Source organism: Flavobacteriales bacterium, assembly GCA_016716605.1.
Lineage (GTDB): Bacteria > Bacteroidota > Bacteroidia > Flavobacteriales_F > PHOS-HE28 > PHOS-HE28.
The window spans coordinates 2,905,399-2,962,732 of record JADJWA010000001.1 but is presented as its reverse complement, the minus strand read 5'-3'; the positions used below and the strand labels follow the sequence as shown (position 1 = coordinate 2,962,732).

Below are 57,334 nucleotides of genomic sequence, written 5' to 3'. Positions count from 1 at the left end.
TAGACCGGTTCACATCGCCTGACAGTGACCACGGCCCCGGTGAATGCCGGGGCCGTGGCCCTGAAAGGCCCTATCTCACTGACCCTTTGACCATGAAGCCCATCTCCCGCGTTATGATCGCCCTGGCCGCCTTGGCCCTGTTGGTACTGCTCTTCGTCCCCATCTGGCGGATTGACCTGCAGGCACCTCAATATCCCGAGGGGCTCTACCTGCAGATCTTCGCTGATCGCTTCGCAGGCGATGTGGAGAAGATCAACGGCCTTAACCACTACATCGGGATGGGGCATATCCACGATGATATGTTCCCTGAGTTCGCGGTGCTCCCCAAATTGCTGATGGCGCTGGCTGCTCTTGGCGTGCTGGCCGCGCTCTGGGGCAAGCGGTGGGCCCTATTCATGGGCCTGGTCACGCTTTCGCTCTTCGGCCTGTGGGCGCTTTGGGACATGTACCGCTGGGGCTACGAGTACGGTCACAACCTCGATCCGCGAGCCGCTATCAAGGTGGAGGACATGACCTACCAGCCGCCGCTCATCGGCCACAAGCAATTGCTGAACTTCGATGCTTGGTCCACCCCCGATATCGGAGGTTGGGTGCTCTTCGGCGTGATGGCGCTGCTGATCGGCGTGTATATCATGGAGATCCGTTTCAATCCTCACAAGTGATGAAGGCCCGCAACATCCTATTCGCCCTGCTGCTCATGCCCGCGCTCTGGTCGTGCGGCCAGCGGACGCCCACGATCGATTTCGGCAAGGCCGAATGCGCGCATTGCCGCATGAATGTGGTGGACCGGCAATTCGGTGCCGCATTGGTGACAGAGAAAGGCCGGCAGTATGTATTCGATGATGTCTCCTGCATGGTGCATTTCGTGGTGAAGGGTTCCGTTGCAGAGGACCAGGTAAAGGCCTGGTTCGTATGCGATCATGCAGAACCCGGAACCTTGATCGATGCCACCACTGCGCACTATCTCCATGGCGCTGCGTTCCGAAGTCCGATGCGGGGTGATGTGGCGGCCTTTGCGAATGCTGCCGAGCGGGCAAAGGCCGCTGCACGAGGAGAGGTCGAGCCCATGGATTGGGCCTCAGTGCGCCTACAGCTAGCCGAGTGAAAACGAAAGGATGAGGGAACTGCTGATCCTGTTGCTGGCCTGTCTGAACGCGGCGCATGTGGATGCCCGCACATGGCGGTACCGCAGCAGACCCGGTGCTTCGCTGCAGATCGTGATTAACGGAGCGGCCGTGGGCGATACTGTTCTGGTGGAGGGCATTGTGAGCGAAGGAAGCATCCGGGTGGATCGTTCGCTGGTACTGCTGGGCGGAACTGATGCGTTGATCGATGGTGGTGGTGAGGATGATGCACTGCTGATCACCGCCGACCATGTGACTGTCCGTGGCTTCACCATCCGTGGCTCACGACGAAGCAATCTGGACGACATGTCGGGCATCAAGGTGAACGAGTGCCGTGGCGTGGTGATCGCGGACAATTTTCTGGACAGGTGCTTCTTCGCCATATACCTCAGCGGTGTCAAGGATGCGTTGGTCGAGGGCAATACTGTGCTGGGAGAGCGGGGTGCGGAGGACTTCATGGCCAATGGCATCCACTTGTGGAAATGCAGCAATGCCACCATCCGCAACAATCGGATCGAATACCACCGGGACGGCATCTACTTCGAGTTCGTCACTGACTCGCGCATCACCGGCAACACATCCTTGCACAATCTGCGCTACGGCCTGCACTTCATGTTCAGTCACCGTGACGCTTATGAGGACAACCGATTCGAGGATAACGGTGCCGGCGTGGCGGTGATGTTCAGCAAGGTGATCACCATGCGCCGCAACCGCTTCCTGGCCAACCGGGGCGCGAGCGCTTATGGCTTACTGCTGAAGGAGATCAACGATGGCGATATCATCGGCAATGCGTTCATGGACAATACCACGGGGATCATGATCGATGGCTGCAATCGGATCAGCGTGCGCGACAATGAGTTCCGGCTGAACGGATGGGCGCTTCGGCTCTTCGCCAATGCCATCGACTGCGACTTCCAGGGAAACACGTTCGCAGGCAATACCTTCGACGTGAGCACCAACGGATCGCTGGTCCCTAATACCATGAACGGGAATTTCTGGGATCGCTACTCGGGCTACGATCTGGACCGTGATGGCTTTGGCGATGTGCCGCACCGACCGCTGGGTTTCTTCACCCTGCTGGTCGAGAAACAGCCCTACGCCATGGTCTTCTCGCGCAGCCTCTTTGTCTCGTTGCTCGACCGTGCCGAGCGCCTGATCCCTTCGCTGACGCCTGAGAGCATGAAGGACGATAAGCCGATGATGCGCTGGCCAGTGCTGTTGGGCACCATCGATGATCGAGTTGAAGAACATGCTGCGGAGCCTGCAGCAGACCCTGCTTCCGAAGGCGCAACCGGAGCGGTCCTGTTGATCTGCACCATTGCGGCGGTCCTCGTTTCAAGGCGGCTAATCGTGCCTCATGACTGACGCGCGAATCACCTTCGAGGGAGTCGGAAAGCGCTACGGCAAGCTCTGGGCCTTGCGCAACGTAGAGTGCGCATTCCATCCCGGAGAGGTCGTCATGCTCATCGGCCCCAATGCCAGCGGAAAGTCCACGTTGATCAAGTGCCTGCTGGGATTGGTGAGGCCCACTGAGGGTCGCATCACGGTGAACGGTGAGGCCATCGGCAGCGACCCGGCCTACCGCACGTCCATCGGCTACATGCCACAGATCTCACAGTATCCAGCTACGCTCACCATCGGCCAATTGCTCGAGATGATAGCCGACGTCCGCGGGATGAGCAACAACGAACCCGACGACAGACTCGTGGAAGGACTTGGATTGACCGCTCAGTTGAATAAGCGCCTTTCGAGCTTGAGCGGAGGGACCAAGCAGAAGGTGAGCGCCGTTCTCGCCTTGCGCTCGCGTCCGAGCATCCTGGTGATGGACGAGCCGACAGCGGGCCTCGATCCGCTATCGTCCAAGCGGGTACTGGAACGCGCTGCTGCCGTTCGTGATGCCGGAGGAACAGTGCTTATCACCTCGCACCTGATGGAGGAAGTGGAAGCACTTGCCGATCGGGTGGCCTACTTGGAGGAGGGCAGCTTGAGGTTCATTTTGCCGGTTCAAGAGATCCTGGAACGCGCGGGTACGAAGCGCTTGTCGGAGGCTTTGCCAAGGATGTTGGAGTCCAGAGCACTATGCAATGCCTGATGATGTCTTGCAGTTGCTAGAGAATTCGCGCAAGGTGGATAGCCGCCAATATTGAACGAACAGAGGGCACTTCGAATGCTGAAAGTCTTCAAATACACGCTCATCGATCTGGCGCGCAACCGCTTCGTCTTAGGATATGCGTTGCTGATGCTGCTGGTCGCACAAGGTCTATTCTCATTGGAAGGCGACCCGACGAAGGCCTTGCTCAGCCTGGTGCAAGTGGTCATGGCGCTGGTACCGTTGATCGCATTGGTATTCACCGTAGTCTATTTCTACGACATCCAGGAATTCACGCAACTGCTGGCCGTGCAGCCCATGCGTCGCGGCGCCATCCTCGGCGGACAGGTCCTGGCATTGGCAGTCGCGCTGCTGCTTGCCCAAGCCATTGGTCTCGGCTTGCCTCTGCTGGTCCACTCCCCTACCCTCGCTGCTCTTGTGCTATCGCTCAGTGGCTCCGGCCTGGTGCTGGTCTTCATCTCCCTTGGCGCCTTGATCGCGCTGAAGCAACGGGAGAAGGCTCGAGGTGTTGGCGTGGCGCTGGCCATTTGGTTCCTCCTCGTTCTGGTGTACGATGCTTTGCTGATGTGGGGCATGTTCACGCTCAGTGACTACCCCATAGAGCCCTTCGTAGTGCCTTTTGCCGGTATCAATCCCATCGACCTCGCGCGCATCATGGTGATGCTGCAGGTGGACCTCGCCGCCATGATGGGTTACAGCGGCGCCATCTACAAGAACTTCTTCGGCACTCAGATGGGCATGGCCGTGGCAGGGCTGATCATGATGGTCTGGGTGATTGTACCGAGCTGGTCGGCCATGCGGGTATTCAGGCAGAAGGACCTGTGATCCTTACCACGCTCCGGACCGTTGTCAACCAATGAGCTGACAGATGTCATATTGCGGATGCTAAGGTCCCTGTTCTTTCGATGCGCCTAAACGAACCAACCATCCATGAAGACCTTCACATCAACGAGCGCACTGCTGATGGCATTCACGCTTCCTTGCTTAATCGCCTGTGGCGGCGCTGAGACGCCAGCAACAACTGAACCCGCATCATCCGGAAACGAACCTGCCGCCGGACAAAGTGCAGTGAAGGATGACCTCAGCCAAAAGAACGTCGTTCAGATTGCCGTGGCGTCACCGGACCACACGATCCTGGTGAAGGCCGTGCTTCAGGTGAAATACGAGGACGTGCTCGTGAATGCGGGCCCATTCACGGTGTTCGCACCGACTGATGCAGCATTCAATGCGCTGCCGGCCGGGACGCTCGATGACCTGATGAAGCCCGAGAGCAAGGCCGCTCTGCAGGATATCCTGGAATACCATGTGGCCTTGGGCGTGTTCGCACCGGACAAGATGGCCAACGGCCGCAAACTGAACATGGCGAATGTGAAGGACACAAAATTCACCGTGAGCGAAGATGGAACCGTGATGATCAACGATGCGAAGGTGCTGGGCACAGCGCCCGCTTCGAATGGACTGGTGGTGGTGATCGACAAGGTGCTTCTTCCACCGCAATGAGCAATTAGCCGATCCCCGTGGTACGGGAACGGTGAAAGTCAGCAGGGGCGTCCGCAAGGGCGCCCTTGTTGTTAGCACAAGCCTCGCGATCGAATTGAATCGTCAGTTGGAGTCCGTGTTGCTCCTTCAGGCCCTGCGTATCCTGTCACCCACCGTGCTGTTCGCAAGCTCGCTTGTGCGCAATTCGGGGCTCTGGACCTGACCTTCGACGTTGATGGCAGGGTAGCCCGAGCCTGGAGGCTGTGATGGCCGAGATCAGAGACGATATCCAGCAGTCACGCCAAGTGAAGCGATGGATATGGCCTGCTTGAAGGACGTCGTGCTCCGCCCTGATGGCCCATCGATCTTCACTCCGCTGAAGTCCGCATCCATTCCCTGATAATCGACCCCTACGAGTAGACAGAACCGCTCAGAGAGGTCCACCTTGAAGCCCAACGCGAGCATGTATGTCGGGGCCGATGCCAGCCCTTCCTCCTGTTTCACCAGCAGATTACCATCACCGGTGCTCACCTTCAATGTGGGTGAGGAGACGCTGGCGAAGCCCACGAGCAATCGCGAAGTGAAGGACCACTTCTCGTTCAACGGGAATGCGCCCATGCCTCCGACGAGCAGACTACCTGTGACCCATAGCCCGGGCTCCACCTTCAGGTCCAATCCACCAAGGCTATTGTTGAAATCCGCAGTGAGGGCTTTATCGCTCGTAGCGTTCCCTGTGCCTCGGACCATTGCCGCCACTCCGAAGTGCTTGCCCAACAGGTAGCCGAACTCGAGTTGGAACGCAGCGCCATCGCTTGCGTAGCCCGCAGACTTCCCTTCAGTGCTCCTGAACTCGCCCAACGGCGATGCCACGCCGAACCCGAGTCCGAGATAGCCCTTGGGTTCATCCTGGGCCTGGATGGCGAATGGACACGACATGAACGCGAGAGCCGTGATCGCTTTGATCTTCATGCCGCCAAGATGAGTATTCGGGTGCCGCGCCGATTGAGGGGGCGACCGATGGTGTAAAATCGGGTGGAAAACTCCGCGTTCAAGTTGACGGGCGTCATCAAACCGGGATCTGAGCCAAAGGAGTTTTACCCGCCTATCAACTGACACACATGGTACCTTCAAAGCTCGAACTCTTCACCCCCTCTCCTACTCATATGCGAACAGCACCCGAATGCACGCGCGAGGAGGCGCTGGTCGCTGCCATGGCCTATTTCCACGGTGATGAGCTCGCTGCTACGACCTGGGTGAACAAGTACGCATTGCGCGATCCGGAAGGCCGATTGCTGGAACGCTCACCGGCCGACATGCACCGCCGGATGGCCCGGGAGTTCGCTCGCATCGAGCGCTCGTATCAAACGATGCCGGAAGAGCGGAGGTCAGCGCTTTCGGCCCATGGCCGTAAGCGCGCCGCGCTCGATGAGGAGCGCATCCTCCAGCTTTTCCAGGGCTTCCGCGATGTGGTGCCTCAAGGCAGCGTGATGGCTTCGCTAGGCGATCCGTACCGTCTGGCTTCGCTCAGCAACTGTGTGGTCATTCCCTCACCACTGGACAGCTACGGTGGCATCTTCCAAAGCGACCAACAGCTTGCGCAGCTCTTCAAGCGGCGCTGCGGCGTGGGCTTCGACCTGAGCACGCTGCGGCCCGAAGGCGCCCACGTGAGCAACGCCGCACGCACCAGCACTGGCGTCGTGAGCTTCATGGAGCGCTTCAGCAATACCACGCGCGAGGTGGCACAGAAAGGCCGGCGCGGCGCGCTCATGCTCACCATGGACATCGCCCACCCCGACGTGGAGAAGTTCATCACGATCAAACAGGATCTCGCCAAAGTGACCGGGGCCAACATCAGCGTGCGGGTGAGCGATGAGTTCCTGCGCGCGGTTGACGCCGACGAGGCGTTCACCCTGCGCTGGCCAATCGATGCGAAGGAGCCGACCGTAACGCGCCAGGTGAAGGCTCGGGAGCTCTGGGACACGCTGATCGCATGCGCGCACCGCACGGCCGAACCCGGTGTGATCTTCTGGGACAGGCAGCACCGGTACTCTACCAGCAGCGTGTACCCGGGATTCCGGAACGAGAGCACCAATCCATGCAGTGAGATCGCCATGCAGGGCGGAGACAGCTGCCGACTCATCGCGATCAATCTCTACAGCTTCATCACCGATGCTTTCACGCCAGCCGCGCGCTTTGACCACGAGCGCTTCGCCCTGGTCACTTACGAGGCACAGCGCCTCATGGACGACCTGGTGGATCTCGAACTCGAAGCGGCAGACCGCATCCTGGCCAAAGTGGATAGCGATTCAGAGCACGATGCGATCAAGCGCGTGGAGCGAGAGACCTGGGAGCTGCTGCGGGAAACCGGACGCAAGGGCCGCCGAACGGGCCTCGGCTTCACGGGCCTCGCCGATGCACTCGCAGGGCTCAGCTTGAAGTACGACAGCGAGGCCGCATTGATCGCCACCGAGGAGATCATGCGCACCAAGTGCCGCGCAGAGTTCGAAAGCAGCATCGATATGGCCATCGAACGCGGCGCCTTCATCGGCTTCGATCCAGCCATTGAGCGCACCTCGGATTTCACTGCGATGCTGGAGACGGAACTGCCGGACGTGCATGCGCGCATGATGAAGCACGGCCGGCGGAACATCAGCCTCAGCACCGTCGCGCCTACCGGTACGCTCAGCCTGCTCACCCGCACCAGCAGCGGCATCGAACCTGTGTACATGCTGGGCTATACACGGCGTCGAAAGGTTGTTCCTGGTGACAGGAAGGCCAACGTCAGCTTCATTGACGAACTCGGCGACCAGTGGGAGGAGTTCACTGTACACCACCCGCGCCTGCTGGACTGGATGCAAGCGACCGGAAAGAAGGACACTGCGGAAAGCCCGTACGCCGGCGCCACCGCGAACGACATCGATTGGCACAAGCGCGTGCGCCTGCAGGCCGTCGTTCAGAAGTACACCACGCATTCCATCAGCAGCACGATCAACCTGCCCTCCACCGCGACGGTCGAAGAGGTCGGCGGCATCTACCTGGAGGCATGGAAGCAAGGCTTAAAAGGAATCACCGTGTACCGCGATGGCAGTCGCAGTGGAGTGCTGGTGGCCGAGAAGAAGGAAGCACCCGTTGATCAGCATGCCCCGGTCTCGCGGCCGGAACGCCTCGACGCCGATGTGCTCCGATTCAATAACGAGACCGAGCCTTGGTTGGCCGTCGTGGGCCTCTTGGACGGCAAGCCCTACGAGGTTTTCACCGGCAAGGCCAACGGCGGATTCGAACTGCCCAAGTGGGTCACCAAAGGCTGGGTGGTGAAGCGCAAGGACCAGAAGCGGGGCAAGAACATCTACGATCTCGAGTACGCCGATGGGGACGACTATCATGTGACGGTGCAAGGGCTCAGCCGCACCTTCAACCCCGAGTTCTGGAATTATGCTATCCTGATCAGCGGCATGCTGCGCCAAGGCATGCCTGTTCCGCAGGTGGTGGACGTGGTGGCGAACCTGAACTTGTATGATGCCACGCTGAACACCTGGAAGAACGGCGTGGTACGCGCGCTCTCGCGCTACATCCCCGATGGCACGCAAGCCGCAGGGCGCAAATGCACCGAATGCGGCGATGCGGATGGCCTGTATTATGAGGAAGGCTGCTTGAAGTGCAAGAGCTGCGGGCAGAGCAAGTGCGGGTGAACTGACGCCTGTCACCCTATTCCGGATAAGCATGTCCGTTATTTGGATGAAATGTGGATGCGGTACGTGCTCGCCTCGCTAGTGGCCTGCTTTGGTGCGGGAACCTGGTTCGTGTATGAAGGCGTGAGCGAAGCGCCTCTTGCCGATGCGCAGGTGAGGCAGGGCATGGAGGTTTGGCAACTGCAGAATTGCACGAGCTGCCATCAACTCTATGGCCTTGGCGGCTACATGGGCCCCGACCTCACGAATGTGCATGGCGAAAAGGGCGAGGCCCGGATTCGCACATTCGTGCGCTATGGCACCGGTCGAATGCCCGCCCACGAACTGAGCGATGGCGAGTTGGACGCCTTAGTAGCCTTCCTCGCCTGGGTGAACCAGTCCGGCCGCAGCCAGGTTCCCGATGGCGCAGTGCACTGGACGGGCACCTATCTCATTCCAGCACGATGAGCCTCACGCAACGTTGGCATATCGCGCTTGCACTCTTCCTTCTTCTACTCGCCCTTCTGTTCGGCGTGCTCGCCGCGCTGGCGTACCTCTACCCTTCCGTCGGGGATGCGCTGCCCTTCACCCAGCTACGGCCCGCGCATGTGTCAGCCGCGCTGTTCTGGATCATCACAGGTGCAACGGCCGGTGTGCTGCGCTACAAGGATGATGTCTTCGCCCATCGGCGCTCCTCGCTTCTACATGGCATATTCCTCTGGCTCTGGACGGGCACCATCATCGCGGTCTTCCTCGCCTATGCCCTAAAGCGCTTCGGCGGCCGTGAATACTGGGAATTCCCTCCCCTGCTCGCGGTGCCGATGCTGATTGGTTGGCTCGTTCTCATGGCCGACTACTTCCGCGCCTGGCTGCGCCGCGCCCCGGATCCTCCACTGCATGTGTGGATGTGGACCACGGGCATCGTGTTCTTCCTGATCACGTTCATCGAGCAGAACCTCTGGCAGATACCGTGGTTCCGCGACAATTACATGCGCGAGATCTCCGTGCAATGGAAATCGAACGGTGCCATGGTGGGTGCTTGGAACCAGATGATTTACGGATCGGCGCTATACCTGATGACGCGGATCAGTGGGGATGAGGGCATCGCACGCGGACCAAAGGCCTTCCTTTTCTGGTTCCTCGGCCTCTCGAATCTGATGTTCAACTGGGGGCACCACATTTACAACGCACCCACGGCGGGCTGGATCCGCCACCTGGCCTATGGCATCAGCATGGCGGAGTGGATCCTGCTCATCAACATCATACGCGGATTCAAGTCCAAGCTCGAAGAGCACCGCAGGCACAAGCACCTCACCACGTACCGCTTCCTGCTCGGCGCAGAGCTGTGGGTCTTCCTCAACCTTTTCCTGGCCCTGCTCATGTCCATCCCGGCGATCAACCGTTACACGCACGGCACGCACATCACCGTAGCGCATGCCATGGGTGCTACTATCGGTATAAACACGATGCTCCTCCTAGGGTCCATTACATGGATGCTACGCATGGATGAACGAGCACGATGCATGCAGTGGATGGAGCATGGGCGTCTGTTGGCGATGGGAAGCCTAGGGGTCTTCTGGTTGGCGCTCATCGTCGCAGGCATTGCCAAGGGCTGGAGGGCCACGGCGCTGGGCATTACCGAGCACCAGCAGCTCATGCTGCCGGCATTACCAGCGCTCACGGTATTCGCATTGGCGGGGATCGGCGTGCTCATGGGACTGGGGCTGGTAGCCGCGGTTCTGTTGTATGGCTGTCTGAAAGTCGGTTCAGCAGATAGAGTAGCATCCGGTAGATTCTCCGAGGACTCAGGTTCATTTGGAATCGGGGGGGCAACTGATTCAAAATGATCTTGACTGCTGTCGCCACCATGAGAGCGGTCTCAACCGACGAGATATCGGAGGAGATCCTTCTGCTCAAGCAGGAGCGCAACGCCGTGATCCTGGCCCACTACTACCAGATTCCAGAAATCCAGGCGGTGGCCGATCACATCGGCGACAGCCTGGCGCTGGCGCAAGCGGCCGACCGCAGCAATGCCGATGTGATCCTCTTCTGCGGCGTTCACTTCATGGCGGAGACTGCCAAGATCCTGAACCCGGAGCGCACGGTGCTGGTGCCCGACGTGGCCGCAGGATGCTCCTTGGCGGACGGAGCGCCGACTGAAGCCTTCGCGGACTTCCTCGCCCAGCACCGCGACCATCTCGTGGTGAGCTACATCAATTGCAGCGCTGCCGTGAAGGCCATGAGCGACATCATCTGCACCAGCAGCAACGCTGTGCGCGTGGTGAACAGCCTGCCGCCCGATCGTCCGATCCTCTTCGCGCCCGACAAGCACCTTGGCGCCTATGTGCAACGCGTGACCGGCCGCCAGTTGCTGCTTTGGGACGGCAGCTGCGAGGTGCATGTGGCCATCAGCGCCGATAAGCTGAAACTTCTGATGGGCATGCATCCAGCGGCGAAGCTCATCGCGCATCCCGAATGCCCGGAGCACATCCTCGCCGAAGCCGATCATGTGGGCAGCACCAGTTCGCTGCTCGACTTCGTGAAACGCGATGCGGGCGCCACCTTCATCGTGGCTACCGAGGCCGGCATCCTGCACAACATGCGCGCTGCCGTGCCGCACAAGACGTTAATAGCAGCGCCAGCCTCCGCAGATAATGCTTGTGCATGCAGCGAGTGTCCATACATGAAGCTCAACACGCTGGAGAAGGTGCGCGATGCCTTGCTCCTCATGCGGCCGGAAGTGACTTTGCTAGAACCTGTGCGCATCGGTGCAGAACGCGCCTTGCGCCGAATGCTCGCTCTAGGATGAAGCCGCTGGAGGTCATCGTGGTGGGCGGGGGCATCGCTGGCATGGCCTGCGCCGTGGCACTCATCGAGCCGGCAGAGGGAAGGCCGCTCCGCATTCGTGTCCTGACCAAGGCCCCGGTAGCTGGCAGCAGCTCTTACGCGGCCCAGGGGGGCGTGGCCGTTGTGATGGGCGATGGGGATACGGTCAAGATCCACGTGGAGGACACAATCCGGGTGGGCGCCGGACGCAATGACCGCGAGGTGGTTGAGCGGGTGGTGCGCGAAGGCCCGGCTGTGATCGATTGGCTCCAACGCATGGGGGCGCGCTTCGATCACGATGCGGATGGGAAGCTGCATCTGGCGCGCGAAGGCGGACACAGCAGGGCGCGGGTGCTTCATCATCGCGATCGCACTGGGGAGGAGATCGTAAGGGTGCTGCGTGAACGGCTCGGCGCGTTGACTGGCGTACAGCTCATGCAGGGTCATCGCGCGGTCGACTTGATCATTGAGGTCGAAGGGCAGAGCCGCCGCTGTGTTGGCGTACAGGCCATCGACCTGAGCAGCGGCGACCTCATGGAGCATCGAGCGGATTTGGTTGTGTTGGCCACTGGAGGCGTCGGACAGGTGTATGAGCGGACAACGAATCCGGCGGAGGCAACGGGTGACGGTGTCGCGATGGCGGTGCGCGCCGACCTGCCGCTGCGCGACATGGCCTTCGTGCAATTCCATCCCACCGCGCTCCATACCGGCGGATCAGGCCAGGTGCCGCTGATCAGCGAAGCGGTGCGCGGCGCTGGAGCACGGCTCATCGGCGGCAATGGTTTGCCTTTGATGGATCGAGTGCATCCGGCCAAGGACCTGGCTCCGCGCCATGTGGTGGCCCGCGCAATCGAAATGACAATGAAACACTCAGGGATGCAGCATGTGTGGCTCGATGCCTCGTCGATCGGCCCTGCGCGCTTCGCGGCGGAGTTCCCGGCCATCGAGCGCGAATGCCGTGCACACGGCATCGCGCCCGGTCGCGACTTGATCCCGGTGTCACCGGCTGCGCACTACCTCTGCGGGGGCATTGCCACCGATGACCAGGGCCGCAGTTCGCTTCCCGGCCTCATCGCCATTGGCGAGTGCGCTGGCTCCGGCTTGCATGGCGCCGACCGGCTTGCCTCAAATTCACTGCTCGAGGCCTTGGTCATTCCCCGGCGCGCAGCCAATGCCTGGCTCCGCGAAACCCATGGTGAGCATGTTGCAAGCAAACGCTGCATCGCGCAATCAAAGCTCTCGCGAAGAGCCCCGGAAGCTGCCATGCGCGCAATCGCCAGCATCCGCCACGCCATGTCGGCGCACGCGGGTATCATCCGCGACCTGGAAGGCCTCGAGGCCGCGCTCCGCACGATTGCACGCTGCGAACGAGCCATTGCTGCCATGTGGCAAAGACGCCGGTGGTCTTTGCCGTTGATCGAAGCACGGGACCTCGCCGCGGTTTCTCGCGCCGTCATCGAGGCCGCTCTCGCTCAGCCAGTGAGCATCGGCACGCATCAGATCAGTGAACGGGCTGAATCGACCGAAATCATCAACTGGCTCACCGGAACTGCTCATCGAACCGCGAGAGATGGGCGGTGATTGAGTCCAGCTGGCTTCGCTTCGGATCATCCGGCAGTTCTCTGAAAATCCCGATCAAGGGCAAGAGGTATTCATGCAGCGCCTCATGCGCTTCGCCCTCCATAGTGCATTGCTCGAAGATCAGCGCCATGCGCTCTTGCAGCGAATCGCGCAACAGGCCCCCTGCCAAGCCGTTGCCCGGGTAGCCAGCCGTTAGTCCCTGCATTCCCCTGACGCCTTGGATCGTCGCTTCATTCGCCTGCCACCTCACTGATTCATGGCGGGTTGGGGAGGAGGAGGTATCACCGTTCGTGCCCCTCGCCATAACAGGCTGCTCGGTGGTTGGCGTTCGGCATGCAGCGATGGAGACGAATACCAACGCCGAGATAAGGAGCAAGCGCATCATGGACAAATGTGCAGCCATGGAAGAACGCTGGAATATGATGGGCGTCATGATTGGTGCGTGACGTCCCGTTGACCTTTACCCGATGCCAAGCATTCGCCGCGAGCCTTCCGCCCCTCCGCACACGGTCCACATCCCGGTCATGGGTCTGGGGTACACCATCGACACCCCATTGAAGGTGGCCCACTTCGGGATCTCCTCGGTGGTCTCCATCATCGAGGATGAGTTGGTGGAGCGCATGCGCGAGCATCAGTGCAAGCTGAACGGTGAAGCCTACGTGCCCATCCCGAAGCCCTCGCACGATCATCGCGCCCGGCGGATCACAGCATACTTGGACATGTTGGGTCGTTTGGTGCAGCGCAACATGGAGCGCGTGCGGGTGGAGCCCTTCACGGTCACGTCCGACAGCACGAAGTACTTTGAATTGCTTCCAGGTGGAACGCCCGTGAAGGATCGCTTCCAGCTTATGCGGACACTTCCTCCGGCTGCGGAGAGGATGGCGATCGAGGACGAGCTGCGCAAGGCCATGCGACCGGGTTCGATCGACGTGAACATCATGTCGAAGATCGATTCCGCGAATTACGACTCGGAAGGCAATGCCCTTCCACCAGAATACTGCGATGCCATGGCCGCGTTCCGGGGCTTCGCCAACAGCACATTGGATTCAGCAGTAGTGCTGAGCGCCGGTTACAATCCAAGGCTCTACGCGTACATCGCCGAGTTCCCAGACTTCCTGCCCGATGCACAGGGCCGGCTACGCAAGCGCGTGATCCTGAAGGTGAGCGACGCGCGTTCAGCGCTCGTGCAGGGCAAGATCCTGGCGAAGAAGGGCGTGTGGGTGTCGGAGTTCCGGATCGAATCGGGCCTCAATTGCGGTGGACACGCCTTCGCCACCGATGGCATCCTGCTGGGACCCATCCTCGAGGAGTTCCGTGCCAAGCGCGCGGCGATCGCCGGTGAGTTGTTCGATCTTGCCAGCGCTGCGCTCGCTCAAGCGGGTCTTCCGGCTTTTCCAGAAATACCCGAACAGCGGTTCACTGTGCAGGGTGGGATCGGCACGGCGGCTGAGGACCGATTCCTTCGCGAGCATTACGGTATGGATGGCACCGGTTGGGGGAGCCCGTTCTTGCTGGTGCCGGAGGTCACGAACGTGGACGCCAACACCTTGCAGCAACTCACGGAGGCACGCCCGAGCGATTTCTACCTGAGCTGGGCATCGCCGCTTGGCATCCCCTTCCACAACTTCAGACCGAGCAGTTCGGAGCAGCAACGAAAGACGCGCATGGCCAAGGAACGACCAGGCAGCCCGTGCTACAAGAACTACCTCAGCACGAACACCGAGTTCACCGAGCGCCCCATCTGCACGGCATCGCGCCAGTACCAGGACCTGAAGATCAAGCAGCTCAAGTCGGCGGGGCTCGACGATGCAACCTATGCACGGGAAGAGGCGGCCGTGATGGAAAAGGATTGCCTCTGTGAAGGTCTCGGTGCTGCGGCCTTGCTCAAGGAAGGCCTTCATCCGGCGCACAAGCTGGAAGCGGTGGCTATCTGCCCCGGTCCCAACACGGCCTACTTCACCCAAGTCGTATCACTGCGGACCATGGTGGACCACATCTACGGTCGGGTGGACCTGCTCGCTGGTGTGGAACGACCGCACATGTTCGCGAAAGAGTTGTCACTTTACATGGATTACCTGAAGCGCGAGCTGCAGCAGGTGCGCGACACGGTCACCGCAAAGCAGCAGCGCTACTTCGCCACCTTCAAGGCCAACATGGAAGTGGGCATCGCCTACTACGAGGAACTGCTCCCGGTGCTGCGCGCCAGGGCTGCGGCCCAAGTGGAGCAGTTGCGTGATGATCTGGATCGCGCGGCCAGGGAACTGCGCGGGCTCCTGCTCCCCGTGGTCGCCGCAGTGGGCTGAACGCCGCTCCTTCATTCATTCCTGTCCAACAAGAACATGGCAAAGACCTCCTGGGCCGAGCCCTACAAAATCAAGATGGTCGAACCCCTCTTCATGTCCACCCGCGAACAGCGGGTGAAGGCCATGGAAGAGGCTGGATACAACACCTTCCTGCTGCGATCCGAGCTCGTCTATATCGACCTGCTCACCGACAGCGGTACCAGCGCCATGAGCGACCGCCAATGGGCCGGGCTCATGCTCGGTGATGAAGCCTACGCAGGCAGCCGCAACTACTACCACCTGGAGGATTCTGTGAAGAAGTACTACGGCTACAAGTACCTCATCCCCACGCACCAGGGTCGTGGCGCGGAGAACATCCTCTCGCAGATCCTCATCAAGCCCGGCGACATCGTACCCGGCAACATGTACTTCACCACCACCAAGCTCCACCAGGAGCTGGCGGGCGGCAGTTTCGTTGACATCATCGTTGACGAGGCCCACGACCCGCAGAGCACTTTTCCCTTCAAGGGCAACGTGGACCTTGGCAAGCTCCAGCGCGTGATCGATGCGCACGGCGCGAAGAAGATCCCCTATGTCTCCATGGCCACCACGGTGAACATGGCCGGCGGGCAACCGATCTCGCTTGCCAACCTGAAGGAACTGCGTGAATTGACCAGCAAGCACGGCATCCGCATCATCCACGACATGACGCGCGTGGCCGAGAACGCCTTCATGATCCAGCAACTCGAGGAAGGGCAAGGACAGAAGAGCGTGGCGCAACTCGTGAGCGAGATCTGCGACCTCACCGATGGCGCCACCATGAGCGCCAAGAAGGACGCGCTGGTGAACATCGGCGGATTCATGGCGACCAACGAATGGGATGTGTTCGAGGAAGCGCGCAACCTGGTGGTGATCTACGAAGGGCTGCACACGTACGGCGGACTCGCCGGTCGCGACATGGAGGCCATGGCCATCGGCATTGAAGAGAGCGTGCAGGACGATCACATCCGCGCGCGGGTAGGTCAGGTATTCTACTTGGGGCAGAAGCTGCTCGACATGGGCATCCCTATCGTGAAGCCCGTGGGCACGCACGGCGTTTTCCTCGATGCCAAGGCCTTCCTCCCGCACTTGCCGCAGACCGCTTTCCCCGCGCAAGCGCTCGCCGCGGAACTCTACATCGACAGTGGTGTGCGCGCGATGGAGCGCGGCATCGTGAGCGCCGGTCGCGACAAGATCACTGGCGATCACTGCTATCCGGAGCTGGAACTGGTGCGGCTCACCATCCCACGGCGCGTGTACACCCAAGCCCATATGGATGTGGTGGCCGAGAGCGTAGCGCGTGTCTTCGAGCGTCGCGAACGCATCTCCGGATTGAAGATGACCTACGAGCCGAAGTACCTGCGCTTCTTCCAGGCGCGTTTCGAACCCCTGCCCGCATGAAGCACCGCACCATCATCGAGCCCTTCCGCATCAAGAGCGTGGAGCCCATCGGCATCAGCACCGAAGAGGAACGCGTGGAGCAACTGAAAGCGGCGCACTACAACCCCTTCCTGCTGCGCTCGCGCGATGTGATCATCGACTTGATGACCGACAGCGGCACCAGCGCCATGAGCGCGCACCAATGGGCCGGGGTCATGGAAGGCGACGAAGCATACGCCGGTTCGCGCTCTTGGGAGCGCATGGAACAAGCCGTGCAGGATCTCACCGGCATGGACCATGTGCTGCCCACGCACCAGGGTCGCGCAGCGGAGCGCATCATCTACGGTCATCTCGGCGGCGCGGGGAAGGTCTTCATCAGCAACACGCACTTCGACACCACGCGGGCCAACATCGAGTTCACCGGCGCCACCGCAATCGACATCCCCATCGCCGAGGGCAAGGACCCTGCGTTGCAGCATCCCTTCAAAGGCAACATGGACGTGGCCGCGCTGGACGCTTTGCTGAAGGAGCACAAAGGCCACGTGGGCGCCGTGATCCTGACGGTGACCAACAACAGCGGGGGCGGACAGCCCGTGAGCATGGCCAATGCCGAGGGCGTGGCCGCGATCTGCAAGCGCCATGGCGCGCTGTTCCTGCTGGACTGCTGCCGCATCGCCGAGAATAGCTGGTTCGTGAAGCACCGCGAGGTGGGCATGGAGGGCCTGAGCTATCGCCAGATCGCGCAGCGCATGTTCGCCTTGGCCGACGGTGCTGTGATGAGCGCCAAGAAAGATGCGCTGGTGAACATGGGCGGGTTCCTTTCCCTGAAGGACGAAGCGCTCGCCGCAGCGTGCACCAACCTATTGATCATCACCGAAGGTTTCACCACCTATGGCGGCCTGTCCGGTCGGGACATGGAGGCCATCGCCATCGGCTTGGACGAGGTGTTCGACCCGCACTACCTCGATTACCGGATCCGCAGCACCACCTTCCTCGGTGAGAAGCTGCACGCGCTAGGTGTTCCGCTCATGCGACCGATCGGCGGGCATGCTGTTTACATCGACGCGAAGAAGCTCTATCCGCACATCCCATCGCACGAATATCCCGGCCAGGCTCTGGTATGCGAGTTGTACCGGCTAGGGGGCATCCGCAGCGTTGAGATCGGTTCGGTGATGTTCGGCAAGTACACGTCTCATGGTTCCCTCATACCATCCGCCATGGAGTTGGTACGTCTCGCTATCCCGCGCCGGGTGTATACGCAAAGCCACATGGAATACGTGGCTGAGACTTTCGAAGAGGTGATACGTGCGCGTGCCGGGGTCAAGGGCTACCGCATCATCAAGGAGCCGAAGTTCCTGCGGCACTTCACGGCGCATTTCGAGAGGTCGTAGCGGTGCTTGCAGACCGGGTCAGGTTCCAGGCACCCTCCCCCGTTTCCTCCGGCGCGCTCCACGCGTGTTGCCGAGCAGCGTTTCATTCTTCGACTGCCACAGAGCCCGGTAAGCGCTATATCCCTGGTGCTGAACATATTATTCGAGCGGAATGACTATTATCATATATAGGATATGTATGTCCGAATATGTTTCGCCTCGATCCGGATCATACGCCTGATCGATGTACCTGAACGTTCACGAACACACTCAACATGCTATCCAAGAAACAAGCACAGGTGTTCTTCTTCGGAGGGACCATCGCTTCGTTCGGGGTCTTCCTAGGGCTGTCGTGGCACACACTGGCCCGAGAGGTACCCAACCAGACCAACAGCCATAACCTGACACCCGAGGTGGTACGTGGAAAAGAGATCTGGGAGTCGAACAATTGCATGGGTTGTCACACGCTTTTCGGTGAGGGCGCCTACTATGCACCGGAACTGACCAGGGTGTATGAACGCCGCGGACCGGAGCTGATCAAGACGATCATGACATCACCGGTGCCTTGGGGCCCCAAGGGCCGCCAGATGGTGGCCTACAAGATGGATCTGGCCGATGCCGAAGCCGTCGTAGCCTTCTTCAAGTGGGCGGGTGAAGTGGATCTGAACGGATTCCCCCCCAAGCCGGACCTCAAACAGAACAAATAAGCCAGCGCCATGAAATACCAATCACAGAAAGTCGCCTACCTGTTCTTCGGGTTGTGCATGCTGCTGCTGCTGCTGCAAGTCGTTTACGGATTCATCATGGGCTTCGCGCGCATCGGGTTCGATGAGTGGTTCCATGAGTTCATTCCCTTCAATGCTGCGCGTGCCACGCACACGAACCTGCTTGTCGTCTGGCTTCTCGCAGGGTTCATGGGGGCCGCGTATTACATCATCCCTGAGGAAGCACAGCGCGAGCTGGTCTCCGTGCCGCTTGCGAAACTTCAGTTCTACAGCCTGGCTGTGGTGGGTGTGGTGGCGGTGATCGGGTTCCACCTCAATTGGTGGGAGGGCCGCAAGTTCCTGGAGATCCCCAGGCCTTTGGATTACCTGGTCGTCGTGAACGTGCTCACCTTTCTGGGTATCATCATCATGACGCTTTGGAAGGGCAAGCAACGCACCACCACGGCCATGGTCCTGACCATGGGGTTGGTGTTCGCCGCCTTGCTCTACCTGCCTGGCATGATCTGGTTCGACAACCAGACCATTGACTCGTTCTTCCGCTGGTGGGTGGTTCACCTGTGGGTGGAGGGCGTGTGGGAGTTGATCATGGGTGGCATCCTGGCCTACCTGCTGATCAAGCTCACCGGCGTGGATCGTGAGGTCATCGAGAAATGGCTCTATGTCATCATCGGTCTCACGTTCATCTCGGGGATTCTCGGTACCGGGCACCACTACTACTACATCGGCGCGCCCAAGTACTGGCTCATGATCGGTGGCATCTTCAGCGCCTTGGAGCCGCTGGCGTTCCTGGGCATGGCCCTGTTCGCCTTCGCCATGTACCGCAAGGGTGGTAAAAAGCACCCGAACAGCATCGCGTTGTATTGGACGCTCGGTTGTGCCATCACCTCCTTCGCCGGCGCTGGCCTGTTGGGGGTAGCGCATACCCTTCCTTCCGTGAACATGTGGACACATGGCACCCTGGTCACCGCGATGCATGGTCACCTGGCCTTCTGGGGTGCCTATGGCATGCTGGTGCTGGCCATGATCAGCTACGCCATGCCGATGATGACGGGCCGCAAGGTCTATCAGGGCACCCGGGGCATGATCGCCTTCTGGTGCGCTAACATCGGAATGCTCGGCATGACCACGGCGCTCGCCGCGGCCGGTGTTGCGCAGGTCTACCTCGAGCGGAAGGTGGGCATGGATTTCATGGACGCGCAGAACGAGCTCAACGTGCATTTCATGGTGATGCTCGGAGCAGCCTCGCTCTTCGCGACCGGAATCGTGCTCTACATCCTGGACTTCATCAAGTACGGCAAACCGACCGATGAGGCCATGCGAGCCGAGGAGGATGAGTTCCTCGCTGTTCGTCCAGCCTGAACGAACCGGCGTCGAACAACACACATCCATGCGCATCGAAAAGGAACCCTACTACCAAGCCACGGGAGAGGAGGTCTCCGTGTTCGAACACGCGTTCGCACAACGCCTGCCGGTGCTGCTCAAAGGCCCGACGGGAAGCGGCAAATCCCGGTTCGTGGAATACATGGCCCACAAGCTGGGCAAGGAACTGATGACCGTGACCTGCCATGAGGAGACCTCCTCCACCGACCTCATCGGTCGGTACATCATCCGTGGCGATGGTACCGAGTGGATCGACGGCCCGCTCACCACGGCGGCCCGCAAGGGAGGCATCATCTACCTCGACGAGGTGGCTGAGGCGCGGCCCGATGTGTTGGTGGCGATACACTCCCTCACGGATCACCGCCGTACGCTGTTCATCGACAAGCTCGGCACCGAACTGGTCGCGCATCATGACTTCATGCTCGTGGCCTCCTTCAACCCGGGCTACCAGAAGGGCTTCAAGGAGCTGAAGCCGTCCACGCGCCAACGCTTCATTTCCATGGCCTTCCAGTACCCGAAGCCACCGGTGGAGCGTGACATTCTGGTGCGGGAGACCGGCGTGGATGCCGCCACCGCCACCAAGCTCGTCACCATCGGCCAGAAGATCAGGAACCTCACCGAGCTGGGCCTCGCAGAAACGGCGAGCACGCGCTTGCTCGTGGATGCCGCCAAGCTCATCGGCAGTGGACTACCTCCCCGTCTTTCTGTGAAGGTGGCCGTGCTTGAGCCGCTCACCGATGATGCCTCGGACCAGCAGGCCTTGGAGGATATCGCGTACATGAGCATCTAATCGGCGATGGATATCACCGAAACGCTCTTCAAGCGCTTCGCGGCATGGCAGGGTCAACGAAAGGGGAGGCGCGCTTACAATGAGCACGGTATTGACCTCGCCGAACTGGCTCCGCGGCTGACGATCGTGGCGCGAGCGCTCTGTAACGCGCCCATCGAGGTGCAGGCCGCAGTGCGCGAAGGGGGATGGCAGGGCTCGGTGTTCCACCTGCCAGCGCGGGCCGATCGCTACGGTTCGGTGGAGCTCAATTTCAACTACTACCTGTTCCGCGTGTTCTACCTCAGCAAGCAACGAGAGCTGGGCCTGAACTGGAACGGAAGCGCGGGCGATCTTGAAGGTTCCCGGAAGGCCGCAGCCGATTCCGCGCCGCAGGTGCTCGCCGCCCTGGAGCGGGAGTTCGTCCACTTCGGTGCATTGCATGAGCGGTTGCGCGAGGGTCTCGAAGACACCACTTGGCTCTACGGCAAATGGATGGTGGAACGTGGACCCTTCCTGGATGGGGCACGGCCCGCCCCGGATGGCGTGGCACCAACGGCCACGCACGCCGAGATCACCACCGAGATCGCTTCCAAGCCGGTAGAGGACGTGCAGAGCATCGCGGTGGACAAGGAGAAGCAGGAGGAGTACATGCTCACCCACAACTTCGAGAAGATCGAGACCGCCGAGGAATTCGACGACATCTGGCGTGATTTCGACGGGGATGATAGCCTTGATGATGACCTGCAGGCGCTGAACGAACTGGACCTGAAGCACACCGTGCGCGTGGACGACACGGTGCATTCGATCTATCGTGCGGAAATGGCCGGGCAGCTTTCGGTGGCCGAGTGCGAGGCCCTGGAGGAGGGCGGAACCTATTATTCCTACCCTGAGTGGAATGTCGGCAAGGGCGCCTACCTGCAGGACCATTGCCGGGTGTTTCCCCTGCTGTTCCGTTCACGCAACAAGGCCTATGCGGCGAGCGTGGTCCAGCGCGAGCAGCGCAAGATCATGGCATTGAAGAAGCAGATGGCCGCGTTCCAGAACGCGTTCAGCCAGGTGCGTCGTTCGGAGCGTGGCAATGAATTCGACCTCGATCAGGTGACGGATATGCTCACCGACATCAAGGCACGCACCACGCCAAGGGAGAACGTCTACATCTCGCAACGCAAGCGACGCAAGTACTTGAGCCTGCTCTTCCTGATCGACCTGAGCCTGAGCGGCGACGCCTACGTGGCGGGTGAGAAGGTGATTGAGATCGCGAAGCAGGCGGTGATCGTGCTGGGCGAGGTGTTCACGGAGTTCGAGGTGGAGTTCCAGGTCGACGGATTCTTCTCCAAGACGCGGAATTTCTGCTCCTATGTGACCCTGAAGCACTTCCGCGACAGCTGGGAGCATGGCAAGGCGAACCTCGGGCAGGTGCGCCCACAGGGCTTCACGCGCATTGGACCGGCGATCAGGCATGCCGGCGCCCTGCTGCAGAAGCGCGGGTCGCGGCGCCGGTGGGTCGTTCTCCTGAGCGATGGCAAGCCGAACGATTTCGATCGCTACGAGGGTGATTATGGCGTGCAGGACATCAAGCACGCCTTGCATGAGCTCCGCCAGCAGCAGGTGAACAGCTATGCCATCGCCATCGAGGAACAGGCCCGGCATTACTTGCCGCGCATGTTCGGTGTCGATCATTACTGCATCCTCGCCGATCCGAAGGAACTGGTCCCCGCGGTGATGGGCCTGTACACGCGGCTGGCCGGAAACGTCTAGGTCAGCCCGACATGGCCTTCTCGAGCTTGGCCTTGTTCCGTATCCGGATCCCTTTGCCCTCCAGTTCGATGATGCCTTCCTGGTCGAAGTGGGCGAGCGTGCGGATCACACTCTCGTAGGTGGTGTCCGCCATGCTCGCGATATCCCTGCGCGGAAGGGTGAACGCGAGCTTCCGAGCATCGGCCTCGTCCATGCCGAAGGTGTCGCGGCACAGCAGGATCACCTTGGCCACGCGCTGCGCCACATCCATGTTCATGAGGTCGCGCAGATGCTGATCGAGCAATCGCAGCTCAGCGGCGAAGTAGAGCAGGAAGTGGTAGCAGAAGTGCGGATTGGCTTTCAGGGTGCTCAGGAACAAGGCCATCGGGATGGCATTCACACGTGTTGGAGCGAGTGCTATAGCGCTGGCGGTGTAAACGGGCTCCTGCCCGATGCCGCGGTGACCCAGCGCTTCGCCATCACTGGCCATGCGGATGATGCGCTCCTTGCCCTTGATGTACGAGGCGACCACCTTCACGCGCCCACGATGGATCATGAACATCCGCTCGGCCTTCTGCCCGGAGGTGAATATGGCTTCGCCTTTGGCGAATGTCAGGACCGTGTTCTGCGCACGCAGCAGTTCACGCCATTCGGGCGAGCAATGGCGAGCAATGAGTTGATCGAGATGCGGAAGTGACCGTGCAGCGCTGTCGTTCATAGGCGATCCGAAGCTAGAGCGATCGCAACTCATCCGCTGGTTTGGGTTGGCGGGGATAATGGTTGATAAGCAGTAGCCGGGACGTCGATGCTCGCGTCGACCGGTCTGCGCATTGCGCTCAATGCAGGTTGATTCCCGGTCGATTCGCATGCCGAATGCCTGCAGATAAGGGCGAGGCAGACATATATGATATGCGTCATATTATTAGGGTTGAATGGAGTCTACTTTGCCAATCTCCAAGAACCAGAACCATGCGCCACCTATACCTCCTGCCCTTCGTCCTGATCCTCTTCCGTTCGGCCCCGACAAGCGCCCAATGCACCACCACGAACGCCACTTCGTGCCAGTGCCCGCTGGGGCAGGGGACGAATTGCGACCTGCTTCCGGACATGACCACCTCTTGGTACGCGGCGCTCAACTACTTGAGCGGCCCGAATGAGGAGCCCGGGCGCATCTACATCACGAGTTCCACGCCGAACATCGGCTACGGCCCGCTGGAGGTGCGCGGCGTTGACTTGAACGGCTACCGCCGCTTCGTATGCGGCATCGATACGTTCGTAGTCTATGACCCTTCGGCATCGCAGCAGTTCGCCTGCCCCAACGGCGGCACAGCCAAGCAGCTCACCACGCAGCGCATTTTCCATAAGAACGGCAACGCGATGACCTCAACGGAGCACGTGATGCCACAGGGAATGACCTACCACCCGACGCATGGGCACACGCACTATGACCAATGGGGCATCTTCAGCCTGCGCATGCAGGAGACCGGCGTGAGCGACCCGCGCCAATGGCCGATCGTGGGCCAAGGCTACAAGCTCGGCTTCTGCCTCATGGATTACCATAGCTGCAATGCCAGCGCGGCCAATCATCATTGCAAGGACAACAACACGGTGTACAACGCCGGAACCACGCTCACCGGACCGAACTTCCCCAACCTCGGCTTGGGTGGCTCCTACGGCTGCAGCATGGTCCGGCAAGGCATCTCTTCCGGCTATACCGATGTGTACAGCGAGTACCTCGATGGCATGTGGGTCGATATCCCCACGGGCACCTGCAACGGCGCGTATTGGATCGTGATGGAGGCGGATCCGCTGAACGTAGTGGTGGAGACGGATGAAACGAACAACTGGACCGCCGTTCCCTATACGCTCACCCAGCAGCCTTCGTCAGGTCCTGTGGCCAAGATCTTCTGCGACGAGCAGGCCTATGTCTGCGCCGGGGAGCAAGTGGAGCTCCGGGCAACGCCGGGCACGGCCTACCAGTGGTCAAATGGCGCCACCTCGAGCAGCATCGTGGTTGGCCCGGGAACGTACTCAGTATCCGTGACGGGTTATTGCGGGACCGCGGCCTCCGCGCCTTTCACCGTTACCGCCTTGCCCCAACCGACTGCTCCTGCTGCTGAGGCTGTCGTGGTGTGCGAAGGCGAGCAGGCAACGCTCACCGCCAACGGTAACGAATTGCTGTGGTTCGACATGCTAGGGAATCCTTTGGGCAGCGGTGCCACCTACACTACCCCGCCGCTCTATGCGAGCACCAGCTACCAAGTTGCTGACCAGGTCACCACGCAGGGAACAGTGATCTATGGCGGCAAGCAGAACAACAGCGGAAGCGGCGGCTACCACGCAGGCGGGCAATCGCTCCGGTTCAACGCGCTCGCTTCATTCACGCTAGCTTCGGTGAAGGTGTACGCTGGCAATGCGGGTTATCGCACGGTGGAGCTTGTCGACGTGGTCGGTGTGCTGCGCGCCACGCGATCGGTCATGGTGCCGGCTGGCGAATCGCGCATCGACCTGGATTGGGACATCCTGCCGGGCAATAACTACCTGATCAATGTGAGCGGCACCACGGATCTGTGGCGCAGCACAGGCAGCGTCTCCTTTCCATACCCCATCGGCTCGGTTGCAAGCATCACCGGTTCTTCGGGCGGCGCCACGGTCTATCCGTACTTCTATGACTGGGAAGTGGAGGTCGGCGGCGGCAGTTGCCAGAGCGCGATGACCTCGGTGACGGTCACCGTTGAGGTGTGCTCCGGCGTTGATGAACCGCTCGCGCTGCGCGGCTTCGAGGTATTCCCGAACCCGAGCAATGGGCAATTCAACCTGACGCTGCACCTGCTCGATCCTTCTGCCATAGAGGTCGAGCTCTTCGATATGATGGGCCGTCGGGCCCATGTGGAGCGCTTGCAGGCGCCCGCCGGCCAGGTGGTGCGTGAGCTTGACATGGCGCACCTGTCATCAGGGGTGTACATGCTTTCGCTGCGCATCGCCGGCCGGGTCTTCACCCGCCGGATCGCTATCGACTGAGAAGGCAGGAATGGCCGGCGTTAGCAGGATATCCTATTCCAATTGGCGGGTCGTAACGCTCGTTGGGGTGCATCTGCTCTTCATCGCGCACTTCGTGCATTGGAAGATCAATGGTCGCACGTTGGCGCCCCTCGAATTCAACGAGGTGCTCTACACAGTCCATCAGGGAATCGTTACAGCGGGCTTCATCCTGATGGCTGTTGTCATGGTCGGCACGCTCGTGTTCGGTCGTTTCTTCTGCTCCTGGGGCTGTCACATCCTCGCGCTTCAGGATGCCGCTGGTTGGATCCTGGATAAGCTGCGCATCAAGCGCCAACCCATCCGCTCGCGCACCCTCATCTGGGTCCCGATCGGCGTGATGTTCTACCTCTTCATCTGGCCGCAGATTCTGCAGGCATGGCACGGTGTGGAGCAGCAAGCGTTGCATGTGGCGGAGGCGGGCGGCTCGCGTTGGTCGTCATTCACCACGGACGATATGTGGAGGAACCTGCCGCCGCCGGGCGTGGCCGTGCTGACCTTCTTCGTTTGCGGCTTCGTGATCGTCTATCTCCTCGGCAGCCGCGGCTTCTGCTTCCAAGCATGCCCGTACGGCGCTCTCTTCGGGATTGCCGATCAGCTTGCTCCCGGTCGCATCGTGCTCACGAAGGACTGCAGCCAATGTGGCCTCTGCACGAAGGCGTGCTCTTCGGATATCCTCGTGCATCGCGAGCTCGCGCAGCACGGCATGGTCACCAATCCGCGGTGCCTGAAGGACTTGGACTGCGTATCCGCTTGCCCGGAGCAAGCCGTGCGCTTCGGCTTCCGCATGCCGCCGCTCTTCCGTAAGGGGCATCCGATGGGGGCCTATGGCGGGCGCTTCAGCAACACTTTGGGCGAGGACGTGTTCATGGCGATTGCCTTCCTGGTAGCCATGCCTGTGTACCGAGGCCTCTATGACGCCGTGCCCTTCCTGCTTGCCGTGGCACTGGCGCTCTGCACAGCTTGGCTCTTCGTGCTGGCATGGCGGCTGCTGCGCCGAGGCGCTGTTCAATTCCGCGGCATCACCTTGAAGATGGACCGTGAGTTGCGGACAGCTGGGCGCTTCGCGGCGATTGCAGTTGCGCTCGTCGGCCTCTTCTTCGCGCACAGCTCATGGGTGCAGTACCACACGCTTCTCGGGAAAAGGCTCTTCGCACGCGTGGCAAGCCATGCAGCCAGCCCGCTCGAATTGCAAAGCGCCATCGCCCACTATGAGGCGGCGCTGCGCGTCGGCATCATCAATCCCGTGGATCGACGGTTCGAACTGGCCTCGATGCACCAGCAACGGGGCGATGCGGAGCGCTCGGCAGAGTTGCTGCAGGGCATCCTGAGCGACAACCCTGACCACGCCGAAGCACGCTTCCGCCTTGGTGAGTTTGCGCACTCCAAAGGCGATTTCGTGAAGGCCATGCACCTATGGTCGGAGAATCTGGACCTTGGCGCCGATTGCTCGGGCATGCGCAGCAGTACGATGCTCGCGCGCTCTGCGGTGGCCTTGGGTGCAGCCCGCGAGAGCCAAGGCGATACGGATGGAGCAAGGAGCGCATACGACCGCGGGATTGCGCGGGTGCCGGGCGATGCGGAGCTGTTGATAGCCTCCGGCGCATTGGCGCACCGCACCGGGCGCATCAAAGATGCGATCCAAGCATTCGATGAAGCCATGCGGAATGGTGGACCTGAGGACATGCTTCGCAATAACCTCGGCGCCCTTCATCTCCAGCAGGGCCGGGCCGATCTGGCGCTGCCGCACTTGGAACGGCTGGTCGTGATGCATCCAACCGATGCGCGGTTGCGGTACACGTTGGGCATGGTGCATGCGCGGGCCGGGCGGACCTATAAGGCTGAAGAGCAACTGGTCGCAGCTGCCCGAATCGCTCCGGATGACGCGCGGGTGAGGCAGGCCCTGGCCGCGTTGAACGCGCCTGAAAACGCTACTCAGCCATGAAACGCGCACTCTTGGTCCTCGTCTCATTGACCGCGTTGGCGATGGCGCAGCCAGGGGAACCGTGGAAGGCGCCACCTGAGGCCGATCATTTGAAGGATCCGATGGCGACGAATGCGAAGGCTGCCGCGATTGGAGGCAAGGTCTTCCAATCGCTCTGCTGGACCTGTCATGGCATGCAAGGTCATGGCGATGGCCCAAATGCAGCGGTGCTGAAGGTGAGGCCCGCCGATTTGGGCTCCGCTGTGGTGCAGGGGCAGAGCAACGGGGCGCTCTATTGGAAGATCACTCACGGTCGCGGCGAGATGGCCTCATACGAGCAGGTGCTGAGCCGCGAGGACCGCTGGGCGCTTGCGCATTACATCCGAACACTCGCACGGTCATGAATGCAACGATGCATCGATCGCTTTTTCTGAGCGCCGCACTCTCCGGATCGATCGCCTGCGCCGCACAGGATGATTCAGGGCGCGAGTACGTCACCGGAACTTTCGCAGGCACGCAGGTGGTGAACGCGCACAGCGTGGAAGTTGTGCCGCGAAAGCGCTCCTTCGGCTTCATGATCCAGCACCGCTTCGGAGCAGTGGGACCCGATGAGCAAGCATGGAAGCAATTCGCAGGGCTCGATCTGCCGGCCAACATCCGCTTCGCCTTCCAGTACTCGCCGATCAACGACGCGCACTTGGAGATTGGCCGTTCGAAGAATGGCAAGGTGTGGGACTTGGGCGCGAAGGTGCGCGTGCTCAAGCAGACCGTGGAAGGCGAGATGCCGCTGTCATTGACGGTGCTCACGAATGCCGCGCTCATGAGCGATGATTTCCCTGATGTGAGCGAGCGCGACTTCTTCGCGGATGGAGTCACCCCATTCGAATATCGCTTTGAGCACAGGCTCTCCTACAACGCGCAGGTCATCATTGCCCGCCGATTCTCGCGATGGCTTTCCATGCAAGTTGCTCCGGTGGCCATTTACAGGAACCTGGTGCCGTTAGGCGGATCGAACCTCACCGCTGCGGTGACCGGCTCCGCACGATTCAAGGTCAGCACAAAGGGTTCCATCCTGCTTGAGGCAAGCCCGATCATCGAAGGCCGACAACCGCAGGATCACCGTGATCCCGTCGCGCTGGCTTACGAAGTGGCCACTCTCGGGCACGTTTTCCAAATCGTGCTCGCTAGCGGCGCAGAGATCACCGAGCATCGCGTGTACACCACGTACGCCTCGCGTTACGACGAGGGTTACCTGCACCTCGGATTCAACATTGCGCGCACGCTGTTCGTCAAACCGAAACGACCGAAGAACTGAATGCGCCCGAATCGCATCGCCCTCATTGCTGTTGCTTCACTGATTCTGGCGGGCTGTGCCAAGGACGAGGGGCCACTCTACGTGCCCAAGCCCACAACTCCGGGAGCTCCCATCGATACCGCGTACTTCGCCACTGAGGTGATGCCGATCCTCACGGATCGCTGCTGGACCTGCCACCCGCCCATGGGGAGCATGGACCTCTCCGCCGATCTGGCCTACACCAGCTTGGTGGGGGTTGAGAGCAGCAATCACGCGCCAGCCCTGCGCGTGGCACCGGGTGATCCGGAGGCCAGCGTGCTCTGGAACAAGGTGACCTTCACAGAGGTCTATGGCCTTGGCATGCCGCCGGATGGCACGGCGCTCAGCAGCGAGGAGCTTGCTACCATCCGCGATTGGATCGAGCAGGGCGCGATGAACAATTGAGCTACCTGCGCTCAGGCCGTGCGCATTTCCCGCTCAAGGGTCTGCGCCCTCGGGAACAGGATGTTGTTCTCCAAGTGGATGTGCCGGTGCAGGTCCTCCTCGAATTCCATGAGCATCGCCATCGCGGCGGAATAGGTCGCGCAGCCGTCGGGTGGGTTCTGGTACCCGTTGCTCAACTCCGAGATGCGGCCGAAGCGCTCGCCTTCGGCGTGGTGCTCTTGCTCCATCATAGCGATGGGGTTGTCAACTGTACCGAAGCCGGGCATAGGTGGCTGGGTTCCGTGGAGCTGCGCCTTCTCTAGTTGGTTGATGAAGGGAAGGAGTATGAGTTCTTCCTTCTTCATGTGGGCGGCCATGGCTCCAGCGCATTCGGTGAATTCGCGCTGTATGGCGAATAGCTCGGGGTGGCGCTCGCCATGCACCCTGCACAGCTTGTCGAGGAACTGAAGGATCGTGGCGATGCGACTCTCGACGTAACGGTGGTGCACGCGCTCGATGTGCTCGATCAAGCGGGCCAACGGCCAATGCTTCACTTCGTCGCCTTTCCCATGGTCACGATTGATGGCTTGGCGAATCTCCGATTCAAGGACCTTCTGGTCCAGGCCTTTCGCCCGGCAGGCTTCTTCAAGTGAGCGGCCGCCTTTGCAGCAGAAATCGATGCCTTGGGCGCTGAAGACCGCTGCTGTGCGGTAGTCGTCGGCTACGATGGAACCAATGGTCCGTTGGGTGAGGTCTGATGTCGGCATGGTGTAGAGCGCGAGTTTGCCGCGAAATGACAGATCTTACTGTCCGTTTTAGCTGACGCATGTCAAGCACTGCGCCCGATTCTTCGTCGGGCGCTATCAATCTTTCACGATCATTGCTTGCATGCTCGTATCCCGTCCGATCCAGTTGGACAGGTAGCTCCCCGCTGGCAACGAAGCGATGTCGAGATCACCGCGCATCCGCTGTGGCACATTCGAGGAGAGCACCAGCCGACCTTGCATGTCATGCACGTTGATCGCGTGGATGGGAAACGGGCTTTCGTAAGTCACCCGGGTGGTTGCGGGAACAGGGAACAACTTCATCATCCCTTTGGCCGAGTGCGCCACAGTGCCCATGCTCGGGTCCTGAACGATGTACTGCAGCATCATCATATTGTCCTCGTGCAACAGGTTGTGACAGTGGTACATGAAGGGCCATCCGTCGGTCACCTCGCCGAAGCGCATCACCAGCTTCACGGTCTCGAAGCGGTCCACGAGCACCACGTCCTTGGGCCCGCGCTCCTGCCGGTGGTGCCTGCCCGTTGCGCGCGAGCACCTCGAACGACACGCCATGGATGTGCATGGGATGCGCCATGTTCGAGTTGTTCACGATGTTCCAGACCTCGACGGAACCGAGCTGCACGGTATCGTTCACCACGTCGAGGTCGAACATGAGGCCGTTAATCATGAACATGCCCATGCCCACCATGCCCATGCCGGTAATCGTCTTGGTGCGTGTGCGGATGCTCTCTGCCTCGGTGGGCATGGGCACTGTGAGGAGCGCGGACGGTATCTCAATGATGGGGTTGGATGTGGGCGCGGTGACGCGGATGCGCAGTACTTGGAAGGCAACGCCATTCAGCAGGCTGCTCTCCCAGAGCATGTTGCCCGATCCAGGTACCGTGTTGGGCAGCTCATTGCCATAGCTCATCAGCAGCAGGCTGTCGCCTTGCATGCCGGTGAGGTTGAGGAGAACTTCGGCGCGTTCGCCGTTGCTCAGCCACAGGCGGTCGGTCGCAGCCGGTGCTGGAAGCAGCCCGGCATCGCCAGCGATCACGTGCATGTGCTGGCCGCTATCAAGGCCGAGCGCGTAGATGCGCGCGTTGGAGCCATTCAGCAGCCGCAGACGAACCACCTGCGCGGGCAATTCGAGGAACGGGTTCGGCGTGCCGTTCACCAGCACCGAATCGCCGAAGGGATAGAATGCGAAGTCACCGTTCGCGAGGAACTTGCGGTCCTGGATAACCACGGGGAAGTCATCCACCCCATAGGTGCGCGGCAGTGCGAGCTGCGCTTCATCCTCATCCCTTACGATGATGAAGCCCGCGATGCCGAAGTTGGCCTGCTCCGCGGTGAGCTCGTGCGGATGCGGATGGTACCAGTAAGTTGCCGCCGGGTTCTTCACCGGGAATTCCGCCATGAACGAATCGCCGGGGTCGATGATCCGTTGAGGGCCGCCGTCCATCTCGCCGGGCACGTGCATACCATGCCAGTGCATGCTGGTCATCTCGGCGAGCTGGTTATGGACCCTTATCCGCGCGGTATCGCCACGGTGCAGGATCAAAGTGGGCCCGAGGTATTCCGCGCTGGCGCCGTACGTGCTCGTATTGATGCCCGGGTAGAATTGGTGCACATGCTCATCGGCCACAAGATCGAATGTGTCGAGCTCCAAGGCCGGAGGAATAGCCAGTGGGTTCAATTGTCCGTTGGCCGATGATGCGAAGGCGAGAACGATCGCCAAAATGAAGTTCCGCATGGGAAGCGGCGCTTTGGTTGCGCCGAGCCTCGCGAAGCAACGGGGCCGAACAGGGTGATTACCTGATGGATATCAGCGGAACATGAATAGGTCCGCTTCGGGCTGTAGCTAATACCCCGCAGGTTGCTCGCTGCATGAACTCCTGATGCAGCGCAGCGGTTAATCAAGCTTCAGGGCCACCAACGCAGCGGTATCCGTCTCCACTTGTTCGCAGGTGGTTGAAAAGCGAATGAGCGGAGCCAACGAGGTTGATCATGGGCCAGACCTGACGGAAGTCAGAATCGCTCATGACCACTCTCAGGATGCGACACTTGCGTGACGGTCACTTTCGCCGCGCAAAGGGCAATCCTTGATGAGCGTCATCTTCCTCCTGATCGCCGTGAGCACTGTGGTGGCGCTCTTCTTCCTGGCGGCCTTCGTGAAGGCTGTGAAGAGCGGCCAGTTCGATGATGACCGCTCCCCTGCCGTGCGCATGCTGAATGACCAACCGCCCGCTCCGGCCACAGAAGCGGGCCCACCTCCACCAATCCCTGAGCGATGACCGAGCGCTTCCAGTACGACAACCGCATAGTCAAGAACTTCCTATTCGTCACCATCCTTTGGGGCATAGTGGGCATGCTCGTGGGGCTGATCGCAGCTGTGCAGATGGTGGCGCAGAACACCCCGCCCGATGCTTGGTACTTCTGGATCGTTCGGCCCTTCACCTGGCTGGGCGAACTGGAATGGACCAAGTTCGGCCGGATTCGTCCGCTGCATACCAACGCCGTGATCTTCGCCTTCGTCGGCAACGCCATTTTCGCCGGCGTGTACTACAGCCTGCAACGGCTGCTGAAGGCGCGCATGTTCAGCGATGCGCTGGGCAAGATCCACTTCTGGGGATGGCAGCTCATCATCGTGCTCGCCGCGGTGACCCTCCCCTTGGGCATGACCACCGGCAAGGAGTACGCGGAGCTCGAATGGCCCATCGACATCCTGATCACGCTGGTCTGGGTGGTGTTCGGCATCAACATGTTCGGCACCATCCTTAAGCGGCGCGAGCGGCACCTGTACGTGGCCATCTGGTTCTACATCGCCACGTGGGTCACCGTGGCCATGCTGCACATCACCAACAGCATCGAGCTGCCCATCTCGCTCACCAAGAGCTACAGCTGGTACGCAGGCGTGCAGGATGCGCTGGTGCAATGGTGGTACGGCCACAACGCGGTGGCCTTCTTCCTCACCACTCCCTTCCTCGGCCTCATGTACTACTTCATGCCGAAGGCCGCCAACCGACCGGTTTACAGCTACAAGCTCTCGATCATCCACTTCTGGGCGCTCATCTTCCTGTACATCTGGGCGGGCCCGCACCATCTGATCTACAGCGCCCTGCCCGATTGGGCGCAGAGTCTGGGCACGGTGTTCAGCATCATGCTCATCGCGCCGAGCTGGGGCGGGATGCTTAACGGCCTGCTCACCCTGCGCGGCGCATGGGACCGTGTGCGCGAGGACCCTGTGCTCAAGTTCATGGTGGTGGCCGTGACCTGCTACGGCATGGCCACGCTCGAAGGTCCGCTGCTGAGCCTGAAGAGCTGGAACGCCATGGCCCACTTCACTGATTGGATCATCGCCCACGTGCATATCGGCGGAATCGGCTGGAATGGCATGCTCACTTTCGGCATCGTGTACTGGATGGTGCCGCGCCTCTTCGGCACCAAGCTCTACAGCGTGAAGCTGGCCAACACGCACTTCTGGTTCGGCACGTTGGGCATCGTGTTCTACGCCATCCCCTTGTACCTCGCCGGATTCTGGCAGAGCGGCATGTGGAAGCAGTTCACTCCCGACGGATACCTGGTGTACAAGAACTTCCTCGACACCGTGGTGGAGATCAAGCCGGCGTATTGGCTGCGCGCGCTGGGAGGCCTGCTCTACCTCACGGGCGCCTTCATCATGGTGTACAACGTGGTGAAGACCGTGAAGAGCGGGAAGCTCATCGCGAACGAGGATGCCGAGGCACCTGCTTTGGAGAAAGTCGCTCCCGAGGATGGCGGCTACTGGCACCGCTGGATCGAGCGACGTCCAATCCAGATGCTGGTGATCAGCCTGGTGCTCGTGGCCATCGGCGGCCTCTTCGAGATGGTGCCCACCTTCCTGGTGAAGAGCAACATCCCCACCATCACGCATGTGAAGCCCTACACGCCGCTTGAGCTGCAAGGCCGCGACATCTATGTGCGCGAAGGCTGCTACACCTGCCACAGCCAGATGATCCGCCCCTTCCGCAGTGAGACCGAGCGCTACGGTGAGTACGCCAAGGCGGGCGAATTCGTGTACGACCACCCTTTCCAATGGGGCAGCAAGCGCACCGGCCCGGACCTGTTGCGCCAAGGAGGCAAGTATGGCCATAGCTGGCATTATTACCACATGTACGACCCCACCAGCATGAGCCCGGGCTCATTGATGCCGCCGTACACCCACCTCTACGAGCACGACCTCGACACCACCACTACCAAGAAGAAGATCGAGGCCATGCTCACCATGGGCGTGCCCTATGACAAAGAGCCCTATGGCCCCGGCTTCGCCGATCGCGCCAATGCGCATCTGATGCAGCAGCGCGGCGAGATCGTGGCCGGGCTGAAGAAGGATGGCATCGATGCGCCGGCAGACAAGGAGATCATCGCGCTGATCGCCTACCTGCAGCGCCTCGGCACCGACATCCAGGCCAAGGAAACCGCCCAACAGTAGCACCCGAAGCCATGCTCAAGTTCATCAAAGGGCACATGACCTCCATCGATCACGTGGACCTATTTCCGGTGCTCGCCTTCATCCTCTTCTTCTCCCTTTTCATCGGCGTGCTCTTCTGGGTGCGCACCATGCGAAGGGACCAAGTCGATCACATGAGCTCACTGCCTTTGGCTGATGATGCCTCTAATGCCACCACGAACCATGCGCACTGAACCTGCCCGACTTCACCGGGTGCTGGCAACCGCCGCCCTGGTAACCGCTACTATCACCGCTGCTGCGCAGGATGCGGCATCCACCGCCGTCGATCAGCCGCTCATCCCGGTGAGCGGCACCGTGAACTACGTGTTGATGGGCTTGGCCGTATTGCAAGTGGTGCTGGTCCTGGCCATGAGCTCGATCCTCCGTACCATGATGGGCAGCACGGGCTGGATGCGCAAGCTCACCGAGCGGCACAGCAAAGCCGCCGTGCTCCTTCCCTTCCTGCTCCTCGCGGGAGGCGCGCAGGCACAGGCCTATGTGGAGCCGACCACGACCATGAGCCATCAGGAGCTCTTCTACCTGTTGCTGGTTATCAACGTGTTCCTATTCATCGTGCTCATGGTGCAGATCAATCTGCTTCGCGGCACCATGCGCGCGATCACCGGTGTATTCGAGGAGCAGGGCAGCCCCGGCACGGTCGCTTCGAAGCGCCCATCGATCGTGGCGAAGCTCATGGATGCCCTTACCCGTCGGCCTGCTAAGGAAGTGGAGGAGCGCGACCTGCTCATGCACCATGAGTATGATGGCATCCGCGAATTGGACAACGTGCTTCCGCCTTGGTGGGTGTGGCTCTTCTATGGCACTATCGCTTGGGGCGTGCTCTACTTGGTGAACATGCACGTGACCGGAACTTGGAACGACTCGAAAGAGGAGTACATCGCGGAGATGGAGCAGGCGAAGGCCGATGTAGCCGCTTTCGTGGCCAAAGCCGGCGCATCGGTGGATGAGAACACCGTGACCGTGACAACGGATGCAAGCGCGCTCACTGCCGCCAAGGAGACCTTCACCACGTATTGCGCAGCTTGCCATGGCGCTGATGGCGCAGGCTCTGAGACCAGCGTGGGGCCCAACCTCACCGACGAGTATTGGCTGCATGGCGGCGGGGTGAAGGACGTGTTCAAGACCATCAAGTACGGCGTGCCGGCCAAAGGCATGATCAGCTGGAAGAGCCAATTGAAGCCCAACGAGATACAGGCCATCGCCAGCTACATCCTTAGCCTGCAAGGCTCCGGCGGCCCCACGCAGAAATCACCACAAGGTGAATTGTGGAAGGATGCCGCGGCTCCCGCAGACTCCACGACCGCTATTATCGATACCGTGCAGGTGGCCATGAAGAACTGAAGATCAAATGCTCAGGTGCCGGGCGCTCCATTAGGGCGCCCGGTGCTTTTTGACGTATTCCAGAGCATCACGAACGCATCGAGTTCTATGTGAGCCATATCACGCATCGGAACTGATGGATGTCAGCCCATTCAACGTACAGAGCCGGAGTTTTGCGGTCCATTCAGCATCGCGGCTGACGATCATCACTGAACGCGGCTTCATAACCGAACCGAATGGCCCAGCAACCCGCACACGCCGCTCGCGATGCCCGCGCGGAAGCCTCGCGCGACGAGAGCTTCCGCGACTCCATCAGCACGGTGGACAAGCGCGGCAGGCGCATTTGGGTCTATCCGAAGAAGCCCAGCGGCAAGTGGACCACACGCAGGCAATGGTTCGCCTACTCCCTGCTGGCGCTCTTGTTCGCTGGTCCCTTCCTGCGCATCGGTGGCGAGCCGCTGCTGATGATCAATTTGATCGAGCGGCGCTTCGTCTTCTTCGGGCAGACCTTCTGGCCTCAGGACTTCCTGATCTTCGTTGTGGGGTTACTCGCCTTCATTGTCTTCGTTGCGCTATTCACCGTGGCCTTCGGTCGCCTATTCTGCGGATGGGCCTGTCCGCAAACGGTGTTCATGGAGCAGGTGTTCCGCCGCATCGAGTATTGGATCGAAGGTGACTGGAAGCACCAGCAACTCTTGAACAAGGCGCCGATGTCGGCTGATAAGCTGGGCAAGAAGACGCTCAAGCACCTCTCCTTCTTCAGCATCAGTTTCATCATAGGCAACACCTTCCTGGCCTACCTCATCGGCAGCGATGAGCTCATCCGCATCATCACCGAGCCGCCAGCGGAGCATGTCACCGGGCTCATCGCCATGCTGGCCTTCAGCGGTGCCTTCTACGGGAACTTCGCCTTCTTCCGTGAGCAGGCCTGTACCACCGTCTGCCCATACGGCCGCTTGCAGGGCGTGCTGCTCGACCGGAAGAGCGTGGTGATCGCCTACGACCACAAGCGCGGTGAGCAGCGCTCGGGCTGGCGCAAGGGCGAGGATCGCACTGCCGTGGGCAAGGGCGATTGCATCGATTGCAAGGCCTGCGTGCATGTATGCCCTACTGGCATCGACATCCGCAATGGCACCCAGCTCGAATGCGTGAACTGCACGGCCTGCATTGATGCGTGCGACCACATCATGGACAGCGTTGGACTGCCGAAGGGATTGGTGCGCTATGCCAGCGAGGATGAGATCACCGCGAAGAAGCCCCTCGCATTCAACCTGCGGATGAAGGCATACACAGCGGTGCTGTTCATACTCGTGGGCGCGCTCGGCACGCTCATCGCCACGCGCAGCGAGACACGCACTACCTTCCTGCGCACGCCGGGCATGCTCTTTCAGGAACGCCCCGATGGACGCGTGAGCAACCTGTACGCACTGAAGGTGGCCAACAAGACACCGCGCGAATTGCCCTTGCGATTCGAGGTGCTGAATGTCGATGGCGGCGAGGTGATGATCGTGGGAAAGCCCATCGTGCTGCAGCCCGGTGAGCTCGCCAGCGGCGAGGTCTTCCTGATCCTGCCGAAGGATGCCGTGACGGCGATGAAGAACCGCGTCGTCGTCGGTGTGTTCAGCGGCGATGAGCTGCTGGAGAGAGTGACCACCTCCTTTTTAGGACCCATGAAACCACCTGGAACATGAACTGGGGAAAAGGACTTGCCATCAGCCTGATCGCCTTCGCGGCGATGATGGCCGCTTTCGGGATCGCCAGCGCACGCCGCACTGAATCGCTGGTGACCGATGAGTACTACGCCGAGGAGCTGCGCTTCCAGCAGCGCATCGATGCACAAGGACGGGCGCATGCTCTGAGCGCTCCCGTGGAGTTCATTCCGGAAAGGGGCCGCCTGCGCATCCAGTTCCCTGCTGAGCTGGCCGGCAAAACGATTACGGGCGAGCTCCAAATGCTCAGGCCGAACGATCCGCGCGCAGACCGGAAGCTGAGCCTCAAGGCCAATGAAGCGGGTGCTTTCGTGTCCGATCCACTGGACCTCTGGCCGGGCCGTTACGATGCGTCGTTGGAATGGCAGTGCGACGGCGTCACATATCACAGCGCTGAGAAGCTGGTCGTGCAATGAACCCATTGCTGGGCACGGCTCTATTGCTTGGCGTGGCCGGCAGTGCGCATTGCTTGGGCATGTGCGGCCCTATTGCCCTAGCGGTGCCCTCCCCAAGGCCCGATTGGCGGTCGCGCTTATCGAGCACGGTGCTCTTGAACAGTGGTCGGGTGGCCACGTATGCGCTCATCGGCGCTGCATTCGGCTTCTTCGGACATGGATTGAGGCTCGTGGGCCTGCAGCAGGCGTCATCCATCATTGCCGGCATCATCCTGCTCTTAAGCATCGCGGTGCCTGGTGCGCTTGAACGCTGGCTTCCCGCATCGCGTGCGGCGCTGCTCATCAGCAGGCTGCGGTCTTCGCTGGCGCGGAACCTGAAGCGCACCGCACCGGAGGCACTGGTGCTCACCGGCATGCTCAATGGCCTCCTCCCCTGCGGACTGGTCTATGCGGCGGCCATTGGATCGGCGGTGATGGGCACCGTCGGCCAAGGCGCGCTGTACATGCTGCTCTTCGGCATGGGCACATGGCCGATGCTCTTCGCCCTGCGCATGGGCAGCGCGATGCTCGGGCAACGAGCGCGTCAATCGTTGCGGCGCGCATCGCCGGTGCTGGTTGGCATGGTGGCCTTGCTGCTGGTGCTGCGCGGATTGGAGCTCGGCATCCCCTACCTGAGCCCCATCGGCCCCCTGATCGGTGCCGAGGCTGCGACATGCCATCCTTGATCGCGTGATGATCCTCACTCACCGCTTCAGCGCGGGAAGGCAACTTTGGCCAATCAACACCTACTGACATGAAACCGAACATGGGAACTGCCGATCGCGTGATGCGCGTGATACTCGCCGCCGTGATGGCCATCCTCTACTTCACCGACACCGTTGGCGGAACCTTGGGCTTGGTGATGCTCGTGCTCGCTGCTGTCTTCCTGCTCACCAGCTTCATCCGCTTCTGTCCATTGTATGCGCCATTCGGGATCAGCACCTGCAAGGCGAAATGAGGAGTGCCTGGTTGATCACGCTGGGCGCTGCGATCGCGGGAGCTGCTGCGGGCTACATGTACTATAGCCTGGTGGGCTGCGCGTCCGGGAGCTGTGCCATCACCAGTAGTCCGGTGAACAGCGCCTTGTACGGTGCGCTCATGGGCGGCCTTCTGGCGACCTCTTTCGGCAGTAAGCGCAAAAGCGAGGAAGCTTGATCAGGCCTTGGTATCCACCACGGTGATCGCGCCGCGCGACAAGGTCACCTTGCCGCGTTGTGCGAGCTGATGGAGGAGCCTGGTGATCACCTCGCGCGGGGAATTGAGTTCCTGCGCCACCTCTTGGTGGGTCACCTTGAGCGTATGCTCTCCGGTGGCCTGGGCCCGCTTCACCAGATAGGTCCAGAGCTGCTCGTCGAGCCTGGTGAAGGCCACCACCTCGATGGTCTCCAGAAGCTCATTGAACCGCTGATTCTGGGTGTCGCCCACGAAGCGGCGCCATTCAGGATAGGACATCCACTCCTCCATGCACCGAGCCGGGATCATGATGAGTTCGGCATCCTCCTCGACGATGGCCACCACAGGGCTCGGCTGCATGCCGCTGCAGCAGTTAAGGCTCATAGCGCAGCTCTCACCGGGCATGATGTGATACAGGAAGCGCTCCTGGCCCTTCGCATTCTGCGCCAGTATGCGCAGGCTGCCGCTCACCACGATGGGGATGTGAGTGATCGCATCGCCCACGGTCATGAGCACCTCTCCGGCTGAGAGCTTGCGGCGGATGCCCTCCCGCTCCACGGCCATGGCCAACTCCTCCGTTTTGAACATGGCGCCAAGCTATCATGCTTCATGCTTCCGGCTGACACTTGTCAGGAACGGCCTTACGCCCCCCCGGTAGCTTCGCGATGCGAGGAGCCCGACTTGTTGGGCGCGTGCGGCTATGTCACCATTTCCCATACGATCCATCGACGAGCTTCTGAAGGAGCTGCTACGCCATCGCGAGCCGGATGCCTATGGCCCTACCCTGCAGCGCTATGAAGTGCCCACACGCGATCTGGAGCCGTATTTCCGGTGGAACCCGCGGCACTACACGAGAACGTGCATCCACCGGAACGATGATTTCGAGCTGCTCGTGATCTGCTACGAGCCGGGCCAGCGCACCAGCATCCATGATTACGACAGCCAGACCGCGTGGATCCATCCGGTGATGGGCGAGGTGGTGGAGGAGAGCTACGCCACCATTCCTGAAGGCGGCCTGAAAATGCTCACCGAGCATCACCTCGCGCCTGGCACCGACGATGTGCTCAGCAACGGCCGCTCCATCCATCGATTCATCAACCCGGGCCCCGACCGCGCCGTGACACTGAACCTGTACGCCAAGCCCATGAGCAAATGGCGGGTGTATGATGAGCGTACCGGAGCAGCCAGTATCTCTCCCGCCGGTCCGCCACGATGAATAGATTCCAGGGGATCGACGGCTACCTTGCCACCATGCTGCGAAGCTCTGGTGGCACGTTCGCTGAATCGGACACGGCGAAGGTCTGTGAACTGCTCTTCATGACGGCCACCGAGGGACTCGTGGTGGTGGATGCCGACGGCCGCATCATGATGCAGAACCCCAGCCTGGCGCGCATGTTCGGGTATCAGGAGAGCGACCTGTTAGGTCGCGGCATCGAGGAACTGCTGCCTGATTCCCTTCGCGCCAAGCATGCCGTCCATCGGGCCGCATACGATCAGAATCCGGTGCAGCGCAGCATGGGCATGGGCATGGAACTCAAAGGCATGCGGCAGGATGGAAGCGTATTCCCGGTGGAGGTGAGCCTGAATCACTTCGAGGTGGATGGCAAGCGATACGTGATGGCACTGGTCTCGGACATCACCCTCCGACGGCTGGCTGAAGATGAACTGGTGCGAACCAACGTTGAGCTGGAGGACCGAGTGGAACTGCGCACCAGTGAGCTGAAAGCTGCACAAGAGGGGCTGAAGGGCGCTTTGGAGAAGGAGCGTGAGCTGCATGCGCTGAAGGGCCGCTTCGTGAGCATGGCGAGCCACGAGTTCCGCACCCCCTTGAGCACCATCATGGGCAGCATCGATCTGATCGCGCGCTACGCCAGCGAGGACGAGAAGGTGGACAAGCACGTCAAGCGCATCCGCTCGAAGGTGCGGGAGCTCACGGCCATGCTCAACGAGTTCCTCTCGCTCGAGCGCATCGAACAGGGCGTAGTGCAGGTGCAGACCTCGGAGATCGATATTGTGCACCAGTGCATTGAGCAGATCGAAGAACTGCGGGGCCTGGCCAAGCCGGGACAGCGCATCGACTACGACCACGATGGCCTGGAGCGCATGATCTCAACGGACGCGCAGATGCTCGGTCACGTGGTCACCAATCTGGTCAGCAACGCGGTGAAATACAGCCCGGCTGGAACGCCCGTTACCCTCCGCACATCGATCGAGAACGGCCGTCTCACCATCACGGTGACCGATCAGGGCGTGGGCATCCCTGCCGAGGACCAGCAGCACCTCTTCGACCGCTTCTTCCGCGGCAGCAACGTGACCACCATCCAAGGCACCGGCCTCGGGCTCAATATCGTGAAGCGCTACCTGGGACTGCTCGGCGGTACCATCACGTTCACCAGCAAGCCGGGCGAGACCATCTTCACCGTGGAGCTGCCGGAGCATTCCCCGACCAATTCCAACTGAACATCGATTCCCCCCTTCCATGCGAACCATCCTCCTGATCGAAGACGATGCCGATATGCGCGACAACACCGCCGAGATCCTCGAGCTCGCGAATTACCGGGTGATGAAAGCGGAGAACGGGCGAAGGGGAATCGAAATGGCGCGCAAGGAGAAGCCGGACCTTGTGCTATGCGACATCATGATGCCCGAGCTCGATGGCTATAGCGTACTGCATCTGCTCGGCAAGGACCCGGCAACCGCTGAATTGCCCTTCATCTTCCTCAGCGCGAAGACCGAGCGCGTCGATATCCGCAAAGGCATGGAGCTGGGTGCGGATGACTACCTCACCAAGCCTTTCGAGGAAAGCGAATTGCTCAACGCCATCGAAGGTCGCCTGAAGCGCTCCGAGCTTTTCCGGAAAGGATTCGACGGTGGCGTGGACGGCTTGAACAAGTTCCTGGACCAAGCGCGCGGACTTGAAGCCTTGAAGGAGCTTAGCAAGGACCGCAAGACGCGCAAGCTGCCGGCCAAGGAGATGCTGTTCCACGAGGGTGATGAGCTGCGCCACGTCCCCTACCTCATCACCGGCAAGGTGCGCACCTTCAAGATCAATAACGACGGAAAGGAATTCGTCACAGGCCTCCATGGCCCTGGCGATTTCATCGGCTACATGGGCCTGCTCGAAGGAGGCTTCGCCCTGGAAGCTGCTGAGACCATGGAGCCTTGTGAGGTTGCGCTGGTGCCTCGCGAGGACCTGCTCGCCTTGTTGTACAAGGATCGCGATGTGAGCATCCGTTTCATCAAGATGCTGGCCCGTGACGTGAAAGAGAAGGAACAGCACCTGCTGCAACTCGCGTATGCAAGCGTGCGACAGCGGGTTGGCCAAGCCCTATTGCGCATCCATGCGCGCTACGCGGAGAAGCAAACCAGCGCACTCGGCGTGAAGATCAGCCGTGAGGACCTGGCCAGCGTGGTGGGCACTGCAACGGAATCACTGATCCGCTGCCTCACCGACCTCAAGGATGAAGGCATGATCGCAACGCAAGGGCGCGAGATCGTGATCAAGAACATGTCGAAGCTGGAGCAATTGGCCAGCCGTTAAGTTCGGAGCGTGGCTCCGGAAGCAATCGCCTTCTTCGTGCTGCTGCTGGCGGCTGAAGTGCTCGGCACCATCGGCGGCTTCGGTTCCAGCATGCTCGTGATGCCGCTCGCGGGGTTCTTCCTGCCCTTCGATCAGGCTTTGGGCCTCACGGCCCTCTTCCATGTGTTCAGCAACGGCGCCAAGATGATCCTTTTCCGTGAAGGGGTCTCACGCTGGCTCCTCCTTTGGCTCGGCATCCCAGCCGTCATCGGCGTCATCGTGGGCGCGCGGCTCACAGTGCGATTCGATGAACGCATGCTCTCCTTGCTGCTTGGTGCGCTGCTCGTATGCATGGGCGTACTGCTGCTCATCCGCAGCCAATGGAAACTGAAGGCCACAAGGGGCAATGCTGTTTGGGGCGGGGCAGTGAGCGGCGCCATCGCTGGATTGGCCGGTACCGGAGGGGCCGTGCGCGGGGTCACGCTGGCGGCTTTCGGCCTCTCCAAGAATGCCTTCGTGAGCACCAGTGCTTGGATTGACATGGGCGTGGACCTCAGCCGTAGCGTAGTGTACGCCTCACAGGGCTTCATGTCCGCTGGGGTGCTTGCCTACCTGCCGGCCATGGCCGTGGCGAGTTTCGGCGGCAGCTGGATAGGCAAGCGATTGCTCGCGCGCATCCCGCAGGAGAGCTTCCGAAAGATCGTGCTCGGGCTTGTGGTGGCCATGGGCGCCATCTCCATTTGGCGCGCTTGGCCCACGGCAGCCTGATTGCCAGGCGCTGCTCAGCGGGGCTTGACATTCACGCCCTTCTCCGCCAGCCGATTCAAACCCAATGCGGCGTCAGTGTACTGCGGGTCCAAGCGAATGGCCAACTTGTAGTCTGCGTAAGCGCTGTCGAGTTCCCCTTCCAACTCATAGGTGACGCCCCGGCTGTAGTAGGCTTGCACGTAGGTGGGCAGCTTGTCGATGGCCTTGCTGAACTCGTTCCGCGCCTCCGTGATGCGCCGTTGATGCTCAAGCAGGATATAACCGGTGTTGTAGTACGGCGCGGGGTAGTCTGGGTCGATTCCCTTCATGAGCCCGTAGAGCGCCAGAGCCAGGCTGTCGCGGCCATGCTCCTGAGCATACATCGCCTTGTTATAGAGCGCCTCCACGCTGCTGGGGCGCAAGGCGATCGCATTGTCGTAATAGGCCAGTGCGAGGTCATCGTGCCTTGCGGCGTGCAGCACGCCCAGCGATAGGTAGCTGTCATAGAGCGTGGGATCGCGCTCAATGGCTGTCTGGTAGCTGCTGATCGCCAGGTTCGTGTCGCCCGCCAGGCGATGGATCCAGGCCTTCAGGTTGTAGGTGCTGCCCTGCAGCGGATCGATCCGCAGCGCCGCATTCGCTTCGGCCATGGCCTCGGTGAAGCGGGATTGCATCAGGAAGACCTCGCTGAGCTTCGACCGTGCTTCGATGCTGCCCGGCTCAACGGCCACCGCGCGCCGGAGGGTGTTCTCCGCATCGAGCACCCGCAGCTTCGAGAAGTAGAGGCTGCCCAGCGCGATGCGCCACTCAGCCGTCAGGCTATCCAACGCGATGGCACGTTTCCAATCGGCTTCGGCCAGCCGCACGCTGTCGAGGCTCTCGAAATAGCGCGCGCGCAGGGCGAAGGAAGCCGGGTCGCTGGGTTCTTCGATGATGCGCTGCTCAATCCAGGCCAAGCTGCCTTCCGGTGGTCCAGCCTCCCCTTCACCGGCAGGTTGCTGCCCACAGGACAGGAGCACCAATGCTGGAACGAGCGCGGCCGTGACGAATGTGGTTCTCATGGAAAAGCGAAGGCCCCGGTTTCACCATCCGGGGCCTTCAAAAGTAGCGGGGCAACCCATCAGGCCATGACCGGCTGCTCGGTCTTAGCCACCGCTTCCTTGATGCGATGCTCCAGTTCGGCGCTGAGCTCGGGGTTGTCCTCGAGCAATTGGCGCACGGCATCCCGGCCCTGGCCCAGCTTGTTGTCCTCATAGCTGAACCAGCTGCCGCTCTTCTTCACGATGTTCAACTCCACCGCCATATCGATGATCTCGCCGGTCTTGCTCACACCCTTGCCGAACATGATATCGAACTCGGCCTTCCGGAAAGGCGGGGCCACCTTGTTCTTCACCACTTTCACGCGCGTGCGGTTGCCGATCACGTTCTCGCCTTCCTTCAGCTGCGTCACGCGGCGGATGTCGAGGCGGATGCTGGCGTAGAACTTCAGGGCATTCCCGCCGGTGGTGGTCTCGGGGTTGCCGAACATCACGCCGATCTTCTCGCGCAATTGGTTGATGAAGATGCAGCAGCAACCGGTCTTGCTGATGGTGCCCGTGAGCTTGCGCAAAGCCTTGCTCATCAAGCGGGCCTGCATGCCCACGGCGCTATCGCCCATCTCGCCCTCGATCTCAGCGCGCGGTGTGAGCGCGGCCACGCTATCGACCACCAGCAGGTCGATGGCGCCCGAGCGGATCAGGTTGTCGGCGATCTCCAGCGCCTGCTCGCCATTGTCGGGCTGGCTGATCAGCAGGTTCTCGGTATCGACGCCCAGGCTCTCGGCATAGAACCGGTCGAAGGCATGCTCTGCGTCCACGATCGCGCAGATGCCGCCTTTCTTCTGCGCTTCTGCAATGGCATGGATAGCCAGGGTGGTCTTGCCGGAGCTCTCCGGGCCATAGATCTCCACCACGCGCCCCTTCGGATAACCACCGACGCCGAGCGCCAGATCAAGACCAAGCGAGCCCGACGGGATCACTTCCACTTGCTCGATCGCGTCGTCGCCGAGCTTCATCACCGCGCCCTTGCCGAAGGTCTTCTCCAGCTTGTCCATGGTGAGTTGCAGGGCCTTCAGTTTCTCTTTGTTGATCTCGGTAGCCATCGTGTTGGTGTTTGCGTTGCCTTTCGCGCTTGACGGGAAATCCGTCGATTCTGTGACGCCCAATTAAGCACTTCATCGGGGCCTTTGCCAAATTTCCTGGCAAGAAGTTTTGAACAAGGCCTCCGCCAAGATGGCTCCCGCCTCACTCCACCACGCCTTCCAGCACCAGCTCGAAACGGAATGGGTCGCCATCCGTCTCTACGTACACGAGGCGCAGCAGGGGGCCGATGATCGCACGGCCATTGAAGGTGACCTCCACCACCGCGCTCTCGCCGGGCGCGAGCGTCCGATCGGGCAGCTCGGCGGTCGTGCATCCGCAATCGGCATCGGCGCGCAGGAGCTTCATGGGCGTTGATCCGGTGTTCACCAGCGTGTAGGGCACCGTGCGCACTTCATCCTGCCGCAGCATGCCCACGTGCTTTGCGATTCGCACGCCCATGTTCGTCGTCGTGCGTGTCTCCATGCCGATGCCCACCACTTCGATGCGGCGCTCGGTCATGGCGGCCACGCTGTGGACGCTTCGCTGCGTATCGCGCAGGTCATCGCTCACGCCAGTGGCCGACCGCTCCTCGCCGAAGGGTAGCTCTTTCACTGTAAGCCGCGCGCCATTGGCCTTGTTGCCATCGAGGTATGGGATGAATCGGCCGCCATCCACCACGCGCAAGTGATTGCGCAGGCTCTCGATGCGGCGCATGCTCAGGTTCCGGTTGTAGTCGGTTCGCGCCAAGGGGCTGGCGTGGCCGCGCACCTCGAGCGTGATGCTGCGTCCTTCTTCGAGCACGGGGAAGATGATGCCTTCCAGTTCGGCCAGCGCCCGCCACCCGCCATCGACTTCCTCCGAATAGAAGCGATGCACGCCTGCGGCATCAGCCGTCTCACGCTCGTACTCGGCCGTCAGCTCCTTGTAGCGTGCATAACAATCATCGTAGGTCTGCGAAGTGGTGGTGGCCCAGGAGCGCGGCTCCGGATCGTCGTTGTGGAAGTAGAGCTTCACCGGGAAGGCGCGCGCGAAGGAGATGAGCCTCTCCGCTGGTGTTTTCGGTTCCTGAACGTCATTCTCTTGCAGTGCGGCGAAGGGCGTCTCCGCTTGTTCGCGGTCGGTGGGCAGGCGGAAACGATAGAGGTCGTTGCAGCAGGTCTCGCCCTTATTGGCGAAGGATCCTATGCGGTTGCTGGTGAGCCAGAATTCACCGCGTGCAGGATAGATGGCGGGATAGAGGTCGTTGGCCGGGCTGTTGATCGGCGGCCCTGCGTTGATCGGATGGCTGAAGACATCGGCTCCCCAGGTGCTGCGGAAGATGTCGTAGCCGCCAAGGCCGGGATGGAAATCACTGCTGAACCAGAGCATGCGGGAGGCCTCATCGTACCAAGGGCTGCGCTCGTTGCCCGGAGAATTCACGAAGCGATCGAGCGCTGAGAGGTTGCGCACGCTGCCGTTGTGAAACTCGGCCATCCAAATGTCCCAGCCGCCTGCACCGCCGGTCCTGTCGGTCGCGAAGAGCAGCATTTCGCGCCCGTCCCACCAGGCGATCATGGGTTGCGTGCTGCTCGCGTCGTCACCGATACCTTCCAATAGACGGGCTTCTCCGATGCGCCCAGCCGGATCAACCGGCGCGAGATGGATGCGGCAGATGCCTTCGCATCGCGTGAAGAGGACCCATTGCCCATCGAGGCTCCATGCGATGTTCGCGTTCTCGCCGGGGCCGTTCACCGGTGCAGGCATGGGTTCTGGTCCTTTCGCGCCATGGCGCATGATCACGGTGCGGTATGCGGCGGTGTCCTCCACTTCGCCTTGCTTGTTCAGTTTGCCGCGCAGGCTGGCGAAGTACAGCGTGGAATCAGGACCGATTCGCGACCCGAACTCACTGTCGTAGGTGTTCACGGGCTGCGGCAGGTGCTCCAACGCGATCAAGCTGTCCAGCCTCAAGGTGCGCGAGAGCCCGCAGCCGATGAGTGCATTCTCCGCGCGCTTGGCCAGCACGGTCGATTTGTCCTTCTCCTTCTGCAGCACCTTGTTCCAGGTGCGTTCTGCGGCATCGTAGTCGCTTATGCTCAGCTGCATCTCGCCGAGCCAGTGCAGCGCGTCTTTGTAGGTGCGGCCCTGATCCTTCTTCTGCACGCGCTCATAGAACGTGGCCGCACGGTCGTACTGATGGCTCAATCGGCAAGCCTCCGCCTGCTTCCATTGCAAGCCCATGCGTCCGCCGTCGATCGCCAGCGCCCCATCGTAGAAGCGCGTGGCACCGTAATGCTCGCCGCGTGCCATGGCGGCATCGCCCCATTGGGTCCATTGCTCAATGCTCTGCGCATCCGCCCGGATTGCTGCGACGAGCAGGACGATGCACGCCAAGAATCGCTTCATCACGGTGCTTGCCAAAGTCCTATCCGTGTTCATCGGTGTCCATCCGTGGTTCATCACAATTGCTCGGGACAAGCTTTGAATCGCACCGGCACCGGCGGACGTTTCTTCCAGATGCGGATCGCCGTGAATTCGATAGCGCCGCGGTTCCGGCTGGCGGGCACCAGGTCGCTGGTGTTGATGTCGTAGCTCATGCCGAAGGTCCAACCGTCGCGCTCAAGGCCCGCGAAGATGAAGCCAGCATCGCGTGCGCGCAGATGAACGCCTGCGAGGATGGCGCGCTTCAAGCCATAGCGCTGCAGCAGGATGTAGCGCGCATTGGCACCCAGGTCGAATTCACGGAAGGTGCCTTGCGCCATCAACCGTATCGCAGGCAGCAGATCGATGTCGTCATGCACGCGGAAGGAAATGAGTGCATGCAGGTCCGCTCGGCGATCGAGCGGGATGCTGGGCTCGTTGAGGAAGCCCACGCCGGGCCGGGTGAGGTTAAACAGACCGAAGCCTGCTTGCAGCCAGTTGCGCGGTGAGCGCACGAAGCGATAGACGATGCCTGCATGGATGTCCTCGTGCAGCAGTCCGTAGCGCTGGAAGTCCTCGCCATTGTCGCGGCTCGGATCGTAGGTGAAGCCGTTGTACTGCGCATCGAAGCTGAGGCCGCTGTTGTCGATGGTGAGCGAGGTTAGGCCGAGCTGCGCGCCGACCGTGAGCGAGTGGCGCTCGCGCGCATCGAGTGTCTCGGTCCAGCTGCCGCCGATGCTGAAGTGGAACTGGTTCATGTGGCTGTCGCCCGCGCGGTCGTTGAAGAGCCAGGCGCCGAGGCCGAGGCCCTTGATGCCATTGAAGTCGCGCGCATCACCGCCGAGCCCGAAGGTGCGGTAGGGTACCGTGACCGATCGCCATTGCTGTCGGAAGACGCCGTGCGCCCGGTAGTCGCCATCGAACTGCCCGATCGCCCCGGGATTCAATCCCATGGGCACGTTGAAGAACTGCGAGAAGTGGATGTCCTGGCCTTCGCAGCGGAATGCCAAGGCGAATACGAGCAGCAAAGAGGCGCAGCTTTTCATCGCACGACTGTCACATTCCCTTTCGTGAAATACTCCTGGCCATCGATGCACCAGACCTTCAGGTGGTACACGAATACCGCCGGATCCACCAGCTTGCTGTTGTATTCACCGTTCCAGCCAGATGAAGGATCAACGCTCTCGAAGACCTTCTCGCCCCAGCGATCGAAGACCTTGAATTCCATGCGCGCGATGTGTCGGCCGCGCACGAAGAGCACGTCGTTCGCGCCGTCGCCGTTGGGCGTGAAGGTGTTCGGCACGAAGATGTCCGGCTCTTCGCAGCGTAATTCATACACCCTGACGGTCACCGGTATGGAGCGCGTGCAGATGCCGTCGCTCACGGTGGCGGTGAAGGTGGTGGTCTGCTGAATGACCGCCGTGGGATTCGCGATGGCGGGATCGCTCACTGCGCCGGCGGGCTGCCATGAATAGGTAACGCCCGTGCTCGGTGTCGCGAGCAACTGAACTGTGGTGCCGGGCAGCACCAGCACTTGATCGGCGGTGGCTGTGACCGCATTGCCGAATAGCGGCGAGACATTCACGGTCACGGTGCCGGCCCACGAACAGCCAAGTGGAGAGCTGACGCTCACGCCATAGGTGGTCGCTTCCACAGGCGCTACACGGGCCGTTGAGGTGCCTTGCCCACTGATGACGTCCTCTGCCGGCGACCATACAATGCTGGATCCGGGATCTGCGCCGGTCAACGTGAGCACGGCGGTATCGCCCGCGCAGACTCCTTGCTCACCGCTCACGGCGATGGCGCCCAGTGAAATAGTGACCTGCACGCTGTCACGTGCGGTGCAGGTGGAGCCATTGCTCACACGGATATGATAGGTGCCGCTCATGGCGGGCGATACGGTGCCCGTGCTGTCGGAGAAGGCGCTGTTGAGGATGTCGGTGAACTGCGCGTTGCTGCTCCAATGCCAGGTGGCGGCCGTTCCGAAACTGGTGGCGATCAGCTCGAAGGAATTCAACGGGCCGCAGATCAGCGTGTCGTTCATGGCTTGCAGCAATGGACCCGCTGGCGCGATGGTCACGGTGCGCGTCGCGATGTCCTGTCCGTTGCAGGTTACTGGACTGGTGGCCGTGAGGGTCACGGTGTAGGTGCCGGGCTGTGCGTAGCTATGCGTGGGGCTGAACGCCGTTGATGTCTGGGTGTCGCCGAAATCCCATAGGTAGCTCGTGGCGCCGCTGCTCAGGTTGGTGAAGGCGACGCTCAGGGGCGCGCAAACCGTATCGGGGGCGAGGAAGGCCGCGATGGTGAGCGGTGCATCGAAATCGAACTTGAGCACGCCGTTGTTGCAGCCGCTGCTGTTGTTGGTGGCGCTCCAGGCCCCCGGCGTGGTGGGGAAATCGTCGTTGTTCTGGCAGCCGGCGCACACGCTCTGGTAAACGCGTCCGCGCCGATCGAAACGACTCGTGCCCCCATCGACATGCTCGGGGCTCTGCGCACCGCCGTAGTAGGTGGCGTAGTCGAGCGCGGTCATGTCGATGTCGAATACCGCGAGGTAGAGGTCGTGACCGGCCGTGGTGCCTTGGTGCGCATCGGCCGTAACGGGCAGGCCTGAGGTGGTGAGGCCGCCGCCCAATCCGCCCGCGCTGCTGCCCCATCCGCTCGTGTAGATCTTGTCGCAGACATCCACCAGGAAAGCCGTGGGCGAGATGTCCGGTGTGCCATCGCCTGCGCCCACGCGCGAGCTCAGCAATACGTTGCTCAGTTCGGGATCGAGCTTGGTGATGAACTGCCCGCCGCCGGGGATGTTGTACGGCGCGTTCTGGATCAACTGTCCGCTGGGCGCATTCGTCTGCCCGAAGAGAAAGGCATTGCTGAACTGATCCAACTCGATGAAGTAGGCCTGATCGTAACCGCTGCTTCCCCAGTACGTGAGCCGTTCTATGGTGCTTCCATTCACGCTGAAGCGAGCCGCGAAGGCATCTGCTGGTCCGCCGTTGAATGCACCCTGCACCGCACCGTTGCTCGCGGGAAGATCGCTGCTCACCGATCCTCCGCACACGTACAACCGGCCTTGCGCATCGAGGTCGCCGTTGTAGCACGCATCGGCCGCGCTGCCGCCGAGGTAGCTGCCATACTGCAATTGCGTGAGCTGCGGATTGAAGCGCGCCACATAGCCATCGTGGCTTCCGCCGCCGAATGCAGTCTGTGCCGCACCAACGGTCGTTGGCATGTTGGGCGTCTGTGTGCAGCTCACCACCCACACGCGGCCCTGGGCATCGAGCAGCACCTCGCCGCGGACCTCATCGGCGTAGTTGAATTTCAATCCGGTGGCGGTATTGAGGCCATCGTTCGCGGCACCTCCGAGGTAGGTGCTGCCGATCAGTGCGCTGCCATCGAGGCTGAGGCGCGCCACCACCATGTCACTGCCATTGGGATAGGAAATGCCCAGTCCGGCGGGCGTCACCGCGCTGCCACCGCCGAAACTGTTGTCGTAGGTGGTGGCAGGCGTCGGGAAATCCGTGGAGCCGGTTGTTCCAAGTACGACGAGCTGATCATTGCCATCCACATACAGGCTGTGCGGCATCTCATCGCCGTTGCCGCCGAGGTAGGTGCTCCACACGAGGAAGGTGCCCGTGGTGTCGTACTTGGTGATCGCGATGTCGGTGCCGCCGTTCTGCTGGCCTGCGCCGCCGGCCCATTGCGTCTGGTACGCGCCGGTGGTGACGGGGAACTGATTGCCGAAAGCCGTGCTGCCGGCGTAGAGGAAGCCGAGCTGATCGAAGCTGGCCGTGTAGCCGAAGTTGTTGCTGAAGGACCCTGAGTAGGTGGCGAAGCGCAAGGTGGGATCGATGATGAGCGGGTGGAGCTTGTCGAAATCGCCGGGCCTGAAGCCGACGACGCCATCATTCAGCGTGTAGCGGCAGTGAACCGTCCGCCGTTCGCCATTGATCTCCTGGTAGGCGATCGGGATTCGCTCCGTGAGCCTGCCGAGCGCGGTATGCACCACCAGCGCTGCGCCGCGCAATTCCACCTTGTCGGCGCCCTCGAATGCGATGCGGATGGCCGCGGGATCGGCGCCCGGGGCGATCACCAGATCGTACTTCGCGCCGCTGCGGCCTGCGCGGAACACGGCATCGCAACCGGGCGCGACTTCCCGCAGGCTCACTTCCGCGAAAGCGCGCGCACCGCCCGCCCACCGCTTCTGATCGCTGCCCAGGAAATAGCTGTGATGGCCTGTGAGCTCCTGCGCTGCATCGGCCCTGGCTCCGGCGGTGGCGCTCACGAAGCGCATGCGCACGGCGTGGTGGCGCAGTGTCTCAGGCAAAGGGTCGTTCACATTGGCATGGGCATCGCGCAGGGCCTTCGCGTCGAAGAGGGCGAAGAGCACAGCATCGTCCTGCGCCCAAAGCACCACGCCATCGAGCTCGGCCCGGTAACGCACGGCATCGGGCCATTGCCCCTTGTTCTCGATGAAGCGTGCCTGACCGGAACAGGCGACCGCTGCGATCGCTGCGAGGAAAGTGAGGAGTCCGTTGCGCACCTGCTTCATGCCCGGCCGAATGTAGCGCCGCGCATGGTGGAAGATGGACGCTTGACGAGCGGGCAGCGTGGCCTGAGGAGCGATGGCATGACCATGGACAACGTGAATCGCGGGTCACATCCGCATAGCACCGCCGCAGGCGAATCGGGAGCACGGCTACCTCAGCGGCGAATGAGCGCCATTGTGATCCCTGCAATTGAAGAGGACGGTGCCGCAGGGTCCGCCTTGCACGCCTGCTGGCCTAGCGCGGTGAGACCATGCGGAGGCTGGGGAACTTTCGGCGAAGACCCTCCAGAGAAGAAGATCGATAGGATGAGGATGAGGCGGCCGCCATCCGCCTGCCACTCATTGCCGGGCGAGCCAATCCTGCAACAGGATCGTCGCGCTGATGCGGTCGATCTGCCCTTTCTCGCGCCGGGCCATGCGGCCTTTGCCGCTGGCGAGCAAGGTCTGCTGCGCGAGCTTGCTGGTGAAGCGCTCATCGGCCAGTTCCACGAAGTGCGCGGGGAATCGCTTGCGCAGCGCATCGGCGAGCAGTCGGACATTCGGGGTCACATCGGTATCGCTGCCATCGAGGTTCACGGGCAGGCCGATCACGAAACCGTCCACCGGTTCACGGGCGCAGTACTCGATCAAGAAGGCCATGAGCTCCTTGCTCTCCACCGTTTCCAGTGCCGAGGCGATGATGCGCAGCGGATCGGTGACGGCCAGCCCGGTCCGTTTCAGTCCGAAGTCGATGGCGATGACGCGTGGCATGGGGCGAAGGTGGGGTTCTTCGGTTGATGGTTGGTCCTTCGCTCCGCTCGGACTGACCGTTTGTAGTTTGAAGGTTGGGACCAACTCTCAACCGCCCATCAACCTGCAACCCTCAACTCGCATCTTTGACCCATGCACGAACTCATCGAGAAAGCGTGGGAGGACCGCAACCTGCTGCGCGATGCGGAGGTGGTGAATCACATTGAGGCCGTGGTGGAGAAGCTCGACCGCGGCGAAGTGCGGGTGGCGGAACCCGATGGCATGGGCGGCTGGAAGGTGAACGACTGGGTGAAGAAGGCGGTGATCATGTACTTCCCCATCAAGCAGATGCACACGTATGAGGTGGGGCCGCTGGAGTTCCACGACAAGATCCCGCTGAAGCGGCGCTATGCGCAGCTCGGCGTGCGTGTGGTGCCGCATGCCATCGCGCGGCACGGCAGCTACCTGGCGCCGGGCGTGATCCTGATGCCGAGCTACGTGAACATCGGCGCCCATGTGGGCGAAGGCACCATGGTGGATACCTGGGCCACCGTGGGCAGCTGCGCGCAGATCGGCAGGCACGTGCACCTGAGCGGCGGCGTGGGCATCGGGGGTGTGCTGGAGCCGGTGCAGGCAGCTCCAGTGATCATCGAGGATGGCTGCTTCATCGGCTCGCGCGCCATCGTGGTGGAAGGCGTGCGCGTATGCAGCGAGGCGGTGCTCGGCGCCAATGTGGTGCTCACGGCCAGCACGCGCATCATTGATGTGACGGGTCCTGAGCCGGTGGAGATGAAGGGCATGGTGCCGCCGCGCAGCGTGGTGATCCCCGGCACCGTGCCGAAGACCTTCGCGGCCGGCGCGTACGGCGTGCCCTGCGCGCTCATCATTGGCCAGCGCAAGGAGAGCACGGACAAGAAGACCTCCTTGAATGAAGCGCTGCGCGAGCACAGCGTGGCCGTTTGAACCCCGAACTTCGGCAACCACGAATCGACCGCATGTCCGGCACAATTTTCACGGAGCGCCGGCCCAATCCAGAAATGCCATGAGAACAACCGCACTGCTCGCCATCTTCCTCATCGGGCTCACCGCATCGGCGCAAACCGCCTATAAGGCCAAGCACCGCTTCCTCTATTCCAATGCGAGCGGCACCACGGGCGGCATCACCGTGGAGGTCATGGACGCCATCGGGGAGCTCACCCTCTGCAAGTTCAGGATGAAGGTGACGAACAAGACCGGCGACTACCTGTTCGTCGATCCGAGCCGCTTCCGGTATGTGATGGGCGACGCCGTTGCGCGCTTCAAGGAGAAGCCCTTCGTGGTGCGCCCCTTCGACAGCGAGGCCAAGACGCTGGATGCCTATGGCGCCAGTACCTACCAGCACGAATCACCGGTGCTCGTTTTCGCCGATGGCCTGCAGATGGCCCCGGGCATGGGCCGCGTGACCGCGATGGATGAGTTCAGCCTGCCCGCCAGCACCAATGCCATGAGCGCTGGTCCGTTCAAGCTCAACCTGAAGGACCTCTCGAAGGAGACCGACAAGACCGTGGCGCGCTTCAGCGTGCAGTACACCGGCAGCGCCATGGGCATCGTTAACCCCAGCCGGATCAGCGTGAAGCTGCCCAGCGGCCAGGCCTTCGCCAACGAGAAGAGCAAGTCGAAGCCCGTGCTCCTGGAAGCGGGCGGCACCGAGGACTTCAGCGTGGTGGCCGAGATCCCCGCCAAGATCGCCGACATGCAGTTCACCACCCTCACCGTGGCCTGGAACGACGCGTTCACCGAGACCGCCAAAGGGCCCTTCAGCATGGAGCCGCTGGCACTCCCCGTTGATCGGGAGCGCACGGAGAAGGCGAACAAGTGATTGGGGCCAATTGGGCGAATCTGGATCCAGCGGATCGCAAAAGCCGTTATCCTTGCTTGCAACCAAACCCCATCACACATGAACTGGTTTCTGAAAGCACTCAAGAACTACGTCGGATTCAAAGGCCGTGCGCGCCGGAAGGAGTACTGGATGTTCACGCTCTTCAACATCATCTTCGCGGTTGCAGCGATGGTGCTGGACAATGTGGCCGGCCTTGCGAGCCCGATGACGGGATACGGCCCCATTTACGCGCTTTATGCATTGGCCACCTTCCTGCCCGGTCTCGCCGTGGCGGTGCGTCGCCTGCACGATGTGGGCAAGAGCGGCTGGTTCATCCTGATCGCGCTCATCCCGATCATCGGTGCCATCTGGTTGCTCGTGCTATTGGTCACGGACAGCAAGCCCGGCGCGAACGAGTATGGTGAGAATCCGAAGGAGGGAGCCATGGCCTGAGTCGCCTTCAATTTCACGCTTGAAAGGGCTATCCGCAAGGATGGCCCTTTCGCTTTCAGCCCACTTGGGCAGCCACTGGCGCCATCAGCCGGGACACGTGGGCATGGCTACATTCGCCCGCCCGAAACGGGCCATTCCAATCACCATGAGCTACGACCTGATCGTCCTCGGCAGCGGCCCCGGCGGCTACGTTGCCGCCATCCGTGCCAGCCAACTCGGCCTGAAGACCGCCATCGTGGAACGCGAGAGCCTCGGCGGCATCTGCCTCAACTGGGGCTGCATCCCCACCAAGGCGCTGCTGAAGAGCGCGCAGGTGTTCGAGTACATCAGCCACGCCAAGGATTATGGCATCACCGTGGGCGAGGGCAAACCTGACCTGAAGGCCATGGTGGCGCGCAGCCGAGGCGTTGCCGATGGCATGAGCAAAGGCGTGCAGTTCCTGATGAAGAAGAACAAGATCGATGTGGTGATGGGCACCGGCAAGCTGATGCCAGGCCGCAAGATCGAAGTCACTGCCGCCGACGGGAAGAAGAGCGTGGTGGAAGGCAAGCACATCATCATCGCCACCGGCGCGCGCAGCCGTGCGCTGCCTAACCTGCCGCAGGACGGCAAGAAGATCATCGGCTACCGCGAGGCCATGGTGCTGCCTGAACAGCCCAAGAGCATGGTAGTGGTGGGCAGCGGCGCCATCGGCAGCGAGTTCGCGTACTTCTATGCTGCCATCGGCACCAAGGTCACGCTGGTGGAGTTCATGCCGAACATCGTCCCGGTGGAGGATGAGGACGTGAGCAAGCAGCTCGAGAAGAGCTTCAAGAAGCAGGGCATCGAGGTGATGGTCTCTTCGGAAGTGACCAGCGTTGACACCAAGGGCAAGGGCTGCGTGGTGACCGTGAAGAACGCCGCTGGCGAGAAGAAGATCGAGTGCGACATCGTGCTCAGCGCGGTCGGCATCGCCGCCAACCTCGAAGGCATCGGGCTCGAAGAGGTGGGCATCGTGACCGACAAGGGCAAGATCAAGGTCGATGGCTACTACGCCACCAACATGCCCGGCTACTACGCCATCGGCGATTGCACGCCCGGACAAGCACTGGCGCACGTGGCCAGCGCGGAGGGCATCATCTGCGTGGAGAAGATCGCCGGGCAGAACCCGCACACGCTCGATTATGGCAACATCCCCGGCTGCACCTATTGCAGCCCCGAGGTGGCCAGCGTGGGCATGACCGAGAAGCAATGCAAGGAGAAGGGCCTGTCGATCAAGGTGGGCAAGTTCCCCTTCAGCGCCAGCGGCAAGGCCAGCGCGGGCGGCAACAAGGACGGATTCGTGAAGCTGATCTTCGACGCCAAGTACGGCGAGCTGCTGGGCGCGCACATGATCGGCATGAACGTGACCGAGATGATCGCCGAGTGCGTGAGCATCCGCAAGCTGGAGACCACCGGCCACGAGATCATCAAGACCGTTCACCCCCACCCCACCATGAGCGAAGCCATCATGGAGGCGGCAGCGGCGGCCTACGGCGAGGTGATCCACCTGTAGGGGTCGGACATGTCCGACCCGAAAGGTGGATCCATGGTGGGACCGGCCACCATGCGCCGACATTTGCGTTCAGCGGAATAGCATGTGCGGCATCGCCGGTTCATACCAGTTCGATCCCAGCCGACCGCCCTCCGTTGACCGCATCGAAACGGCCTTGCGCTGCCTCGCGCACCGCGGCCCCGATGATGAAGGCGTCTATCGCAGCGGACGCACGGTGCTGGGCCATCGCCGGCTGAGCGTCATCGACACCAGCCCGGCGGCGCACCAGCCCTTCACCGATGATGGCAGGCGCTTCACGATAGCCTTCAACGGTGAAGCCTTCAACTACCAGGAACTGCGCGCTCAGCTAGAAGCTGCAGGACACCGC

Annotated in this window: 54 protein-coding genes (2 of these 54 running past the window's edge); 42 read left to right on the top strand and 12 right to left on the bottom strand. The window is 61.3% G+C overall.

The window, feature by feature from the left end; translation table 11 throughout:
* From nosZ to IPM12_11980, 7 genes are all read left to right on the top strand, one after another.
* Window positions 1-3: the end of a Sec-dependent nitrous-oxide reductase gene (gene nosZ, locus IPM12_12010; GenBank protein MBK9148525.1), read on the top strand. 1,995 nt of this gene lie to the left of the window's left edge; 3 of the gene's 1,998 nt are visible here — the last part of the coding sequence; its start codon lies off the left edge, out of view; its stop codon occupies window positions 1-3.
* Window positions 4-92: 89 nt separating this feature from the next.
* On the top strand, window positions 93-662 hold the full coding sequence (locus IPM12_12005; GenBank protein MBK9148524.1) for a hypothetical protein: 570 nt from the start codon (window positions 93-95) through the stop codon (window positions 660-662).
* On the top strand, window positions 662-1,105 hold the full coding sequence (locus IPM12_12000) for a nitrous oxide reductase accessory protein NosL (protein MBK9148523.1): 444 nt from the start codon (window positions 662-664) through the stop codon (window positions 1,103-1,105). The genes IPM12_12005 and IPM12_12000 overlap by 1 nt, the downstream gene beginning before the upstream one ends.
* Before the next feature lie 10 nt (window positions 1,106-1,115).
* Window positions 1,116-2,489, top strand: coding sequence for a nitrous oxide reductase family maturation protein NosD (locus tag IPM12_11995; GenBank protein ID MBK9148522.1), 1,374 nt, complete (start codon window positions 1,116-1,118; stop codon window positions 2,487-2,489).
* Entirely contained in the window at window positions 2,482-3,216 is a 735-nt protein-coding gene (locus IPM12_11990) for an ABC transporter ATP-binding protein (GenBank protein MBK9148521.1), read from the top strand. The genes IPM12_11995 and IPM12_11990 overlap by 8 nt, the downstream gene beginning before the upstream one ends.
* A 75-nt stretch (window positions 3,217-3,291) precedes the next feature.
* Window positions 3,292-4,059, top strand: coding sequence for an ABC transporter permease (locus IPM12_11985; GenBank protein ID MBK9148520.1), 768 nt, complete (start codon window positions 3,292-3,294; stop codon window positions 4,057-4,059).
* Between the two features lie 105 nt (window positions 4,060-4,164).
* Window positions 4,165-4,734: a fasciclin domain-containing protein gene (locus tag IPM12_11980; GenBank protein MBK9148519.1), complete on the top strand. Its 570-nt coding sequence runs from the start codon at window positions 4,165-4,167 to the stop codon at window positions 4,732-4,734.
* A gap of 255 nt (window positions 4,735-4,989) precedes the next feature.
* Here IPM12_11980 and IPM12_11975 read toward each other — a convergent pair whose 3' ends face one another.
* Window positions 4,990-5,682 (bottom strand): outer membrane beta-barrel protein, encoded by a 693-nt coding sequence (locus tag IPM12_11975; GenBank protein MBK9148518.1) that lies wholly within the window; start codon window positions 5,680-5,682, stop codon window positions 4,990-4,992.
* Between the two features lie 194 nt (window positions 5,683-5,876).
* On the opposite strand from IPM12_11975, the gene IPM12_11970 reads away from it, so the two are divergent.
* From IPM12_11970 to nadB, 5 genes are read left to right on the top strand one after another with little or no spacing between them, the layout of a single operon-like run.
* Window positions 5,877-8,402: an adenosylcobalamin-dependent ribonucleoside-diphosphate reductase gene (locus tag IPM12_11970; GenBank protein ID MBK9148517.1), complete on the top strand. Its 2,526-nt coding sequence runs from the start codon at window positions 5,877-5,879 to the stop codon at window positions 8,400-8,402.
* A 57-nt stretch (window positions 8,403-8,459) separates the two neighbouring features.
* Complete coding sequence (locus IPM12_11965; protein ID MBK9148516.1) at window positions 8,460-8,849, top strand: cytochrome c; 390 nt, start codon at window positions 8,460-8,462, stop codon at window positions 8,847-8,849.
* On the top strand, window positions 8,846-10,228 hold the full coding sequence (locus IPM12_11960; protein MBK9148515.1) for a cbb3-type cytochrome c oxidase subunit I: 1,383 nt from the start codon (window positions 8,846-8,848) through the stop codon (window positions 10,226-10,228). Before IPM12_11965 ends, IPM12_11960 begins: the two co-directional genes overlap by 4 nt.
* Window positions 10,225-11,190: a quinolinate synthase NadA gene (gene nadA, locus IPM12_11955; GenBank protein ID MBK9148514.1), complete on the top strand. Its 966-nt coding sequence runs from the start codon at window positions 10,225-10,227 to the stop codon at window positions 11,188-11,190. The genes IPM12_11960 and nadA overlap by 4 nt, the downstream gene beginning before the upstream one ends.
* On the top strand, window positions 11,187-12,788 hold the full coding sequence (gene nadB, locus IPM12_11950) for an L-aspartate oxidase (protein ID MBK9148513.1): 1,602 nt from the start codon (window positions 11,187-11,189) through the stop codon (window positions 12,786-12,788). The genes nadA and nadB overlap by 4 nt, the downstream gene beginning before the upstream one ends.
* Here nadB and IPM12_11945 read toward each other — a convergent pair.
* Window positions 12,748-13,173, bottom strand: coding sequence for a hypothetical protein (locus tag IPM12_11945; GenBank protein ID MBK9148512.1), 426 nt, complete (start codon window positions 13,171-13,173; stop codon window positions 12,748-12,750). The two genes, nadB and IPM12_11945, sit on opposite strands and share 41 nt — an antisense overlap.
* 82 nt (window positions 13,174-13,255) lie before the next feature.
* On the opposite strand from IPM12_11945, the gene IPM12_11940 reads away from it, so the two are divergent.
* The 7 genes from IPM12_11940 to IPM12_11910 all read left to right on the top strand — a co-directional run bounded on the left by IPM12_11940 (window position 13,256) and on the right by IPM12_11910 (window position 22,491).
* Window positions 13,256-15,091, top strand: coding sequence for a hypothetical protein (locus IPM12_11940; protein ID MBK9148511.1), 1,836 nt, complete (start codon window positions 13,256-13,258; stop codon window positions 15,089-15,091).
* Between the two features lie 36 nt (window positions 15,092-15,127).
* Window positions 15,128-16,510 carry a tyrosine phenol-lyase gene (locus tag IPM12_11935; protein MBK9148510.1) on the top strand — a complete coding sequence of 461 codons (1,383 nt, stop codon included), beginning with the start codon at window positions 15,128-15,130 and terminating at the stop codon, window positions 16,508-16,510.
* Window positions 16,507-17,880, top strand: coding sequence for a tryptophanase (locus tag IPM12_11930; GenBank protein ID MBK9148509.1), 1,374 nt, complete (start codon window positions 16,507-16,509; stop codon window positions 17,878-17,880). The genes IPM12_11935 and IPM12_11930 overlap by 4 nt, the downstream gene beginning before the upstream one ends.
* Window positions 17,881-18,134: 254 nt before the next feature.
* Window positions 18,135-18,566 carry a cytochrome c gene (locus tag IPM12_11925; protein MBK9148508.1) on the top strand — a complete coding sequence of 144 codons (432 nt, stop codon included), beginning with the start codon at window positions 18,135-18,137 and terminating at the stop codon, window positions 18,564-18,566.
* A gap of 9 nt (window positions 18,567-18,575) precedes the next feature.
* Entirely contained in the window at window positions 18,576-19,943 is a 1,368-nt protein-coding gene (locus tag IPM12_11920; GenBank protein MBK9148507.1) for a cbb3-type cytochrome c oxidase subunit I, read from the top strand.
* A gap of 28 nt (window positions 19,944-19,971) precedes the next feature.
* The gene (locus IPM12_11915) at window positions 19,972-20,754 is read left to right on the top strand and encodes a CbbQ/NirQ/NorQ/GpvN family protein (GenBank protein ID MBK9148506.1); all 783 of its coding nucleotides are present in this window, start codon (window positions 19,972-19,974) and stop codon (window positions 20,752-20,754) included.
* A 6-nt stretch (window positions 20,755-20,760) separates the two neighbouring features.
* Window positions 20,761-22,491: a VWA domain-containing protein gene (locus IPM12_11910; protein MBK9148505.1), complete on the top strand. Its 1,731-nt coding sequence runs from the start codon at window positions 20,761-20,763 to the stop codon at window positions 22,489-22,491.
* Window position 22,492: 1 nt separating this feature from the next.
* On the opposite strand, the gene IPM12_11905 is transcribed toward IPM12_11910, so the two are convergent.
* Window positions 22,493-23,188, bottom strand: a complete 696-nt coding sequence (locus IPM12_11905; protein ID MBK9148504.1) for a Crp/Fnr family transcriptional regulator — start codon at window positions 23,186-23,188, stop codon at window positions 22,493-22,495.
* 251 nt (window positions 23,189-23,439) lie between these two features.
* On the opposite strand from IPM12_11905, the gene IPM12_11900 reads away from it, so the two are divergent.
* Genes IPM12_11900 through IPM12_11880 form a run of 5 tightly spaced genes read left to right on the top strand, consistent with a single transcriptional unit; the run spans window position 23,440 to window position 29,171 of the window.
* A complete protein-coding gene (locus IPM12_11900; GenBank protein ID MBK9148503.1) occupies window positions 23,440-25,491 on the top strand; it encodes a T9SS type A sorting domain-containing protein in 2,052 nt (683 codons plus the stop codon).
* 10 nt (window positions 25,492-25,501) lie between these two features.
* On the top strand, window positions 25,502-27,454 hold the full coding sequence (locus IPM12_11895; protein MBK9148502.1) for a tetratricopeptide repeat protein: 1,953 nt from the start codon (window positions 25,502-25,504) through the stop codon (window positions 27,452-27,454).
* Window positions 27,451-27,837 (top strand): cytochrome c, encoded by a 387-nt coding sequence (locus tag IPM12_11890; GenBank protein ID MBK9148501.1) that lies wholly within the window; start codon window positions 27,451-27,453, stop codon window positions 27,835-27,837. Before IPM12_11895 ends, IPM12_11890 begins: the two co-directional genes overlap by 4 nt.
* Window positions 27,834-28,748, top strand: a complete 915-nt coding sequence (locus IPM12_11885) for a hypothetical protein (protein MBK9148500.1) — start codon at window positions 27,834-27,836, stop codon at window positions 28,746-28,748. Before IPM12_11890 ends, IPM12_11885 begins: the two co-directional genes overlap by 4 nt.
* On the top strand, window positions 28,749-29,171 hold the full coding sequence (locus tag IPM12_11880; protein ID MBK9148499.1) for a hypothetical protein: 423 nt from the start codon (window positions 28,749-28,751) through the stop codon (window positions 29,169-29,171). It abuts the gene before it with no gap.
* 11 nt (window positions 29,172-29,182) lie between these two features.
* On the opposite strand, the gene ric is transcribed toward IPM12_11880, so the two are convergent.
* Both ric and IPM12_11870 read right to left on the bottom strand, forming a co-directional pair.
* Window positions 29,183-29,917 (bottom strand): iron-sulfur cluster repair di-iron protein, encoded by a 735-nt coding sequence (ric, locus tag IPM12_11875; protein MBK9148498.1) that lies wholly within the window; start codon window positions 29,915-29,917, stop codon window positions 29,183-29,185.
* Window positions 29,918-30,158: 241 nt separating this feature from the next.
* Window positions 30,159-31,670, bottom strand: a complete 1,512-nt coding sequence (locus tag IPM12_11870) for a multicopper oxidase domain-containing protein (protein ID MBK9148497.1) — start codon at window positions 31,668-31,670, stop codon at window positions 30,159-30,161.
* Between the two features lie 352 nt (window positions 31,671-32,022).
* Between IPM12_11870 and ccoS the strand changes: the two genes are divergently transcribed.
* From ccoS to IPM12_11825, 9 genes are all read left to right on the top strand, one after another.
* Window positions 32,023-32,211, top strand: coding sequence for a cbb3-type cytochrome oxidase assembly protein CcoS (ccoS, locus tag IPM12_11865; GenBank protein MBK9148496.1), 189 nt, complete (start codon window positions 32,023-32,025; stop codon window positions 32,209-32,211).
* Window positions 32,208-34,388 carry a cytochrome-c oxidase, cbb3-type subunit I gene (gene ccoN / locus IPM12_11860; GenBank protein ID MBK9148495.1) on the top strand — a complete coding sequence of 727 codons (2,181 nt, stop codon included), beginning with the start codon at window positions 32,208-32,210 and terminating at the stop codon, window positions 34,386-34,388. Before ccoS ends, ccoN begins: the two co-directional genes overlap by 4 nt.
* Before the next feature lie 11 nt (window positions 34,389-34,399).
* Window positions 34,400-34,600, top strand: coding sequence for a CcoQ/FixQ family Cbb3-type cytochrome c oxidase assembly chaperone (locus IPM12_11855; GenBank protein MBK9148494.1), 201 nt, complete (start codon window positions 34,400-34,402; stop codon window positions 34,598-34,600).
* Window positions 34,590-35,768: a c-type cytochrome gene (locus IPM12_11850; GenBank protein MBK9148493.1), complete on the top strand. Its 1,179-nt coding sequence runs from the start codon at window positions 34,590-34,592 to the stop codon at window positions 35,766-35,768. Before IPM12_11855 ends, IPM12_11850 begins: the two co-directional genes overlap by 11 nt.
* Window positions 35,769-35,983: 215 nt before the next feature.
* Window positions 35,984-37,438, top strand: coding sequence for a cytochrome c oxidase accessory protein CcoG (ccoG, locus tag IPM12_11845; protein ID MBK9148492.1), 1,455 nt, complete (start codon window positions 35,984-35,986; stop codon window positions 37,436-37,438).
* Complete coding sequence (locus IPM12_11840) at window positions 37,435-37,872, top strand: FixH family protein (protein MBK9148491.1); 438 nt, start codon at window positions 37,435-37,437, stop codon at window positions 37,870-37,872. Before ccoG ends, IPM12_11840 begins: the two co-directional genes overlap by 4 nt.
* Complete coding sequence (locus IPM12_11835; GenBank protein ID MBK9148490.1) at window positions 37,869-38,576, top strand: sulfite exporter TauE/SafE family protein; 708 nt, start codon at window positions 37,869-37,871, stop codon at window positions 38,574-38,576. The genes IPM12_11840 and IPM12_11835 overlap by 4 nt, the downstream gene beginning before the upstream one ends.
* A 68-nt stretch (window positions 38,577-38,644) precedes the next feature.
* Window positions 38,645-38,848 carry a DUF2892 domain-containing protein gene (locus tag IPM12_11830; protein ID MBK9148489.1) on the top strand — a complete coding sequence of 68 codons (204 nt, stop codon included), beginning with the start codon at window positions 38,645-38,647 and terminating at the stop codon, window positions 38,846-38,848.
* Entirely contained in the window at window positions 38,845-39,045 is a 201-nt protein-coding gene (locus IPM12_11825; GenBank protein MBK9148488.1) for a hypothetical protein, read from the top strand. Before IPM12_11830 ends, IPM12_11825 begins: the two co-directional genes overlap by 4 nt.
* Here the strand turns inward: IPM12_11825 and IPM12_11820 are convergent, their stop codons facing one another.
* Window positions 39,046-39,651, bottom strand: a complete 606-nt coding sequence (locus IPM12_11820) for a Crp/Fnr family transcriptional regulator (GenBank protein MBK9148487.1) — start codon at window positions 39,649-39,651, stop codon at window positions 39,046-39,048.
* 112 nt (window positions 39,652-39,763) lie between these two features.
* Here IPM12_11820 and IPM12_11815 point away from each other — a divergent pair, with 112 nt between their 5' ends.
* From IPM12_11815 to IPM12_11800, 4 genes are read left to right on the top strand one after another with little or no spacing between them, the layout of a single operon-like run.
* A complete protein-coding gene (locus IPM12_11815; protein ID MBK9148486.1) occupies window positions 39,764-40,279 on the top strand; it encodes a cysteine dioxygenase family protein in 516 nt (171 codons plus the stop codon).
* Between the two features lie 35 nt (window positions 40,280-40,314).
* Complete coding sequence (locus tag IPM12_11810) at window positions 40,315-41,523, top strand: PAS domain S-box protein (GenBank protein ID MBK9148485.1); 1,209 nt, start codon at window positions 40,315-40,317, stop codon at window positions 41,521-41,523.
* Between the two features lie 19 nt (window positions 41,524-41,542).
* Window positions 41,543-42,604: a response regulator gene (locus IPM12_11805; protein MBK9148484.1), complete on the top strand. Its 1,062-nt coding sequence runs from the start codon at window positions 41,543-41,545 to the stop codon at window positions 42,602-42,604.
* 9 nt (window positions 42,605-42,613) lie between these two features.
* The gene (locus IPM12_11800; GenBank protein MBK9148483.1) at window positions 42,614-43,351 is read left to right on the top strand and encodes a sulfite exporter TauE/SafE family protein; all 738 of its coding nucleotides are present in this window, start codon (window positions 42,614-42,616) and stop codon (window positions 43,349-43,351) included.
* Between the two features lie 14 nt (window positions 43,352-43,365).
* Here the strand turns inward: IPM12_11800 and IPM12_11795 are convergent, their stop codons facing one another.
* The 6 genes from IPM12_11795 to ruvX form a co-directional block, all read right to left on the bottom strand.
* Complete coding sequence (locus IPM12_11795; GenBank protein ID MBK9148482.1) at window positions 43,366-44,391, bottom strand: tetratricopeptide repeat protein; 1,026 nt, start codon at window positions 44,389-44,391, stop codon at window positions 43,366-43,368.
* A gap of 59 nt (window positions 44,392-44,450) precedes the next feature.
* Window positions 44,451-45,470 carry a recombinase RecA gene (gene recA / locus IPM12_11790; GenBank protein ID MBK9148481.1) on the bottom strand — a complete coding sequence of 340 codons (1,020 nt, stop codon included), beginning with the start codon at window positions 45,468-45,470 and terminating at the stop codon, window positions 44,451-44,453.
* 142 nt (window positions 45,471-45,612) lie between these two features.
* Window positions 45,613-47,832 (bottom strand): DUF1573 domain-containing protein, encoded by a 2,220-nt coding sequence (locus IPM12_11785; GenBank protein MBK9148480.1) that lies wholly within the window; start codon window positions 47,830-47,832, stop codon window positions 45,613-45,615.
* Between the two features lie 53 nt (window positions 47,833-47,885).
* On the bottom strand, window positions 47,886-48,893 hold the full coding sequence (locus tag IPM12_11780) for a PorP/SprF family type IX secretion system membrane protein (protein MBK9148479.1): 1,008 nt from the start codon (window positions 48,891-48,893) through the stop codon (window positions 47,886-47,888).
* Window positions 48,890-52,396, bottom strand: a complete 3,507-nt coding sequence (locus tag IPM12_11775; protein ID MBK9148478.1) for a gliding motility-associated C-terminal domain-containing protein — start codon at window positions 52,394-52,396, stop codon at window positions 48,890-48,892. Before IPM12_11775 ends, IPM12_11780 begins: the two co-directional genes overlap by 4 nt.
* Before the next feature lie 336 nt (window positions 52,397-52,732).
* Window positions 52,733-53,143, bottom strand: a complete 411-nt coding sequence (gene ruvX / locus IPM12_11770) for a Holliday junction resolvase RuvX (protein ID MBK9148477.1) — start codon at window positions 53,141-53,143, stop codon at window positions 52,733-52,735.
* 132 nt (window positions 53,144-53,275) lie between these two features.
* Here ruvX and IPM12_11765 point away from each other — a divergent pair, with 132 nt between their 5' ends.
* From IPM12_11765 to asnB, 5 genes are all read left to right on the top strand, one after another.
* Window positions 53,276-54,085, top strand: a complete 810-nt coding sequence (locus IPM12_11765; protein ID MBK9148476.1) for a 2,3,4,5-tetrahydropyridine-2,6-dicarboxylate N-succinyltransferase — start codon at window positions 53,276-53,278, stop codon at window positions 54,083-54,085.
* 79 nt (window positions 54,086-54,164) lie between these two features.
* Window positions 54,165-54,980 carry a hypothetical protein gene (locus IPM12_11760; GenBank protein MBK9148475.1) on the top strand — a complete coding sequence of 272 codons (816 nt, stop codon included), beginning with the start codon at window positions 54,165-54,167 and terminating at the stop codon, window positions 54,978-54,980.
* 78 nt (window positions 54,981-55,058) lie between these two features.
* Window positions 55,059-55,433, top strand: a complete 375-nt coding sequence (locus tag IPM12_11755; GenBank protein ID MBK9148474.1) for a DUF805 domain-containing protein — start codon at window positions 55,059-55,061, stop codon at window positions 55,431-55,433.
* 145 nt (window positions 55,434-55,578) lie between these two features.
* Complete coding sequence (lpdA, locus tag IPM12_11750; protein MBK9148473.1) at window positions 55,579-56,967, top strand: dihydrolipoyl dehydrogenase; 1,389 nt, start codon at window positions 55,579-55,581, stop codon at window positions 56,965-56,967.
* Window positions 56,968-57,049: 82 nt separating this feature from the next.
* Window positions 57,050-57,334, top strand: the 5' portion of a protein-coding gene (gene asnB, locus IPM12_11745) for an asparagine synthase (glutamine-hydrolyzing) (protein MBK9148472.1). The gene runs 1,605 nt beyond the window's last position; only the first 285 of its 1,890 coding nucleotides appear in the window; it begins with the start codon at window positions 57,050-57,052; its stop codon lies beyond the right edge, outside the window.

Bases quoted from the DNA above. Each gene is read 5' to 3' on its own strand.
- recA (MBK9148481.1), bottom strand. From the start codon at position 45,470: ATGGCTACCGAGATCAACAAAGAGAAACTGAAGGCCCTGCAACTCACC.
- IPM12_11880 (MBK9148499.1), top strand. From the start codon at position 28,749: ATGCGCCCGAATCGCATCGCCCTCATTGCTGTTGCTTCACTGATTCTG.
- IPM12_11830 (MBK9148489.1), top strand. From the start codon at position 38,645: ATGAAACCGAACATGGGAACTGCCGATCGCGTGATGCGCGTGATACTC.
- IPM12_11970 (MBK9148517.1), top strand. From the start codon at position 5,877: ATGCGAACAGCACCCGAATGCACGCGCGAGGAGGCGCTGGTCGCTGCC.
- lpdA (MBK9148473.1), top strand. From the start codon at position 55,579: ATGAGCTACGACCTGATCGTCCTCGGCAGCGGCCCCGGCGGCTACGTT.
- IPM12_11815 (MBK9148486.1), top strand. From the start codon at position 39,764: ATGTCACCATTTCCCATACGATCCATCGACGAGCTTCTGAAGGAGCTG.
- IPM12_11755 (MBK9148474.1), top strand. From the start codon at position 55,059: ATGAACTGGTTTCTGAAAGCACTCAAGAACTACGTCGGATTCAAAGGC.
- IPM12_11920 (MBK9148507.1), top strand. From the start codon at position 18,576: ATGAAATACCAATCACAGAAAGTCGCCTACCTGTTCTTCGGGTTGTGC.
- IPM12_11960 (MBK9148515.1), top strand. From the start codon at position 8,846: ATGAGCCTCACGCAACGTTGGCATATCGCGCTTGCACTCTTCCTTCTT.
- IPM12_11995 (MBK9148522.1), top strand. From the start codon at position 1,116: ATGAGGGAACTGCTGATCCTGTTGCTGGCCTGTCTGAACGCGGCGCAT.
- nadB (MBK9148513.1), top strand. From the start codon at position 11,187: ATGAAGCCGCTGGAGGTCATCGTGGTGGGCGGGGGCATCGCTGGCATG.
- IPM12_11835 (MBK9148490.1), top strand. From the start codon at position 37,869: ATGAACCCATTGCTGGGCACGGCTCTATTGCTTGGCGTGGCCGGCAGT.
- IPM12_11925 (MBK9148508.1), top strand. From the start codon at position 18,135: ATGCTATCCAAGAAACAAGCACAGGTGTTCTTCTTCGGAGGGACCATC.
- IPM12_11935 (MBK9148510.1), top strand. From the start codon at position 15,128: ATGGCAAAGACCTCCTGGGCCGAGCCCTACAAAATCAAGATGGTCGAA.
- IPM12_11785 (MBK9148480.1), bottom strand. From the start codon at position 47,832: ATGAAGCGATTCTTGGCGTGCATCGTCCTGCTCGTCGCAGCAATCCGG.
- IPM12_11990 (MBK9148521.1), top strand. From the start codon at position 2,482: ATGACTGACGCGCGAATCACCTTCGAGGGAGTCGGAAAGCGCTACGGC.
- IPM12_11965 (MBK9148516.1), top strand. From the start codon at position 8,460: ATGCGGTACGTGCTCGCCTCGCTAGTGGCCTGCTTTGGTGCGGGAACC.
- IPM12_11975 (MBK9148518.1), bottom strand. From the start codon at position 5,682: ATGAAGATCAAAGCGATCACGGCTCTCGCGTTCATGTCGTGTCCATTC.
- IPM12_11760 (MBK9148475.1), top strand. From the start codon at position 54,165: ATGAGAACAACCGCACTGCTCGCCATCTTCCTCATCGGGCTCACCGCA.
- IPM12_11905 (MBK9148504.1), bottom strand. From the start codon at position 23,188: ATGAACGACAGCGCTGCACGGTCACTTCCGCATCTCGATCAACTCATT.
- IPM12_11885 (MBK9148500.1), top strand. From the start codon at position 27,834: ATGAATGCAACGATGCATCGATCGCTTTTTCTGAGCGCCGCACTCTCC.
- IPM12_11795 (MBK9148482.1), bottom strand. From the start codon at position 44,391: ATGAGAACCACATTCGTCACGGCCGCGCTCGTTCCAGCATTGGTGCTC.
- IPM12_11870 (MBK9148497.1), bottom strand. From the start codon at position 31,670: ATGCGGAACTTCATTTTGGCGATCGTTCTCGCCTTCGCATCATCGGCC.
- ccoG (MBK9148492.1), top strand. From the start codon at position 35,984: ATGGCCCAGCAACCCGCACACGCCGCTCGCGATGCCCGCGCGGAAGCC.
- IPM12_11910 (MBK9148505.1), top strand. From the start codon at position 20,761: ATGGATATCACCGAAACGCTCTTCAAGCGCTTCGCGGCATGGCAGGGT.
- IPM12_11915 (MBK9148506.1), top strand. From the start codon at position 19,972: ATGCGCATCGAAAAGGAACCCTACTACCAAGCCACGGGAGAGGAGGTC.
- ric (MBK9148498.1), bottom strand. From the start codon at position 29,917: ATGCCGACATCAGACCTCACCCAACGGACCATTGGTTCCATCGTAGCC.
- ruvX (MBK9148477.1), bottom strand. From the start codon at position 53,143: ATGCCACGCGTCATCGCCATCGACTTCGGACTGAAACGGACCGGGCTG.
- IPM12_11855 (MBK9148494.1), top strand. From the start codon at position 34,400: ATGCTCAAGTTCATCAAAGGGCACATGACCTCCATCGATCACGTGGAC.
- IPM12_12000 (MBK9148523.1), top strand. From the start codon at position 662: ATGAAGGCCCGCAACATCCTATTCGCCCTGCTGCTCATGCCCGCGCTC.
- IPM12_12005 (MBK9148524.1), top strand. From the start codon at position 93: ATGAAGCCCATCTCCCGCGTTATGATCGCCCTGGCCGCCTTGGCCCTG.
- IPM12_11810 (MBK9148485.1), top strand. From the start codon at position 40,315: ATGCTGCGAAGCTCTGGTGGCACGTTCGCTGAATCGGACACGGCGAAG.
- ccoN (MBK9148495.1), top strand. From the start codon at position 32,208: ATGACCGAGCGCTTCCAGTACGACAACCGCATAGTCAAGAACTTCCTA.
- IPM12_11895 (MBK9148502.1), top strand. From the start codon at position 25,502: ATGGCCGGCGTTAGCAGGATATCCTATTCCAATTGGCGGGTCGTAACG.
- ccoS (MBK9148496.1), top strand. From the start codon at position 32,023: ATGAGCGTCATCTTCCTCCTGATCGCCGTGAGCACTGTGGTGGCGCTC.
- IPM12_11985 (MBK9148520.1), top strand. From the start codon at position 3,292: ATGCTGAAAGTCTTCAAATACACGCTCATCGATCTGGCGCGCAACCGC.
- IPM12_11840 (MBK9148491.1), top strand. From the start codon at position 37,435: ATGAACTGGGGAAAAGGACTTGCCATCAGCCTGATCGCCTTCGCGGCG.
- IPM12_11780 (MBK9148479.1), bottom strand. From the start codon at position 48,893: ATGAAAAGCTGCGCCTCTTTGCTGCTCGTATTCGCCTTGGCATTCCGC.
- IPM12_11890 (MBK9148501.1), top strand. From the start codon at position 27,451: ATGAAACGCGCACTCTTGGTCCTCGTCTCATTGACCGCGTTGGCGATG.
- IPM12_11820 (MBK9148487.1), bottom strand. From the start codon at position 39,651: ATGTTCAAAACGGAGGAGTTGGCCATGGCCGTGGAGCGGGAGGGCATC.
- IPM12_11805 (MBK9148484.1), top strand. From the start codon at position 41,543: ATGCGAACCATCCTCCTGATCGAAGACGATGCCGATATGCGCGACAAC.
- IPM12_11900 (MBK9148503.1), top strand. From the start codon at position 23,440: ATGCGCCACCTATACCTCCTGCCCTTCGTCCTGATCCTCTTCCGTTCG.
- IPM12_11945 (MBK9148512.1), bottom strand. From the start codon at position 13,173: ATGATGCGCTTGCTCCTTATCTCGGCGTTGGTATTCGTCTCCATCGCT.
- IPM12_11825 (MBK9148488.1), top strand. From the start codon at position 38,845: ATGAGGAGTGCCTGGTTGATCACGCTGGGCGCTGCGATCGCGGGAGCT.
- IPM12_11940 (MBK9148511.1), top strand. From the start codon at position 13,256: ATGCCAAGCATTCGCCGCGAGCCTTCCGCCCCTCCGCACACGGTCCAC.
- IPM12_11765 (MBK9148476.1), top strand. From the start codon at position 53,276: ATGCACGAACTCATCGAGAAAGCGTGGGAGGACCGCAACCTGCTGCGC.
- IPM12_11850 (MBK9148493.1), top strand. From the start codon at position 34,590: ATGCGCACTGAACCTGCCCGACTTCACCGGGTGCTGGCAACCGCCGCC.
- IPM12_11980 (MBK9148519.1), top strand. From the start codon at position 4,165: ATGAAGACCTTCACATCAACGAGCGCACTGCTGATGGCATTCACGCTT.
- IPM12_11930 (MBK9148509.1), top strand. From the start codon at position 16,507: ATGAAGCACCGCACCATCATCGAGCCCTTCCGCATCAAGAGCGTGGAG.
- nadA (MBK9148514.1), top strand. From the start codon at position 10,225: ATGATCTTGACTGCTGTCGCCACCATGAGAGCGGTCTCAACCGACGAG.
- IPM12_11775 (MBK9148478.1), bottom strand. From the start codon at position 52,396: ATGAAGCAGGTGCGCAACGGACTCCTCACTTTCCTCGCAGCGATCGCA.